This is a genomic window from Caulobacter sp. Root1455, from assembly GCF_001426905.1.
GTDB lineage: Bacteria > Pseudomonadota > Alphaproteobacteria > Caulobacterales > Caulobacteraceae > Caulobacter.
The window spans coordinates 168,894-225,378 of record NZ_LMFQ01000025.1; the positions used below are offsets into that span (position 1 = coordinate 168,894).

The following is a 56,485-nucleotide window of genomic DNA, read 5'->3' on the forward strand; positions in this document are numbered from 1 at the left end:
CGTTTTCATGCGAGTCCTCTTTCCAACATGTCCGTTCGTCGCCTTGCCAAGGACCAGCCCGCCAGCTTCGCGTTCTCGCTCGAGAGCCAGGCCAAGGCCGACTGGTGGAAAGCCAAATATCCCGCCGAGCGCAAGCAGTCGGCGGTGATCCCGATGCTGTGGCTGGCCCAGAAGCAGGAAGGCTGGATTTCCGAACCCGCCATCCAGGAGATCGCCAAGCAACTGGCGATGCCGGTCATCCGCGTGCTGGAGGTCGCCACCTTCTACGTGATGTTCCAGCTGCAGCCGGTCGGCAAGGTCGCCTTCGTCCAACTATGCGGCACGACGCCGTGCCAGCTGCGCGGCGCGCTGGACCTGAAGGCCGTGCTGAAGGCCAAGATCGGCGAGGCCCATTCGGTGTCGGCCGACGGCAAGTTCAGCTGGGAAGAGGTCGAGTGCCTGGGCGCCTGCTGCAACGCGCCGATGGCCGCCATCAACGACTACTATTACGAGGACCTGACGCCGGAGAGCCTGGCCGCGATCCTCGACGACTTCGCCGCCGGCAAGTCGCCCAAGCCGGGCAGCTATGAAGGCCGCGGCGCGTCGGAGCCCAAGGGCAAGATCCAGACCCTGACGGACCCGAAGCTGTTCGACGGCTCGCTGGCCAAGAAGATCAAGATCCCCAACCTGCCCGAAAAGCCGAAGAAGGCTCCGAAGACGGAGCCGGCGGCCTGATGGGACACGCCGACGCCATCCAGAAGAAGCGCCCGACCACGATGTTCGCCATCGAATCGGTCTGCTTCGTGCTGGCCGGCGCGGCCGTCATCGGCTACGCCGCCGCCAGGCGCGACGAGGGGGGCGGGGCGTCGTGACCGATGATTCCGAACTCCTCTCCAGGCGCGTGGCTTACGTGAAGACCATCCGCGCTCTTTACCGCAACGAGCGCATCGCCGGCCTGGTCGGCTGCCTGATCGGGGCGATGCTCCTGATCTGGGGGCGGCAGGTCGCGGGAGCCCCCGCCTGGGCCGTTCCCGTCGGTTTCCTGGTGATAGGCGCCGCCTGGTCGCTTTTCGCCTATGTCATCATTCGTCGGACGCGCTATGTGCGCGCCCATCCATTCGATCCGCAAAGCTGAGTCATGGTCGGTATCCTCGAAGACAAGGACCGCATTTTCACGAACCTCTACGGTCTCCACGATTGGGGGCTCGAGGGCGCGAAGAAGCGCGGCTGCTGGAATGGCACCAAGGACATCCTGGACGCCGGGCGCGACTGGATCATCGAGAACATGAAGAACTCCGGCCTGCGCGGCCGGGGCGGGGCGGGCTTCGGCACCGGCCTGAAGTGGTCGTTCATGCCCAAGGAAGTGAGGGATGGCCGTCCGCACTATCTGGTGGTCAACGCCGACGAGTCCGAGCCGGGCACCTGCAAGGACCGGGAGATCATGCGGCATGACCCGCACCTCCTGATCGAAGGCTGCCTGATCGCCTCGCGCGCCATGCTGGCCCACGCCTGCTACATCTATATTCGCGGCGAGTACGTCCGCGAGCGCGAAGTGCTGGAAGCCGCCATCAAGCAGGCCTACGAGGCCAAGCTGATCGGCAAGAACAACGTCCACGGCTGGGACTTCGACCTCTACGTCCACCACGGCGCCGGCGCCTATATCTGCGGCGAAGAGACGGCCCTGCTGGAAAGCCTGGAAGGCAAGAAGGGCCAGCCGCGCCTGAAGCCGCCGTTCCCGGCCGGCGCGGGCCTCTACGGCATGCCGACCACGGTCAACAACGTCGAGAGCATCGCCGTCGCCGGCACGATCCTGCGTCGCGGCGCGGCTTGGTTCGCCGGCTTCGGCCGTCCGAACAACAGCGGCACCAAGCTGTTCTGCGTCAGCGGCCACGTGAACCTGCCGTGCAACGTCGAAGAGGCCATGAGCATCCCCTTCCGTCAGCTGATGGAAGACCACTGCGGCGGCATCCGCGGCGGCTGGGGCAATCTGAAGGCCGTGATCCCGGGCGGCTCGTCCGTGCCGATGATCCCCGCCGAGCAGTGTGAAGACCTGCCGATGGACTTCGACGCCCTGCGCAACCTGAAATCGGGCCTGGGCACCGCCGCCGTCATCGTCATGGACAAGGACACCGACCTGGTCCGCGCCATCGCCCGACTGTCGTACTTCTACAAGCACGAGAGCTGCGGCCAGTGCACGCCGTGCCGCGAAGGCACCGGCTGGATGTGGCGGGTCATGGAGCGCATGGCCACCGGCGAGGCCGATCCGAAAGAAATCGACACCCTCCTGGACGTCACGACCCAGGTCGAGGGTCACACCATCTGCGCCCTGGGCGACGCGGCCGCCTGGCCGATCCAGGGCCTGTTCCGTCACTTCCGCCACGAGGTGGAGGAGCGGATCGCATCCTATCGTAGCGGTCGCCTGCACGTGCAGGGCGCCAAGCTGATCGCGGCGGAGTAAACGATTATGGCAATCGCCAAGGTCAACGGCGTCGAGGTCGAGTTCGAGCCCGGCATGACGGTTCTGCAGGTCGCGGAACTGGCCGGGGAAGAGATCCCGCGCTTCTGCTATCACGAGCGCCTGAGCATCGCCGGCAACTGCCGCATGTGCCTGGTCGAGGTGAAGCCCGGCCCGCCGAAGCCGCAGGCGTCGTGCGCCCTGCCGGCCGCCGAGGGCCAGGAGATCTTCACCAAGACCCCGATGGTCAAGAAGGCCCGCGAAGGGGTGATGGAGTTCCTGCTCATCAACCACCCGCTGGATTGCCCGATCTGCGACCAGGGCGGCGAGTGCGACCTGCAGGACCAGGCCATGGGCTATGGCCGCGACGACAGCCGCTATGAAGAGAACAAGCGCGCGGTCGAAGAAAAGGCCATGGGCCCGCTCATCAAGACCGTGATGACCCGCTGCATCCAGTGCACGCGCTGCGTCCGCTTCATCACCGAAGTCGCCGGCTCGCCGGAGATCGGCCTGATCTCGCGCGGCGAAGACGTTGAAATCACGACCTATCTCGGCGCGGCGGTGACCTCGGAGCTCAGCGCCAACGTGATCGACCTGTGCCCGGTCGGCGCCCTGACCTCCAAGCCCTACGCCTTCGAGGCGCGGCCCTGGGAGCTGAAGAAGACCGAGAGCGTCGACGTCATGGACGCCCTGGGCTCGGCCATCCGGGTCGACGCCCGCGGCTCAGCGGTGCTGCGCGTGCTGCCGCGCGTCAACGAGGACGTCAACGAGGAGTGGATCAGCGACAAGACGCGCTACGCCGTCGACGGCTTGCAGCGTCAGCGCCTTGACCGCCCGTACGTCCGCGTCGGCGGCAAGCTGCAGCCGGCCAGCTGGGCTCAGGCGTTCGCCGCCGTCGCCGCCAAGATCAAGGCCGCCAAGCCGGAGCGCATCGGCGTGATCGCCGGCGACCTGCAGGACGCCGAGAGCCTGAAGGCGACCAAGGACCTGTTCACCGCCCTGGGCGTGAAGAACCTCGACGCCCGCCAGGACGGCTCGGCCCTGGGCCAAGGTCCGCGCGCGAGCTGGCTGTTCAACTCCACGATCGCCGGCATCGAGAACGCCGACGTGGTGCTGTTCGTCGGCGCCAATCCGCGCCTCGAGGCCCCGGTCCTGAACACCCGCTTCCGCAAGCAGTGGATCGCCGGCAAGACCCGCTTCGGCGTGATCGGCGAGCAGGCCGACCTGACGTTCGACTACGACTATCTCGGCGCCGGGACCAAGACCCTGTCGGGCCTGGCCAAGGCCAAGAACGACTTCGTCACGGCCCTGAAGAACGCCGAGCGTCCGGCGATCATCATCGGCCAGGGCGCGCTCAGCCGCGCCGACGGGGCCGCCGTGCTGAAGGCCGCCGCCGCTGTCGCCAAGACCTTCGGCGTCGTGCGTGACGGCTGGAACGGCTGGAACGTGCTGCACACCGCCGCCGCCCGCGTGGCCGGCCTGGACCTGGGCTTCGTCCCGGGCGAGGGCGGTCTGTCGACGTCGGAGATGCTGAAGCCGGGCGCGCTGGACGTGCTGTTCCTGCTGGGCGCCGACGAGTGCGAGACCGCCGCCTCGGACGCCTTCAAGATCTATCTGGGCACCCACGGCGACGCCGGCGCCCACAAGGCCGACGTCATCCTGCCGGGCGCGGCCTACACCGAGAAGAACGGCCTCTATGTGAACACCGAAGGCCGCGTCCAGATGGGCGAGCGGGCGGTGTTCCCCAAGGGCGACGCCAAGGAAGACTGGTCGATCCTGCGGGCTCTCTCCGAGCACCTGGGCGCCACGCTGCCGTACAACAGCCTGGACCAGCTGCGGGCCAAGCTGTTCGCCGAGCATCCGACCTTCGGCCAGATCGACTTCGCGCCGGGCTCGATCCCGACCGCGTTCGACCTGTCGGGCCTGGGCGGCGCCGGCGAGCTGTCGGACGCCCCGTTCGAAAGCCCGATCAAGGCCTTCCACCTGACCAATCCCATCGCGCGCGCCAGCGTGACCATGGCCGAATGCGCGGCCACGGTTTCCGGCGCCGCCAAGATCGCGGCGGAGTAGGCCGGTGAGCGAATTCTTCTCCAACCCCGCCGTGACCTGGACCCTGCTGACCACCGGCGGAATCCTGCTGGTCGTGATCTGGGTCCTGCTGAGCCTGGCCTTCCTGCTGCTGGCCGACCGCAAGATCTGGGCCGGCGTGCAGATGCGCAAGGGCCCCAACGTGGTGGGTCCGTTCGGCCTGCTGCAGTCCTTCGCCGACTTCTTCAAGTTCGTGCTGAAGGAGATCATCATCCCGGCCGGCGCCGACAAGGTGATCTTCCTGCTGGCCCCGCTGCTCAGCCTGGTCCTGGCCTTCGTCGGCTGGGCCGTGGTGCCGTTCGCGCCGGGCTGGGTGGTCTCCAACCTCAATGTCGGCATCCTGTACCTGCTGGCGATGAGCTCGCTGGGCGTCTACGGCATCATCATGGGCGGCTGGGCTTCGAACTCGAAGTACCCGTTCCTGGGCGCCCTGCGCTCGGCGGCGCAGATGGTTTCGTACGAAGTGTCGATCGGCCTGATCATCATCACGGTGATCCTGCTGGCCGGCACCATGAACCTCAGCTCGATCGTCGAGCAGCAAGCGGGCTGGATCTGGAACTGGAACGTGTTCGGCGGCCACGGCCTGAAGAACATCATCCTGCTGCCGGTGATGGTGATCGCCATGGGCATGTTCTTCATCTCGGCCCTGGCCGAGACCAACCGCCCGCCGTTCGACCTGCCGGAAGCCGAATCCGAACTTGTGGCCGGCTACCAGGTTGAATACAGCTCGACCCCGTACCTGCTGTTCATGGTCGCCGAATATTCGAACATCGTCCTGATGTGCGCGATGATCAGCGTGCTGTTCTTCGGCGGCTGGAACCCTGGTTTCCCGATCGGCTTCACGGCCGGCTGGCCGCCGTTCCTGGTCAACTTCCTGCTGGCCCTGGCGTTCTACTTCAAGATCGTCGTGGCGTTCTTCATGATCGCCATGGCCAAGGCCATCGTGCCCCGCTACCGCTACGACCAACTGATGCGCCTGGGCTGGAAGGTGTTCCTGCCGATGTCGCTGGTGCTGGTGATGCTGGTGTCGGCCTGGCGCGTGTTCGGGATCCAGGGGTGATCGGCAAGACGACATACCTGGCGGTCGCCGCCCTCGGCCTGATCCTGGCCGGTTGCGCGACCGACGGCGCCGCGCCGGCCAAGACGTCCTATTCGCTGGGGCGCGGCACGGCCAGCTACGACCAGCTGCGCCGGGACAGCGAGCAATGCACCGCCGACGGCGGCAAGATCGAAGCCAAGCAGGATGGGGGCGACCCCACCCAGCTTTCGAACTACACCTGCGTCATTCCGAAGGGCGGAAAATGACGCACAAGGCGCGCTGGACCGGAATGATCGCGATGATCGCTCTGTCCGGCTGCGCCGCCTGGGAGCATCCGCGCGGCGTTCGGCCGCCGGAGGAGACCAGGTCGATGGACGAACAGGTCGAAGCGCGCCGTCAGGCGGACGCCAAGGCCAGGGAATGCGTCATCCGGCAGGCTACCCGCCGGGGACAGATCGAAGCGGGGAGGGACGCAAAACCCTTCCCCAAAGAGAAGTGTTAGGAGAGCTCTGGTGTTCCAGCGCATCACACAGGCGATCAAGGGCGTGGCCCTGCTCGACTTCGCGGGCGCCTTCGGCCTGGGCATGAAGTACATGCTCGCGCCGAAGAAGACCGTGATCTATCCGAACGAGCGCGGCCCGCAGTCGCCCCGTTTCCGCGGCGAGCACGCCCTGCGTCGCTATCCGTCGGGTGAAGAGCGCTGCATCGCCTGCAAGCTGTGCGAAGCCATCTGCCCGGCCCAGGCCATCACCATCGAGGCCGAGCCGCGCGACGACGGCAGCCGCCGCACGACCCGCTACGACATCGACATGGTCAAGTGCATCTACTGCGGCCTGTGCCAGGAGGCCTGCCCGGTGGACGCCATCGTCGAGGGGCCGAACATCGAGTTCGCCGTCGAGACGCGCGAGGAACTTTACTACGACAAGGAAAAGCTGCTCGACAACGGCGACCGTTGGGAACGGCTGATCGCGAAGAATCTGGAGTTGGACGCGCCCTACCGCTAAAGGACGGGGCGCGATTCCGAGGTAGACGGCGAGCCATCCGGCCCGTCGTTGTTTTATGGTTTTAAGGGGAGCACCTGCCTTGCAGGCGATAGCTTTCTATTTGCTCGCGGTAGCGACCGTGGCGGCGGGTCTTCTCGTCGTCTCGGCCAAGAACCCCGTGCACTCGGTGCTCTTCCTGATCACCGCCTTCTTCTCGGCCGCCGGCCTCTTCGTCCTGATGGGCGCGGAGTTCCTGGCGATGCTGCTGATCGTCGTCTACGTGGGCGCGGTCGCGGTGCTGTTCCTGTTCGTCGTGATGATGCTCGACGTGGACTTCGCCGAGCTGCGCCAGGGCTTCGCCCAGTACCTGCCGGTCGGCGGGCTGGTCGGCGGGGTTCTGACGATCGAGATGATCATGGTCGCCGCCTCGGTGGTCAGCGGCGGCGCGGCCGGCAAGAACGCCGAGCCCCTGGCCTCGCCGGTCGGCGTGCCGAACACCGAGGCGATCGGCCGGGTGCTCTACACCGACTACGTCTTCTTCTTCCAACTGGCGGGTCTGGTGCTGCTGGTGGCCATGATCGGCGCCATCGTCCTGACCCTGCGCCACAAGCCGGGCGTCAAGCGCCAGAACATCGGCAAGCAGAACGCCCGTACGCCAAAGACCGGAATGGAACTCGTGCAGATCAAGCCGGGCGAGGGGATCAGCGAATGATCGGCCTGTCGCACTATCTCGTCGTCGCCGCGATCCTGTTCACGATCGGCGTCTTCGGCATCTTCGTGAACCGCAAGAACATCATCGTCATCCTGATGTCGATCGAGCTGATCCTGCTGGCGGTGAACATCAACCTGGTGGCCTTCTCGGTCTATCTGCATGACGTGGTGGGGCAGGTCTTCGCCATGTTCGTGCTGACCGTGGCCGCGGCCGAAGCGGCCGTCGGCCTGGCCATCCTGGTGACGTTCTTCCGCAACCGCGGTGACATCGCCGTCGACGACGCCAGCGTGATGAAGGGCTGATCGCAGTGCAGACTCTCGTCACCATCCTCGTTCTCGCGCCGCTGGTCGCCGCGATCATCGCCGGCCTGTTCGGCCGCCGCATCGGCGACGTCGCCTCGCAGGCGGTCACCACGGGCGCGCTCATTCTCAGCTGCGCCCTGGGCTGGTACACGTTCAGCCAGTGGACCTGGGGGCACATGGAGGCCTTCACGGTCAACCTGCTGCCCTTCATCCACGTGGGGAACTTCGTCTCCAACTGGTCGGTCCGCATCGACGCCCTGTCGTGCGTGATGCTGATCGTGGTGACGACGGTCTCGGCCCTCGTGCACGTCTACTCCTGGGGCTACATGGCCGAGGACGACAGCAAGCCGCGGTTCTTCGCGTACCTGTCGCTGTTCACCTTCGCCATGCTGGCCCTGGTCACCGCCGCCGACTTCATGCAGCTGTTCTTCGGCTGGGAAGGGGTGGGCCTGGCCTCGTACCTGCTGATCGGCTTCTGGTACAAGAAGCCGACCGCCAGCGCCGCGGCCATCAAGGCCTTCGTCGTCAACCGCGTGGGCGACTTCGGTTTCGCCCTGGGCATCATGACCACCTACTGGGCGTTCGGGTCGATCCAGTTCGCCGAGATCTTCCCGCAGATCGCCTCGGGCGTGGCGCGCACCTGGGTGTTCGCCGGCCACACCTTCCCGCTGGTCGACATCGCCTGCTTCCTGCTGTTCATCGGCGCGATGGGCAAGTCGGCGCAGTTCTTCCTGCACACTTGGCTGCCGGACGCCATGGAAGGCCCGACCCCGGTCTCGGCCCTGATCCACGCGGCGACCATGGTCACCGCCGGCGTCTACATGCTGTGCCTGCTGTCGCCGATGTTCGAATACGCGCCCGTCGCCAAGAACATCGTCACGGTGATCGGCGCGATCACGGCCCTGTTCGCGGCCACGGTCGGCCTGACCCAGAACGACATCAAGCGGGTCATCGCCTATTCGACCTGTTCGCAGCTGGGCTACATGTTCTTCGCGGCCGGCGTCGGCGCCTATCAGGCGGCGATGTTCCACCTGTTCACCCACGCCTTCTTCAAGGCGCTGCTGTTCCTGGGCGCCGGTTCGGTGATCCACGGCATGCACCACGAGCAGGACATGCGGAAGTACGGGGCCCTGGCCAAGCTGCTGCCGGTGACCTTCATCGCCATGACCATCGGCACGATCGCCATCACGGGCCTGGGCTTCCCGCCGCTGGAGCTGGGCTTCGCGGGCTTCTACTCGAAGGACACCATCATCGAGGCGGCCTTCGCCGCGGGCGGCAAGAACGGCATCGCCCTGTTCGCCTGGGTGATCGGCGTGGTGGTGGCCGGCCTGACCTCGTTCTACTCCTGGCGCCTGGCCTTCTTCACCTTCAACGGCAAGGCCCGCTGGGGTCACGACGATCACCACGCTCATGACGCGCACGCCGCCCATGGCCATGAAGACCACGCCCACGCCGAGACTCACGACGAGCCGCTGCCGGACGCGCATGACGACCATGGCCACGGCCACGATCACAAGCCGCACGAGAGCCCCTGGGTGATGCTGATTCCGCTGATCGTGCTGTCGATCGGCGCGGTCTTCGCCGGCTTCGTGTTCGTCGACTACTTCGTCGGCCACGACCAGCAGGAGTTCTGGCGCGGCGCGATCTTCAACGCCCCGACCAACCATGTGCTGCACGAGGCCCACGAGGTGCCGGAGCTGGTGAAGTACAGCCCGCTGATCGCCTCGATCCTCGGCCTGGCGATCGCCGTCTGGGTCTATCTGATCAAGGGCAACGAGCGCCTGGGCGCCGCCCTCGCGGCCCGGAACGGCCCGCTGTACGTGTTCTTCTACAACAAGTGGTTCTTCGACGAGCTGTACCAAGCCACCTTCGTGCGCGCGGCCAAGTTCCTCGGCGACCTGTTCTGGAAGGGCGGCGACCAGAAGCTGATCGACGGTTTCGGGCCCGACGGCGTCAGCGCCGTCAGCTACGACGTCGGCCGTCGGACCGGCAAGCTGCAGTCCGGCTACCTCTATCACTACGCGTTCGTCATGCTGCTCGGTGTCGCCGGTCTGCTGGCCTTCGCCCTGTTCCGCTTCCACTAGGGAAGATCGATGACCGGCCTTCTCAGCCTCACCACCTTCGCTCCGCTGATCGGCGTGGTCCTGTTGCTGGGCGCGCGCGCCCTGCACGGCGACAACGCCAAGACGGACAACCTGGCCAAGTGGATCGCCCTGGCGACCACCCTGGTCACCTTCGCCCTGTCGGTCGTGCTGGTCGCCCAGTTCGACGCCAAGAACCCGGGCTTCCAGTTCGTGGAGGACCTCAACTGGTTCGCGGGCCTGCATTACCGCATGGGCGTCGACGGGATCTCGATCCTGTTCGTGCTGCTGACCACCTTCCTGCTGCCGATCTGCATCATCGCCGGCTGGAAATCGGTCGATAAGCGCGTCGTCGAGTACCTGATCTGCTTCCTGGTGCTCGAGACCCTGGTGATCGGCGTGTTCTGCGCCCTGGACCTGATCCTGTTCTACCTCTTCTTCGAGGGCGGCCTGGTTCCGATGTTCCTGATCATCGGCATCTGGGGCGGCAAGCGCCGGGTCTACGCGGCCTACAAGTTCTTCCTCTACACGCTGCTCGGCTCGGTGCTGATGCTGGCGGCCATCCTGTCGATGATCGCCGTCGCCCACACCTCGTCGATCCCGGTGTTGATGAGCTTCAAGTTCGCCCCGTGGCTGCAGACCTGGCTGTGGCTGGCCTTCTTCGCCAGCTTCGCGGTCAAGATGCCGATGTGGCCGGTCCATACCTGGCTGCCCGACGCCCACGTCGAGGCCCCGACGGCCGGTTCGGTGATCCTGGCGGGCATCCTGCTGAAGCTGGGGGGCTACGGCTTCATGCGCTTCAGCCTGCCGATGTTCCCCAACGCCTCGGAGCTGTTCCAGCCGCTGGTGTTCGCGATGTCGGCCATCGCCATCGTCTACACCTCGCTGGTCGCCTTCCGTCAGACCGACATCAAGAAGCTGATCGCCTACTCGTCGGTGGCCCACATGGGCTTCGTGACCATGGGCATCTTCTCGGGCAATGTTCAGGGCGAGCAGGGCGCGCTGTTCCAGATGCTGAGCCACGGCCTGATCTCGGGCGCGCTCTTCCTCTGCGTCGGCGTGGTCTATGACCGCATGCACACCCGCGAGATCGCCTTCTACGGCGGCCTGACCAACCGCATGCCCTGGTACGCGGCGACGTTCATGCTGTTCACCATGGGCAATGTCGGCCTGCCGGGCACCTCGGGCTTCGTCGGCGAGATCCTGACCATGGTCGGCGTCTACAAGGCCTCGACCTGGACGGCGCTGGTGGCCACCAGCGGCGTGATCCTCTCGGCGGTCTACGCGCTGAACCTGTACCGTCGCGTGATGTTCGGCGAGATCGTCAATCCCGAGCTCAAGACCATCACCGACCTCGACAAGCGCGAGATCCTGATCTTCGCTCCGCTGATCATCGGCACCCTGGTGCTCGGTGTTTATCCCAATCTCATCTTCAACCTGACCGCGTCGTCCGTCGACGGGCTCGTCGGCGCCTGGCGCGCCGCCGTGGGCGGGTGAGGGACCCCATGACGTTCGCCGCCAACTTCTCCCTCGTTCTTCCCGAAGTGATCCTCGGGGCCTCGGCCCTGTTGTTGCTGGTCTGGGGCGCGTTCCACGGCAAGGTCACCCCGCTGTTCACCGGCGCGGCCGTCCTGGCCCTGCTGGGCGCGGCCGTGGCCGCCGTGGTCGGGCCGCATGGACACGCCTTCAACGGCGTCTATTCCGCCGACGCGGCCGCCACCTACGCCAAGGTCGCGATCTACGGCTTCAGCGCCGTGGCCGTCGTGCTGGGCGACCGCTGGCTGGCCGTCCGCGGCGACCAGAAGTTCGAATTCGCCGTGCTGGTGATCCTGTCGGCGCTGGGCATGGGCGTCACCGCCTCGGCCGGCGACCTGATCAGCCTCTATATCGGCGTCGAGCTGCAATCCCTGGCGCTGTATGTCCTGGCCGCCTTCCGCCGCGACGACGCCAAGTCGTCGGAAGCGGGCCTGAAGTACTTCGTGCTGGGCGCCCTGTCGTCGGGCCTGCTGCTGTACGGCGCTTCGCTCATTTACGGTTTTGCGGGTTCCACCCGCTTCGCCGACATCGCCGCCGTTGGGGCCACCATGGCCCATGGCGCGCACGGCACGGGCCTGCTGTTCGGCCTGGTGTTCCTGCTCTGCGGCCTGGCGTTCAAGGTCTCGGCCGCGCCGTTCCATATGTGGACGCCGGACGTCTATGAAGGCGCCCCGACCCCGGTCGTCGGCTTCTTCGCCGCCGCGCCCAAGCTGGCCGCCATGATGATGTTCGCCCGCGTGCTGGGCGACGCCTTCCCGGACTCGGTGGCCCAGTGGCGCCAGATCCTGGTCATCACGTCGCTGGCCTCGGTGTTCGTCGGCGCCTTCGCGGGCCTGGCCCAGAGCAACCTCAAGCGCCTGTGGGCCTACAGCTCCATCGCCAATGTCGGCTATGCCCTGCTGGGCGTGGCGACCGGCGGCGAGACCGGCCTGCATTCGATGCTGCTGTTCATGACCCTGTACATGGTCGACGTCACCGGCTTCTTCGCCTGCCTCCAGGCCCTGTCGCGCGATGGTCGTCCGATGGAGACGATCGAGGACATGGCCGGCCTGGTGAAGCACCGTCCGGGCATCGCCGTGGCCATGACCGCGTTCTCGCTGTCGGCCCTGGGCATGCCGCCGTTCTCGGGCTTCTGGGCCAAGTTCTACGTCTTCGGCGCGGCCATGGGCTCGGGCGACGTGCTGCTGCAGTGGGCGGCGGTGCTGGGCTTGGTCGGCAGCGTGGTGGCGGCGTTCTACTATCTGCGCCTGATCAAGGCGATGTGGTTCGACGCGCCGGCCGGCGCGGTGGACAAGCCGCAGCCGATCGCCCGCGCGGTCGGTTTCGTCGCCGCCGCCTTCTCGTTCCCGGTCGTGCTGGTCGCGCTGATCTGGCTCGACCCCGCCGCCAGGGCCGCCGCGGCGGCCTTTGGCCACGCGTGACGTGACGGGCGCTCTTCCGCCCGCGCCCGTCGTCATTCTGGACGAGATCGACTCGACCAACGCCGAGGCCCGTCGCCGCGCGGAAGCGGGGGAGGCGGGCCCGGTCTGGATCGTCGGCCTGCGCCAGACGGCCGGCCGCGGCCGGCGCGGCCGCGCCTGGGAGACGGGCGAAGGCAATCTGGCCGCCACCCTGCTGTTCCGCACCGACAAGCCGCCGGCCGAGGCCGCCCAGGTGTCGTTCGTCGCCGCCCTGGCGGTCGCCGACCTGCTGGCGGCCTATGCGCCCGCCGGCCTGGTCAGCCTCAAATGGCCCAATGACCCGCTGCTGGGCGGGCTGAAGGTCAGCGGCGTCCTGGTGGAGTCCGGGGCCCGGCCGACCGGCGGCCTGTGGATCGCCGTCGGGGTGGGCGTGAACCTGGCCCGCAAGCCGATCGACAGCGAACGCCCCGCCACGGCCCTGACCACCTACAGGGACGCCCCGCCGCCGTCGCCGATCGAGGCGATCGAGGTCCTGGCCGCCGCCTTCGCGCGCTGGCAGGACGTCTGGCTGCGCCTGGGCTTCCCCGCCATCGCCGACGCCTGGACCGCCCGCGCCCACGGCCTGGGCGAGCCCTGCGTGGCCCGCCTGGGGACCGAAACCCTGGAGGGGATCGCCGAAGGGCTGGACGGCGACGGCGCGCTGCGTCTTCGTCTGGCGAACGGCCAATTGCGGCGGATCACCGCCGGCGACGTCTTTTTCGGAGGGGCCTCCTGATGCTGCTGGCCATCGAACAGGGCAACACCAACACCATGTTCGCCATCCATGATGGCAATGAGTGGATCGCGCAGTGGCGCGCCGCCACCGAGAGCACGCGCACGGCCGACGAATACGTGGTCTGGCTGTCGCAGCTGCTGTCGATGCAGGGCCTGGGCTTCCGGGCCATCGACGCCTGCATCATCTCCAGCGTCGTGCCGCAGTCGATCTTCAACCTGCGCAATCTCAGCCGCCGCTATTTCAACGTCGAACCGCTGGTGATCGGCGAGAACGCCAAGCTGGGCGTCGACGTGCGCATCGACAAGCCGTCCGAGGCCGGGGCCGACCGCCTGGTCAACGCCGTGGGCGCGCACATGATCTATCCGGGCCCGCTGATCGTCATCGACAGCGGAACCGCCACCACCTTCGACATCGTCGCGGCCGACGGCGCGTTCGAGGGCGGCATCATCGCCCCCGGCATCAATCTTTCCATGCAGGCCCTGCACGAGGCCGCCGCCAAGCTGCCGCGCATCGCCATCCAGCGCCCGTCGAGCGGCCGCATCGTCGGCACGGACACCGTCAGCGCCATGCAATCGGGCGTGTTCTGGGGCTATATATCGCTGATCGAGGGCCTGGTGGCCCGCATCAAGGCCGAACGGGCCGAACCCATGACCGTGGTCGCCACCGGCGGCGTCGCCTCGCTGTTCGAGGGCGCCACCGACAGCATCGACCACTTCGATTCAGATCTGACCATTCGTGGTCTCCTCGAAATTCATCGTCGCAACACCCATCTAGAGACCTAATGACCAAATATACCGACAAGCCTTCCCCCAAGGACGAACTCGTCTTCCTGCCGCTAGGCGGGTCGAACGAGATCGGCATGAACTTCAATCTGTACGGCTATGGCCCGGCCGACGACCGCAAGTGGATCGTCGTCGACCTGGGCGTGACCTTCGGCGACCAGACGACGCCCGGCGTCGAAATTATCCTGCCCGACCCCGAATTCATCGAGGCCTACAAGGACGACATCATCGGGATCGTCCTGACCCACGCCCACGAAGACCACCTGGGCGCCGTGCACTGGCTGTGGCCGCGCCTGAAGGCGCCCGTCTACGCCACGCCGTTCACCGCCTTCCTGCTGCGCGAGAAGCTGCGCGACGCCCGCCTGCTGGACGAGGTGCCGATCACCGAGATCCCGCTGAGCGGCAGCTTCGACCTGGGTCCGTTCCATCTGGAAATGATCACCCTGACCCACTCGATCCCCGAGCCGAACGGCCTGGCGATCAAGACCCCGCTGGGCACGATCCTGCACACCGGCGACTGGAAGATCGATCCGGACCCGCAGTTGGGCGGCCCCACCGACATCGCGGCCATCCAGCGTCTCGGCGACGAGGGCGTGCTGGCCATGGTCTGCGACAGCACCAACGTCTTCGTCGACGGCGTGGCCGGCTCGGAAGCCGACGTCCGCGTGGCGATGAACCGGCTGATCAAGGGCCTGACCGGCAAGATCGCCGTGGCCTGCTTCGCCTCGAACGTGGCCCGGATGGACACCGTGATCCGCGCCGCCCAGGCGGCCGGCCGCAAGGTCTGCCTGGCCGGCCGCTCGATGCACCGGATGAGCGCGGCGGCCCGCCACGTCGGCCTGCTGGAGGGGCTGGAGCCCTTCATCACCGACGACCAGGCCAAGTACCTGCCCGAGAACGAGGTGTTGTTCCTGTGCACCGGCAGCCAGGGCGAGGCCCGCGCGGCCCTGGCCCGGATCGCCGAAGGCACCCACCCGCACGTCAAGCTCTCGCAGGGCGACCACGTGATCTTCAGTTCGCGGGTGATCCCGGGCAACGAGATCCCGATCCGCAATCTGCAGAACAAGCTGGCCGACCGCGGCGTGCGCCTGCACACCGAACGCGACACCCCCGGCATCCACGTCAGCGGCCACCCGTGCCGCGACGAGCTCAAGCAGATGTACCAGTGGGCCCGGCCGCATATCGCAGTGCCGACCCACGGCGAGCGCCGCCACCTGATCGAGCACGCCGCCTTCGCCAAGGACCTGCAGGTGCCGCACGCGGTCAGCCCGCGCAACGGGGACATGGTGCTGCTGGCCCCCGGCCATCCGCAGATCATCGACGAGGTCCCGTCGGGCCGCCTCTATGTCGACGGCGGGGTGGTGACGCCCGAGAACGGCGAGGCCCTGCGCGAGCGGCGTCACGCGGCGTTCAACGGCATGCTGGCCGTGTCGGTGGTGCTGGACGGCCGCAACCGCATCGTCTCGGGCCCGCAGGTCCGCGGCCTGGGCCTGGCCGGCGACGCCGAATATCCGCTGGACGACGCGCTGGACGACCTGGCCGAGGAGGCCGAGACCGCCTTCAAGCGCCTGAGCGGCGAGCAGTGCGAGATCGACGAGGCCATCGAGAGCGCCCTGTCCAAGGCCGTGAAGAAGGCCGCCTTCCGCATCTGGGAACGCAAGCCCGTGGTCGAGACCACGGTCCTGCGGGTCTGACCCCGCGATGACCGACGAGCGGACGCCCGTCGCCGAGACCCCGCAACGCGAAGCGTTGTGGGGCAGGGGGCCGTCCATGCTCTGGTTCGAGGCCTGGCCGGTCCTGGTGATCACCGGCGTGCTCTGGCTGATTTGCGCCCTCCAGGCGGTCGGCGAGAGCCTCGGCTATGGCGACGCGATCTTCTTCTACGGCGCGCTGTGGAAGCCGGGCGTGTTCCAGGGCCTGTGGTGGACGCCGCTGACCCACATGTTCCTGCACGCCAGTTGGGGGCAGACCCTGGGTTGGCTGCACATCACGATGAACAGCGGCGCCCTGATCGCCCTGGGGCCGGCGATCGCCCAGCGTCTGGGCCGCGACTGGATCGGCGGACTGCTCTTCCTGTTCTTCTTCGTCGTCTGCGGACTGGCCGGCGCGGGGGCGTTCGTCCTGCTGGCGCCGGAGCAAAGCGGGGCGGTCGGCGCATCGGGCGCGATCTTCGGCCTGTGGGGCGCCGTCGCCCGGCTGGCCGCGCCCGGACAGGCCAAGCTGGCGCCGCTGTTCTCGCGCGGCGTCGCCCAGCAGGTCGGCTCGGCGCTGTTCTCCAACCTGCTGGTGGTCGGCATGGGCGCGGCCTACGGCGCCGCGTCCGGTTCGGGCGTGATGGGCATCGCCTGGCAGGCCCACCTGGGCGGGTTCCTCGCCGGGATCCTGCTGATCCAGATCATGCCGGTGCGCTTCCACTGGCTGCGCGAGCCCGCGCCGGCGCGCTGACTGGTCGCTCTTTTCGCAGTGCGGCATCGGTGCTAGGCCAACCGCAATCACAAGAATACGCGGGAACGGACCATGATCGGCAAGCTCAACCACGTCGGCGTCGCCACGCCCTCCATCGACGAGTCGGTGAAGATGTACCGCGACCTGCTGGGCGCGACCTCGCACACCGAAAAGTGGGCCATGCCCGAGCAGGGCGTGTGGGTCTGCTTCGTCAACCTGCCCAACAGCCAGATCGAGCTGATCGAGCCCTATGGCGAGGCCTCGCCGATCCACGGCTTCCTGGCCAAGAACCCCAAGGGCGGCCAGCATCACATCTGCTTCGAGGTGGAAAACATCTACGAGGCCCGCGACAGCCTGGTCGCCAAGGGCGCCACCGTGCTGGGCGAGCCGCGCATCGGCGCCCACGGCACCTTGATCATCTTCGTTCACCCCAAGGACATGGGCGGCATGCTGGTCGAGCTCATGGAAACGCCGAAAGAGGCTCACTGATGGGTCCCGTCACCTGCATCGCCGTCTATCTGACCATCTGGTGGACCACGCTGTTCGCCGTGCTGCCGCTGGGCAACCGCACCTTCAAGGAGCTGGGGATCGAGCCGCCGCCGGGCGCCGACCCCGGCGCGCCGGTCAATCCGAACCTGAAGCGCAAGTTCTTCACGACGACCTGGGTGTCGGCGCTGGTGATGGCGGCGCTGCTGCTGGTCATCCGCTTCCACCTGATCACCCTGCCGGCCCTGCCCGCCAGCTATTGATCACAGGAATGGCGCCCAAGCCTTGGGCGCGCGACGTCATATTTGCCGGCATTCGCCCAATCCGTGGGCGAACTTCGCCAACTGGCCAGACCAGACGCAATCGGGCGCCCCGAACAACCGTTCGGAGCCTAATCTCGGAGTCACGAGGCCGGCTTTTCCGACCTTGCTCTGTGGCGTCTTCCCCGACGATGACTTGAAAGGCCGCGCGAGGACCGCGCGGCCTTCTTTTCGCCGGCGATGGACCCTTTTTCACGGTCACGCTTTCTTACGCCGACCGGTGACCGGTTGATCCAACACCTCGGAACGTCATCTTTTCGCCGCGCGCGTTGCCAAGCTGACGCCCAAGCGGCTATCTCAACGCCTCGAATTCCCCGGAGACGTCTCGTCCATGCGCCTGTCGCGCTATTTCCTGCCCGTTCTGAAAGAAGCTCCCTCCGACGCCCAGATCGTCTCGCACCAGCTGATGCTGCGCGCGGGCATGATCCGCCAGGAGGCGGCGGGCATCTACGCCTGGCTGCCGCTGGGCCTGAAGGTGCTCAAGAAGGTCGAGCAGATCGTCCGTGAAGAAATGGATCGGGCCGGCGCGATCGAACTGCTGATGCCGACGATCCAGTTGGCCGACCTGTGGCGCGAGAGCGGCCGCTACGAGGCCTATGGCGACGAGATGCTGCGCATCACCGACCGCAACAAGCGCGATCTGCTCTACGGCCCCACCGCCGAGGAAGTCGTCACCGACATCTTCCGGGCCCATGTGCGGAGCTACAAGGAGCTGCCGAAGAACCTCTACAACATCCAGTGGAAGTTCCGCGACGAGACGCGTCCGCGCTTCGGCGTGATGCGCGGCCGCGAGTTCCTGATGAAGGACGCCTACAGCTTCGACCTCGACGCCGAGGGCGCGCGCAAGGCCTACAACCGCATGTTCGTGGCCTATCTGAACCTGTTCTCGCGCATGGGCCTGAAGGCCGTGCCGATGCGCGCCGACACCGGCCCGATCGGCGGCGACCTCAGCCACGAGTTCATCGTCCTGGCCGACACCGGCGAAAGCGCCGTCTTCTGCCACAAGGACCTGGTCGAGATGGCCGCGCCCGGTCCGGACGTCGACTGGTTCGGCGACCTGCAGCCGCTGGTGAACCAGCGCACCGCGCTCTACGCCGCCACCGAGGAAATGCACGACGCGGCGGCCTTCGACGCCATCCCCGAGGGCGACCGCCTGTCGGCGCGCGGCATCGAGGTGGGCCACATCTTCTCGTTCGGCACCAAGTATTCCGAGCCGATGAAGGCCCTGGTCACCGGGCCGGACGGCAAGGACGTGCCGGTGCAGATGGGCAGCTACGGCGTCGGCGTCTCACGCCTGCTGGGCGCGATCATCGAGGCCAGCCACGACGAGGGCGGCATCATCTGGCCCGAGTCCGTCGCCCCGTTCGGCGTCGGGATCATCAACATGCGCCAGGGCGACGCCGCCTGCGACGAAGCCTGCGAGACCGCCTACCAGGCGCTCAAGGCCGCCGGCCGCGACCCGCTCTATGACGACACCGACACCCGAGGCGGCGCCAAGTTCGCCACCATGGACCTGATCGGCGTGCCCTGGCAGCTGATCGTCGGCCCCAAGGGCGTCGCCGAGGGCGTGGTCGAGATCAAGAACCGCAAGACCGGCGAGCGCCACAGCGCCCCGCTGGCCGACGTGATCGCCCAACTCACCGGCCCCCAATCGGGCAAGGCCGCCTGATGGCCCTCGGCGCCGGTCCGTTCGGAACCTGGGAGCGCACCGTCGCCTGGCGGTACCTGCGCAACAAGCGCAAGAACGGCGGCGTGGCGCTGATCGCCATCATCTCGTTCGCGGCGGTGATGCTGGCGGTCTTCGCCCTGATCACCGTGATGAGCGTGATGAACGGCTTCCGCGCCGAGCTGCTGGGCCGGCTGCTGGGTTTCAACGGCCACGTCTACGCTCAGGGTCCGCTGCTGAACGGACCGGACCGCGACGGCGTCATCAACCGCATCAAGGCCGTGCGCGGCGTGACCCAGGCCGCGCCGATGGTCGAGGCCCAGGCCATGGTCATCGGTCCCAGCCAGGTGTCCGGCGCCATCGTGCGCGGGGTCACCCCGGCCGATCTGCGCGGCATGAAGATGATCTCGTCCAACATCAAGCGCGGCTCGCTGGCCGGGTTCGGCGAGGGTGAGTACGGCGGCGACATCGTGCTGATCGGCGACCGCATGGCCCGCAATCTGGGCCTGTCGGCCGGCGACGCCATCACCCTGATCTCGCCCTCCGGCCCGGCCACGGCGTTCGGGACCTCGACGCGCGAAAAGGACTACACGGTCGGCGGCATCTTCAGCGTCGGCATGAGCCAGTTCGACGAGAGCTTCGTCTACATGGCGCTGCCCCAGGCCCAGCTGTTCTTCGGCCGCGACACCTCGATCGACTATGTCGAGATCAAGATCGCCGACCCCGACCGGGCCAAGGAGATCAAGCCGATCATCGAACAGGCCAGCGGCCCGGGCGCCTTCGTCCAGGACTGGATGGACAAGAACTCCAGCTACTTCAACGCCCTGCAGGTCGAACGCAAGGTGATGCGGCTGATCCTGTTCTTCATCGTCGCCATCGCCACCCTGAACATCATCTCGGCCCTGGTCATGCTGGTGAAGAACAAGGGCCGCGACATCGCCATCCTGCGGACCATGGGGGCCAGCCAGGCCTCGATCCTGCGGATCTTCATCATGGCCGGCGCCTCGATCGGCCTGTCGGGCACCCTGGCGGGCCTGCTGCTCGGCACGCTGTTCTGCGCCAACATCAGCACCATCCAGAATTTCGTGGAGTGGGTGACCGGCACGGCGGTGTTCAGCGCCGACATCTATTTCCTGGCCCACATCCCGGCCAAGATCGATTGGGCCGAGGTGGCCAGCATCGTCGGCATCTCGACGGCCATGAGCATCCTGGCCACCCTGCCGCCCGCCATCCGCGCCTCGCGGCTCGATCCGGTCGAGGCCCTTCGCTATGAGTGATCCCACCCAGCCCGTGGCCAGCCCCGTCCTGGCCCTGCGCGGCGTCGAGCGCACCTACGTCACCGAGGCCGGGGCGCTGAACGTGCTGCGCGGCGTCGACCTGGACGTCTATCCCGGCGAGGTGGTCGGGCTGATCGGTCCGTCCGGTTCGGGCAAGTCGTCGCTGCTGCACGCGGCGGGCCTGCTGGAAAAGCCCAACGCCGGCCTGATCGCCCTGGACGGCCGCGACTGCTCCAAGCTGTCGGAACGCCAGCGCACCAAGGTGCGGCTCTCGACCGTCGGCTTCGTCTACCAGTTCCATCACCTACTGCCCGAGTTCAGCGCCGTCGAGAACGTGGCCATGCCGGCCATGATCGCCGGCAGAAGCCGGGGCGAGGCGCGCGCCGCCGCCACCGAGATGCTGAACCAGTTGGGCCTGGCCGAACGGCTCAATCACCAGCCGGGCCAGCTGTCCGGCGGCGAGCAGCAGCGCGTGGCCATCGCCCGGGCCCTGGCCAACCACCCCAAGCTGCTGCTGGCCGACGAGCCGACCGGCAATCTGGATCCGGCCAATTCGGCGGCGGTGTTCGAGGCGCTGTACGAGCAGGCCCGCCAGCGCGGCGTCGCGGCGCTGATCGCCACCCACAACATGGAGCTGGCTCGCTACATGGACCGGGTGTTCGCCTTGAAGGACGGCCACCTGGTTCCCCAGAGCTTCTAGGCCCTAGAACAGATACCGCAGCGCGGTCTGCACGACCGTCTGGGTCTGCCGCGGCGTCTCGCCCAGGCGGACCCGTTCGGGCCGGTCGCTGTCGATCCGCAGGCCCTCGAACACCAGGTGCATCTCCGGCCGCAGGTCCCAGCGATAGGCGACCAGCGCGGCCCAGCCGTGCTCGGCGTTGTTGTCGACCGCCTTGTTGGTGCGGTCGGTGGTCGAGAACTGGTCGAACCGGCCGGTCAGCGAGCCGGGCCCCAGGTCGCGCGTCACCGAGACATAGGTCGCCTGGAAGCCGACATCGGTCCAAATTCCGTTGGCGTTGGACTTGCCCATCAGGGTCTCGCCCTGCATCGCCTGGGCGCGCAGGTGAGTGGCGTCGTCGATGTCCCAGCGGGCGCCCAGGTTGAAGAACCGGGTCTCCCAGGACCATTCGTGATTGTCGACGGCCGTGCGGTTGCCGTCGTTGTCATAGGCGAACAGGTCCAGAATCAGGTTCGCGCGGGGCCGCCACTCGAGGCGCGCGTAGACGCCGGCGCGGCCGTCCAGCTCGCGCAGCGAGGTCGTGAACGGCGCCTGGCGCTTGATCATGAACGGGCTGAGGCGCGGCAGCGGGAAGTCGCCGGTGGCGCTGGACTTCAGGTCGTGCAGCGCCCAGCCGCGAAAGGTCAGCAACGTGCCCGCGGTGTCGCCATGGGTGAAGACGCCGACCGTCGCGCTCAGTTTCTGGCCGGCGAGCGCGCCGCGCGCCGTGGCCTCCAGTCCGACGACCTTGGTCTCCTCCGCCACCCAGCTGTTGATCGCCGAGGGGGTGATGGTGTCGGGCACGGACCATTCCAGGCCGTCGTGCTCCAGCGAGATCGGCGGGTACATCAGGCCGGCGCGGGCGCTCAGCCGCACGCCGCCGGTCAGGTCGCCGCGATAGGTCAGATAGGCCTCGCCGGCGTCGACCACGCGGTCCTGGGCCTGTTGGCTCTGGGCGATGATCACCGCGCCGAGCCGGGAGGAGAAGCGCGGGGCCCAGACGATGGAGGCTTCGCCGAGCGCGGCCTTGCCGCCGTCCCCGAACCGCCCCTTGCCCAGGCCGCCGTCGATCCAGGCCGTCTCGCCGTCGGCGGCGCCCAGGCGCAGGTCGATCAGACCGGAAACGGTCTGGCGGGAGAACAGGTCGACCTCGGCGTGGGCCTGAGCCGCGACCGACAGGCCCGCGACCGCGGCCATGAGCGCGACGGCTTTGTGCAATGATTTCTCCCCCGACGACGGGAGAGGCTAGTCCAGCGCGTGCTGAGATTGAGTTAAGTCCGGGCCTTCAGAGGAGCGCGCGGCGCAATGCCGCATGGAACCCCGCCTGGTCGATCTTCTTGATCACCCGCGCGTTCGGCGGTCGGCGTCTCAGGGCCGGGTCGGCCACCTCGATGTCCGGCAGGATGGGGTGCGAGACGCTCAGATAGCCGCGCGTCAGCTCGCCCATCGTCTCGACGTCGACCACGGCCATCGCCGACTCCAGGATCAGGCTTTCGTCCAGGGCCGCGGCGCAGGTCAGGGCGTCGGGGTGCAGGCTGCCGTCCAGGGCTTGCGTCTGCTGGGCGAAGGCCAAGGAGGCTCGGTTGACCTGGGTGAAGAACGCCGCGCGCGGCGTGCCGATCGCGTCCAGAGCCGCCAACTGCTCCAGGGACAGAAGCCCGTCCCGCAGGGTCTCCGTCCAGGTGACGATGCTCATCGGGAAGCCGGCGTTGACGACGATCTTGGCGGCTTCCGGATCGACATAGAGGTTGTACTCGGCCGCCGGGGTGACGTTGCCGACTCCGTTGTCGGTCCCGCCCATGATCCACAGATGCTTGACGGCCTGGGCGATGCGCGGCTCGCGCTGATAGGCCAGGGCGATGTTGGTCAGCGCCGCCTGGGCGATCAGGGTGATCTCGCCGGGCGCCGCCATCACCCGACGCACGATCTCGTCGGCGGCGTGGCCGGGGGAGGGGCGCTGGGCGGCCTTGGGAAAGCCGCTGTCGCTCATGCCGTCGGCCCCGAACACGTAGGCCGCGTCCAGCGGCGCGCGGGTCAGCGGCCGCTGGGCGCCCAGATAGACCGGAACCTCGCCGCCGCGCTCACAGGCCTCCAGGGTGGCCAGGGCGTTCTCGGCGTGCTGCTCGAAACCGACATTGCCGTGGGCGATGGTGATGGCCTCGACGCTCACGCCGGGGCGGCGCAGGGCGAGCATCAGGGAGAACACGTCGTCTCCAGCGGTGTCGGTGTCGATGATCAGGCGCATGGGGCGATCTGCGCCGATCCGCCCGCCAAATCCACCGGAAATCGCCGCCTTGGCCGGGTCCGGCGGGACCGCGACAAAAAAGCTCGCAATCGAACACGGGTCTCTTGCGGAGGAGAACAAAAGTGGAATATAGAACAAACGAGCAACGATCGCAGGAGGGTTCCCATGGTCCGTATCGCGCGTGAGTCTTTGGCGCTTGTATCTGTCGCCAGCTTCGTCTGGATGATGTGTCAGGTCGCCCAGTTGGTGGCCTGAGTCGTGTAGCCATGAGGTGCGGTGATGTCGGGCAATGAAGGGCAGGGGTTCGTCCACCTTCGCGTGCGCTCGGCCTATTCGCTGCTCGAAGGCGCCATCAAGGCCGACAAGATCCCGGGCCTGGCCGTGGCGGCGGGCATGCCGGCCGCGGGGCTGGTCGATCGCAACAACCTGTTCGGGGCCCTGGAATATTCCGTCTATTCCAAGGACTACGGGGTCCAGCCGATCATCGGCTGCGCCCTGGCGGTGTCGGGCGTAGGGGCAGGGCCGACCGAACGCTGGGCCCGCACGCCGACCATCACCCTGCTGGTCCAGAACGAGCGGGGCTATCTGAACCTCTCGGAACTGTCGTCGCTGGCCTATCTGGAAAGCGGCGAGATGGCCGAGCCGGTCGTGCCCTGGGCCAAGGTGGTCGAGCACGCCGAGGGGCTGATCCTGCTGTCGGGCGGCACCGACGGCCCGGTCGACGCCCTGCTGGCCGCCGGCAAGACCGCCGAAGGCGAGGCGGCCCTGGCCGAGATGCAGCGGGTGTTCGGCGACCGGTTCTATGTCGAGCTGCAACGCCATGGCCTGCCGCGCCAGGCCGCCGCCGAGCCGGGCCTGGTCCACTGGGCCTATGAGAACGACGCGCCGCTGGTCGCCACCAACGACGTCTACTACGCCAAGCCGGCGATGTACGACGCTCACGACGCCCTGCTGTGCATCTCCGACGGCGCCTTCGTGGGCCAGGACGAGCGCCGGCGGGTGACGCCCGAGCACTGGTTCAAGCCGGCCGAGGACATGCGCAAGCTGTTCGCCGACCTGCCGGAGGCCTGCGACAACACCCTCGACATCGCCCGCCGCTGCGCCTTCATGGTGCACAAGCGCGACCCGATCCTGCCCAGCTTTCCCACCGGCGACGGCCGCAGCGAGCCCGAGGAGCTGACCCACCAGGCCAAGGAAGGCCTGAAGGTGCGTCTGGCGGCCCTGGATAAGCTGGCGGTCGACGAGCAGGTCTATTGGGACCGCCTCGACTTCGAGCTGTCGATCATCATCAAGATGGGCTTCCCCGGCTACTTCCTGATCGTGTCGGACTTCATCAAGTGGGCCAAGGAGCACGGCATCCCCGTGGGCCCCGGGCGGGGGTCGGGCGCCGGATCGCTGGTCGCCTGGGTGCTGACCATCACCGACCTGGACCCGCTGCGCTTCGGCCTGCTGTTCGAGCGCTTCCTCAATCCGGAGCGGGTCTCGATGCCCGACTTCGACATCGACTTCTGCCAGGAGCGCCGCGAAGAGGTGATCTCCTACGTGCAGGAGAAGTACGGCCGCGACCGCGTGGCCCAGATCATCACCTTCGGCTCCCTGCAGGCCCGCGCCGTGCTGCGCGACGTCGGCCGGGTGATGCAGCTGCCGCTGGGCCTGGTCGACCGGCTCTGTAAAATGGTGCCCAACAACCCGGCCGCGCCGGTGACCCTGGCCCAGGCCATCGACATCGAGCCACGCCTCAAGCAGGCCCGCGACGAGGACGGCAACGTCAAGGCCTGCCTGGACGTTGCCCTGCAGCTGGAAGGCCTGTTCCGCAACGCCTCGACCCACGCCGCCGGCGTGGTGATCGGCGACCGGCCCCTGACCCAGCTGACCCCGCTCTACAAGGATCCGCGCTCGGACCTGCCGGCCACCCAGTTCAACATGAAATGGGTCGAGAGCGCCGGTCTGGTGAAGTTCGACTTCTTGGGTCTGAAGACCCTGACCGTGCTGGACCGGGCGGTGAAGCATCTGAAGAAGCGCGGCGAGATCATCGACCTCAGCCGTCTGCCGTTCGACGACGCCAAGACCTACGAACTGCTCGCCTCCGGCCAGACGGTCGGCGTGTTCCAGCTGGAAAGCCAGGGCATGCGCGACACCCTGCGCAAGATGCGCTGCGGCTCGATCGAGGAGATCACCGCGCTGATCTCGCTGTACCGCCCGGGGCCGATGGACAACATCGACACCTTCGTGGACTGCAAGTTCGGACGAAAGCCCGTCGACAACCTGCACCCCTCGCTGGAGGTGGTGCTGAAGGAGACCTACGGCGTCATCGTCTACCAGGAACAGGTGATGCAGATCGCCCAGATCCTGGCCGGCTACAGCCTGGGCGAAGCCGATCTTCTGCGCCGCGCCATGGGCAAGAAGAAGAAGGAGGAAATGGATCTCCAGAAGATCCGTTTCGTCGCCGGGGCCAAGGACAAGAACGTCCCCGAGGAGCAGTCCGGCTCGATCTTCGAACTGGTGGCCAAGTTCGCCGGCTACGGCTTCAACAAGTCGCACGCCGCCGCCTACGCTCTGATCGCCTACCAGACGGCCTGGCTGAAGGCCAATACGCCGGTCGAGTTCCTGGCCGCGTCGATGAGCCTGGACCTGTCGAACACCGACAAGCTGGCGGTCTTCCACCAGGACGCCCGGCGCTTCGACATCGTCGTGCGGCCGCCGGACGTCAATCGCTCGGGCGCCGACTTCGAGGTCGAGAACGGCGAGGTGCTCTATGCGCTGGGCGCGGTGCGCAACGTCGGGCTGGAGGCCATGAAGCACCTGGTCGCCATCCGCGAGGAGGGCGGGCCGTTCCGCGACATCTTCGACTTCGTCGAACGCGTCGATCCCAAGCTGGTCAACAAGCGGGCGATCGAGAATCTGGCCCGGGCCGGGGCCTTCGACTCCCTGTCCAAGAACCGCGCCCAGATCTTCGCCTCGGCCGACGTGCTGATCGCCCACGGCCAGAGCATCGCGGCCGATCGCCAGGGCGGCCAGCACGCCCTGTTCGGCGGCGACCCGGCCGCCGGCCGCCCGCGCCTGAAGAAGACCGAGCCCTGGAGCCAGGTCGACCTGCTGGACGAGGAGCTGGCCGCCGTCGGCTTCTACCTGACCGGCCACCCGCTGGACGACATGGTCGGGGTGCTGCGCCGCCGGCGCACCCACATGCTGACCGAGGTGATCCCGCGCGCCGAGGCCGGCATGGAGGCCTTCCGGATGTGCGGCGTGGTCCGCCGCCGCCAGGAGCGCGCCTCGCAGAGCGGCGAGCGCTTCGCCTTCGTCTCGCTGTCGGACCCCAGCGGCGAGTACGAGGTGCTGTTCCCGCCCGAGGCGCTGCGCAAGTGCCGCGAGGTGCTGGAGCCGGGCAAGGCGGTGTCGATCAAGGTCCGCGCCAAGGCCCGCGACGGCGAAGTGCGGTTCTTCGGCGACGACGCCGAGCCGATCGAGAAGGCCATCGAGAACATGGTGGCCGGCCTGCGCCTGCACCTGTCGCCCTCGGCCACCGAGATCGCGGCCCTGAAGAAGCGGCTGGAGCCGGCCGCCTCGCCGCGCGGCGGCGAGATCAGCCTGATCGCCGCCCTGGGCGGTGGCCGCGAGATCGAGATGAAGCTGCCTGGCCGCTACACCCTCGACGCCGCCCTGCGCGGCGCCCTGAAGACCGCGCCGGGGGTGGCGCTGCTGGAAGACGTCTAGGGCGCGCCGGGCGTGCGCCGCGTCCGCCCCGGAGGCATGGCGACGGTCGTCCTCGGCGAGGCGACCCGGCGCGGACCGCGCCGTGCCGCGCGCCGTCGGTGCGTGGGGTCATTCCGGCTTCAGCACCACGATGTTGAAACCCTCGTCCTGTGCCGGGGGCGTGAAATAGGCGGTGATGGCGTCGAACTCGGCGTCGCTGGCCGCGAAGTCGTGTTGGCCCGCCGCGTTGCGCGCCCGCAGCCTGGCCCGGCAGACGTCGTCGGGAACATCGAGGACATGGAGCACGTGCCGCGCGCCCGACCGTTCGATGATCCCGCGCATCCAGGCCCGGCTGGCCGGGGTGTTGGCGGGAAAATCCAGAACCACCGACAGGCCCGCGCGCAGCAGGGCCTCGACGTGGGGGGCGATCGCCTCGCGCAGCAGGGCGGCGTGGCGGACATAGTCGGCGACGCTGTTGATCTGGCCCGGATAGAGACGCGCCAGCCAGTGATCCTCGCTGAGCGCGACGGTGCGCGGCGCGGCGGCGAGGCGCGCCGTCAGGGTGGACTTCCCGGCGGCGATCTTGCCGCAAAGCATGTGAAGCGTGGCGTCCCGCGGGGACATGATGTGACCTTCCGGACGTCTGGCGGACGTCGTTGGCGTGGAATTCGAGGGGGGATCGCGATCGGGTTTGGACCCGGCCTGACGGGTCAGGCCGGGCGCTTAATTCGCCGGGAAGGGCGCGCCACGATGGAGATCGCGAAGGTCATGGCGACGTGTCTAGCACCGAGATCGCGGGGCTCCAATCGCCGGGCCGAAGACGCCGCTACGGGGCTTGTCGGATTCGGCGCGGGGCGGACGTCTTGAACTTGAAGGGCGACGCGCCGTCGGGCGCGTTGAAACGAGAAAGGGAACAAACGCCATGGCCAGACACGAAGGCGGCTGTCAGTGCGGCGCGGTGCGTTACACGGTCGAGGTCGAGCTGGACAAGCTGATCACCTGCAACTGCTCGCGATGCGGCAAGCTGGGCTCGGTGCTGGCCTTCGCGCCGGCGTCGGCCTTCGAGCTCAAGCGGGGCCAGGACGCCCTGACCGAATACCGCTTCAACACCCACAAGATCGCGCACCTGTTCTGCCAGATCTGCGGCATCGAATCCTTCGGCCGCGGCGTCGGGCCGGACGGGGCGGAGATGGCGGCGATCAATGTCCGCTGCCTGGACGGCGTCGACGTCTTCGCGCTGGAGCCGCACCAGTTCGACGGCAAGTCGCTCTAGGGCCGATCGACCTTCAAACCTGTTCCCCAAGTCCGCCGTCCCGCCACGAGCACGTCTGTCGGCCGCGACCGACAGACGGTTCGCGCCATGATCCGCGGTTCAGGTTTTGGGAGGGGCGCCGATAGCCGTTCCCGACCCATGTCGGATCTTGGCGTCGCTAATGATCGGGTCGCGTCTTGGCCCAAAGGCGACCTTGCGAAGATCCGTCCGCTGGCGCTACGTCTAGGCGGCGTTCACCGCCGCCTTTCATCCTAGGGCTAGACTACCGCACCGAGGTGTTGTTCTAGGCCGCTAAGCGCGCGGCGGCGGCGTCGATTGTAAAGTGCCCCACGCGGCGTGCCAGCTCATGCGCCTCGTCGGCTAGCGAGCGACTGGCGGCAGTTGATTCCTCAACCATCGCAGCGTTCTGTTGCGTGACCTGATCCATCTGGTTGACGGCGATATTGACCTCGCCCAGACCCTGCGACTGCTCCTGAGCCGAAGCGGCGATCTGCTCCATTACCTGGGCCGACTGCCGGACGCCCCCGACGATCCGCTGCAGCGCCTCACCCGTCTGGTTGACGAGCAGGACGCCGTTCTCCACATGGCCGGAACTAGCCAGCATCAGACCCTTGATCGCTCTAGCCGCTTCTGCGGAGCGCTGGGCCAGGGCCCGCACTTCCTGCGCGACCACGGCGAAGCCCCGTCCAGCGTCGCCGGCCCGGGCCGCCTCCACCCCAGCGTTCAGGGCTAGGAGATTGGTCTGGAACGCGATCTCGTCGATGACGCTGAGGATTTGCTCGATTTCGTGCGACGACTTTTCTATGGCGCTCATGGCGACCACCGCCTCGCTGACGATCGCGCCGCCGCGCTCGGCGTCGTCGCGCGCGGCCTGAACCTGGGTCTTGGCCGAGGCGGCGCCGTCGGCCGAACGGCGGACCGTCGCCAGGAGTTCTTCAAGCGCGGCGGCGGTCTGTTCGATACTTGCGGCCTGGCGCTCGGTGCGTTGGGCAAGCTGATCGGCGGCCTTGCTGATCTCCGACGAGCCGCCCAGGATGCTGCGCGCACCGCCGTCGATCGCCGCCATCGCGATGTTGAGGTGCTGGATGGCGGCGTTGAAATCTTCCTTCAATTTGGCCGCGGTGGCGGGAAATCCGGTCTGGATCTGATAGGTGAGGTCGCCGGCCGCCAGACGATCTAGCGCCACACCCAAATGTTCCACCACGATGGCCTGTTCGCGGGCGTGAGCGGCGCGCTCGGCGTCATGGATCACGCGATCGCGTTCGGCCGCCTGGCGCTGATCCTCCGCCCTGTGCTCCACCTTCAGCTTGTCGATCGCCGATTGCTTGAAGGCCAGCACTGCATCGGCCATTTGCCCGATCTCATCGCTCCGTCCCACCGCAGGCACCTCGACGGAGTTGTCGCCCGCCGCCAAGCTCCGCATCGTGGCGGTCATATCGCGGACAGGGTTAGCGATCGCCCGGGTCAGAAGCCAGCCCATGGCGCAGGCAAGACTGATCGTCAGCACGCCGACAATGCCCAGGCCGATTTCAGCCCAATGATAAAGCGCCGCCAGCGAGGCCTCGCGCTCGTGCCGCGCGGCCTTGGACTGTTCGGCGATCTCCTTGCCAACCTCGCGGACAGCGGTGAGACGTCCTACGGTCAACAGCGACGCGCGGGCGGCCTCTAGCTTGGTCGGATCGCCGCCCTCGGCGATCTGGAGATCGGTCTGGTCCGAAAAGGCTCGAACGGCCGAGGCGAAGCGCGTCAAACGGTCCTTGTCGCCGCCGTCGGTAGGCTCGGCGAGAAGGACATCGAGAGCCGCCGCATAGTCGGCCTTGAAGCCGTTGTAGCGCTTGAGGAATGACGGATCGTTGGTCGCCAGATAACCACGGACGGCGTTCTGTTGTTCGACAAGGGCGTCGTTGGCTTTGGCCATCAGGCTGTCACGCGTCAGGTCGCGGTGATCCTCGGCCGCCCTGGCCTTGATGGTTTGCTCGCCGGTCAGGACCAGGATGCACACCAAGGCCACCAAGGTCACCAGCACGGCGAAGGCCGCCAGGAGCTTGTGGGCTATCTTTAGGGAGCCAAACATGTCGAGCCTCGCTGATTGCCGGCGATGATGCTCATGGACGGCCTTAACGGAGACCTCGGCTTGGGTTGTCCGCGTCAGTTAGCCGCGTATCTGGAAGGTCCGTATCCGGGCCAATCCCTATGTCTGCTTCGTGGCGACGCTGATCATGGCTTGGTCCGCTTTCGGCGCCGTCCTGTCGCGAACGGTGAATCACGGTCGCCTCACGACGGAAATGACGGCGAAGCGCCCCCTACCAGGCCATGGCCCGTCCGTTGGGCAGGCGGGCGCGGTCGAGGCGGCGATGGGCGGCCTTGCCGCAGCCGACGATCATCGGCGCGTCGGCTGCGCGCAGCAGCGGCAGGTCGTCGAGGCTGTCGGTGTAGGCATAGGCCCAGCGCTTGCCGTGGCCCGCTTCGGCCAGGGCCTGGCACTTGCGCTGGTTGCGGCAGTGGACGTCGGCGACCCAGCCGCCGGCCCGGCGCTTGAGCGAGGTGCCCAGCACGACGATGGGCCGGTCCAGCGGGGCGATCAGGGCCTGGGCCAGGACGGTCGGGGCGGCGGTGACCACCACCACCTCGTCGCCATGAGCCAGATGCTCGTCGAGCGTCGCCATGCCCGGTCCGCGCCAGCGCAGGGGCAGGGCCTTGGCCTGGAAGCCCGCGGCGAACTCGGCGCAGGACTCGCGCAGCTTGGGTTCGGAGAGGCCCGCCGTGGCGATCCACAGCAGGATCGAGGCCCCGGCCCGGCGGGTGGGAGGCGCGATCACCATCGGGATGGCGACCGGGGCGACCAGGAGGGCGGCCAGAAGTCGAGGAACGGAGCGGCGAACCCGGCCCCACAGCCAGAGCGCCGTGGAATCGCCATCCAACAGAGTGCCGTCCAGATCGAAGACCGCGAGCATGGCCTCTCCTAGCGTCCGAACCTGTCAGTCCTGTGTCAGGCCTGTGGGCAGGATGTGTCAGTCTGTGGATAGAACGCGGCGGAGATCGGTTTTGGCTCCTGGGCGGGGAGGGCGCGAAATCGCCTTCAAAACGACCGGTCAAGGGCGCGATCCCGCGCCATCCCGCGTCTGAGGGCTTGCTTTCTGGTGCGTTCGCGCCTATTTGCGCGGCCATTCCACACGTGGACGTGCGGCGACGCCGGGGAGACATCCCGTCGTTACCGTTCCGGTCCCGGTCCGAATCGTCGGAGCGGGGGTGTCCACGGAGGTTCAACCGGAAGAAGGAGACCTATCATGGCGCTTCCCGAATTCTCCATGCGTCAGCTCTTGGAAGCTGGCGCCCACTTCGGCCACCAGACGCACCGCTGGAACCCGAAGATGGACCGCTACATCTTTGGTTCGCGTTCGAACATCCACATCATCGACCTGTCGCAGTCGATTCCGCTTCTGCACCAGGCCCTGGTGAAGGTGCGTGAAGTCGCCGCCGCCGGCGGCCGCGTGCTGTTCGTCGGCACCAAGCGCCAGGCCAGCGACCCGGTCGCCACCGCGGCCAAGCGCTGCGCCCAGTACTATGTCAACCACCGCTGGCTCGGCGGCACCCTGACCAACTGGCGCACCGTCTCGGGTTCGATCGCGCGTCTGCGCGAACTCGAAGGCGTGCTGGGCGGCGACGGCTCGGGCCGTTCCAAGAAGGAACTGCTGCAGCTGACCCGCGAGCGCGACAAGCTGGAGCTGTCGCTGGGCGGCATCAAGGACATGGGCGGCATCCCCGACATCATGTTCGTGATCGACACCAACAAGGAAGCGATCGCGATCCTGGAAGCCCGCAAGCTGAACATCCCGGTCGTGGCCATCCTCGACACCAACTGCGATCCGGACGGCATCACCTATCCGATCCCGGGCAACGACGACGCCGCTCGCGCCCTGCAGCTGTACTGCGACCTGATCGCCGACGCCGTCCTGGACGGCCTGGCCGCCGGCCAAGCCGCCTCGGGCGTCGACCTGGGCGCCTCGGTCGCTCCGATCGAGCCGACCCTGGCTCGCGAACTGACCCCGGAACCGGTGGCTGAAGAAGCCGCCGCTCCGGAAGCCGCCCCGGCCGTCGAAGCCGCTCCGGAAGCCGCTCAGGAAGCGACCGCCGAAGCGATCGAAGCCGTCGCCGAAGAGCCGGCCGCGAGCTGATTTTCCGATCATCGGGTCGGGCTTTCGGTCCCGATCCGGTCTTCGTGAACCTGACATGCGACCGGGCTATCAAGCCCGGTCGTAATTTTGTTTCACGCGTTTCCTGAAGGCGACCCGGTCGCGGAGGGCAACGCTCCGATATTCAATGGAGGAACTCATGGCTGAAGTGACCGCTGCGCTGGTGAAAGAACTGCGCGAAAAGTCGGGCGTCGGCATGATGGACTGCAAGAAGGCGCTGGTCGAAAACAACGGCGACATCGACGCGTCCATCGACTGGCTGCGCGAGAAGGGTCTGTCCAAGGCCGCCAAGAAGGCCGACCGCGTCGCCGCCGAAGGCCTCGTGGGCATCGTGGTCCGCGCCGAGGGGGCGGGGATGACCGCCGCCGCCGTCGAGGTGAACGCCGAAACCGACTTCTTGTCGCGCAACGAACTGTTCCAGAACGCCGTGCGGAAGATCGCCAGGGCCGGTCTGGACAACGAAGGCGTGGACGCCATCGGCGCGGCCACCACGCCCGACGGTGAAGTCGTGTCGGATTTGCTGACCCATCTGATCGCCACCATCGGCGAAAACATGGTGCTGCGCCGCTCGGCCAGGTTCGCCGTGGCTCATGGCGCCGTGGCGACCTACATCCACAACGCGACGGCCCCGGATCTGGGCCGCATCGCCGTGCTCGTCGCCATTGAAGGCGCTGGCGACCAGGCCAAGATCGTTGAACTGGGCCGCAAGATCGCCATGCACGTGGCCGCGACCGCCCCGCTGTCGCTGTCGCCGGACGACCTGGACCAGGCCGCCATCGAGAAAGAGCGCCAGATCTTCACCGCGCAGGCGCTCGAGTCGGGCAAACCCCCGGCCGTCGTCGAGAAGATGGTCGAAGGCCGCATCCGAAAGTTCCTGGAAGAAGTCGTGCTGCTGAAGCAGGCCTTCGTCATGAACCCGGACCAGACCGTCGAACAACTGGTCGCCGAGGCCGGCAAGGAACTGGGCTCGCCGCTCACCGTGAAGGGCTTCGTTCGCCTGGCCCTGGGTGAAGGCGTGGAGAAGGCTCCGGAAGGCGATTTCGCCGCCGAAGTCGCCGCCATGGCCGGCCAAGCCTAAGTCTTTTTCGCCGTCCCATCCCTCACTGGGCGGGGCGGCGGACAGGACCGCCTATCGAAGGCGCGGCGCGCATCGAGCGCGCGCCGCGCCTTTTTTGCGCCCGGGTCGCGCGTCTGCACGCGATCTGGCCGGTTTCAGCCCGGAAAACCGATCCCACTTTTTCGGAACGCGCTCTATGTTGCGTCCCGACGACTCAGGAAGAGCCTCCGCATGTCCGAACCTCAGCACAGACCCTATCGCCGCGTGCTTCTGAAGGTTTCGGGCGAAGTGCTGATGGGCGACACGCCCTATGGCATCGACACCAAGACCGTCGAATCGGTGGCCGAGGACATCCGGGAGATCGTCCAGTCGGGCGTCGAGCTGTGCCTGGTGATCGGCGGCGGCAACATCTTCCGCGGCATGGCCGGCGCGGCCAAGGGCATGGAGCGCTCCAGCGCCGACTACATGGGCATGCTGGCCACGGTGATGAACGCCCTGGCCATGCAGGACGCCCTGGAGCGCATCGGCGTCTCCACCCGCGTGCAGTCGGCCATTCCGATGGCCACGGTCTGCGAGCCCTACATCCGCCGCCGCGCCCAGCGTCACCTGGAAAAGGGCCGGGTGGTGATCTTCGCGGCCGGCACCGGCAACCCGTTCTTCACCACCGACACCGCCGCGGCCCTGCGCGCCGCCGAGATGCAGTGCGACGCCCTGTTCAAGGGCACCAGCGTCGACGGCATCTACAGCGCCGATCCCAAGAAGGACCCGGCCGCCAAGCGCTACGACAAGCTCAGCTACATGGACGTGCTGGCCAAGGACCTGCGGGTCATGGACGCCTCGGCCGTGGCCCTGATGCGCGACAACAACATTCCCATCGTGGTCTTCTCCATCAAGGGGCGCGGCAATCTGCTCAACGTCCTGAAGGGCCGGGGAACGCACACCGTCGTTTCCGGCGACCGCGCCGCTTAAATTCCCAGCGAAGAGAGCCCAAGCCATGGCCACCGCCGAAAAACCCGTCCTGTCCCGCTACAAGGAGCGCATGGACAAGTCCGTCGTCGCCCTGAAGGAGGAGTTCGCCTCCCTCCGCACGGGCCGCGCCTCCGCCAGCCTGCTCGATCAGGTGATGGTCGAGGCCTACGGCTCGTCGACCCCGCTGAACGCGGTGGCCTCGATCAGCGTGCCGGAACCGCGCCAGATCAACGTCAACGTCTGGGACAAGGGCGTCGTCGTCGCGGTCGAGAAGGCGATCCGCAACGCGGGCCTGGGCCTGAACCCGGTGGTCGAGGGCCAGAACCTGCGGATCCCGATCCCGCCGCTGACCGAAGAGCGCCGCAAGGATCTGGTCAAGGTGGCCGGCAAGTACGCCGAGCAGCAAAAGGTCGCGGTCCGCAACATCCGTCGCGACGCCAACGACGACCTCAAGAAGGCCGAAAAGGCTTCCGTCATCAGCGAAGACGAGCTGAAGAAGATGGAGACCGAGGTCCAGAAGATGACCGACGAAGCCATCAAGCGCGTCGACGAGGCCTTGAAAACCAAAGAACAAGAGATCATGCAGGTTTAGCATCGACCTGCGTTGTGGGGGGCGATGAGGGAAGGCTGAAGCGCATGGCGCCGACGACCGGCCTGCAGGATGTCTCGACTCGCGCCGGGGGCGCCAAGTCGGGCCAGTCCCTGCATGTGGCCATCATCATGGACGGCAACGGCCGTTGGGCGAAGCGGCGAAACCTGCCGCGCGTCCTGGGCCATCGCGCCGGGGTCAACGCCCTGAAGCGGACCGTCGAAGGCGCCGCCGCGCTGGGCGTGGGCGTGATGACGGTGTTCGGCTTTTCCACCGAGAATTGGAGCCGGCCGCCGCAGGAGGTGTCGGAACTGATGGGCCTGCTGAAGGCCTATCTGGAATCCGACCTCGAGCGCCTGGCCCGCGAAGGCGTGAAGGTGCGGATCATCGGCCGCCGTACGGGTCTGGCGCCCGACGTGCTGGACGTCATCGACCGGGCCGAGCGTCGGACCAGCAAGAACAGCGCCTTCCTGCTGCAGGTGGCCTTCAACTACGGCGGTCGCGCCGACATCGCCGACGCCGCGCGCGCCTTCGCCCTGGCGGTGGAGCGCGGCGAGGCCCGGGCCGCCGATCTGGACGAGGCGTTGTTCGAACAGCATCTGTCCACCGCCGGCGCGCCTGCCCCGGACCTTATCGTGCGCACCAGCGGCGAGCATCGGATCTCGAATTTTCTGCTTTGGGAATGCGCCTACGCCGAACTCGTGTATCAGGACGTTCTGTGGCCGGACTACGGGCCCGAACACCTGGCCGCCGCGTTGACGGAATATCGCAGCCGCGACCGTCGCTATGGAGGTATCGCCGTCGATGACGTCGCCGTCGCCGGCTAAACGTTTCAACTGGAGCAACCTGCGGATCCGTGTCGCCTCGGCCACGGTGCTGGTGCCTACGGTCGTGGCCGCCGTCTGGTTCGGCGACGTCTGGTACCTGGGATTGATCCTGGTCGGCGTCGCGCTCCTCGCCCGCGAGTGGGCCGAGATGAGCGCCCGCCGTTCGGCGCTCGGCGTGGCGGTGGCGATCGGCGCGGCCGTGGCGATCTCGGTGATCGTCGCTTATCTCGGCCACTACTACATCACCTGGCCCGTGGTGATCGCCGGCGCCCTGACCGCGGCCCTGATGGCGCGCGGCGCGGTGGAGCGCCGGGCCGACGCCGCCTATGGCGTGATCTACATCGCCCCGGCCGTCATCGCGATGATCTGGCTGCGCCGCATGGACGCGGGCCTCAGCTGGACCCTGCTGCTGTTCACGGCGACCTGGTTCGCCGACATCTTCGCCTTCGCGGTCGGCAGTCTCCTGAAGGGCCCGAAGCTGTGGCCGCGCTATTCGCCCAACAAGACCTGGTCGGGCTTTTTCGGCGGCCTGGTCGCCGCCTCGCTGGGCGCGATCGGCATCGTGGCCCTGTCACGGGCGCTGCCCGCCTTGCCCGACCTGCACCTGGCCTGGCCCGTCGCCGCGGCGATCGGTCTGCTGGGCGGCCTGGCCACCATGACCGGCGACCTCTGGGAATCGATGCTCAAGCGCCGGTTCGGCGTGAAGGATTCGGGCGACCTGATCCCAGGCCACGGCGGCATGCTGGACCGTGTCGACGGCCTGATGTTCGCGGCGATCGTGGTCGCCGCCGCGCGGCTCCTCGACCAACGGGGACTGTTGCCTTGACCCCTGTTCGCGAGGCCATGCGTCCCAAGGTCGGGGCCCCCAAGGCCGGGGCCCGCAAGGTCGTGGTGCTGGGGTCGACGGGGTCCATCGGCGTTTCGACGCTGGACCTGTTCGAACAGGCCGGCGTCGCGGTCGAGATCCTGGCCCTGACGGCCGGCCGCAATGTCGAGAAACTGGCCGAGCAGGCCCTGCGGTGGAAGCCCCAGGTCGCGGTGATCGACGACGAGACCTGCCTGCCGGAGCTGCGCGAACGCCTGGCCGGCTCGGGCGTGCGGGCCGCCGCCGGTCCCGCCGCGGTTTCCGAAGCCGCCGCCATGGGCGCGGACTGGGTGATGTCGGCCATCGTCGGCGCGGCGGGCCTGGCCCCGACGCTGGCCGCGGCCCGCTCGGGCGCGGTCATCGCCCTGGCCAACAAGGAAAGCCTGGTCTGCGCCGGTCCGGCCCTGCTGGCCATCGCCCGCGCGGCCGGCGGTTCGGTGATTCCGGTCGATTCCGAGCACTCGGCGATCTTCCAGGTGCTGCAGCGCGATTGCCTCGACCAGGTGTCGCGCCTGATCCTGACGGCGTCGGGCGGACCTTTCCGCACCTGGGACAAGGCCGCCATGGCCAAGGCCACGCCGGAACAGGCGGTGGCCCACCCGAATTGGTCGATGGGCGCCAAGATTTCGGTCGATTCCGCGACGATGATGAACAAGGGCCTCGAGATGATCGAGGCGTCCTACCTGTTCGAGACCCCGCAGGACCGCATCGAGGTGGTGATCCACCCGCAGTCCGTGATCCACAGCCTGGTCGAATACGCCGACGGCTCGACCCTGGCCCAGCTAGGCCCGCCGGACATGCGCAGCCCGATCTCCTGCGCCTTCTCCTGGCCCCAGCGGCTTTCGTGGCCCGCCAAGCCCCTGGATCTGGCCGCCTACGCCCAATTGACCTTCGAAGCGCCGGACCTGGAACGCTTCCCGTCGATCGCCATCGCCCGTGAAGCGCTGCGCCTGGGCGGGGGCGCGCCGGCGGCGATGAACGCCGCCAACGAGGTGGCTGTCGCGGCCTTCCTTGACCGCCAGATCGGCTTTCTGGATATTGCCGGCGCGGTGGCGGGGACTCTTGAGCGCATGAACGGCCTAGGCGAGCTCGCCGACAGCGCCGGCGACGCCCTCGACAGCGCGATGATGACTGACGCTTCGGCCCGCCGTATTGCGGCCGAGGTTGTCGGCCAGAAGCGTATCTAGAGACTGACCGGGGAGTTAGGCGCCACCTTATGATCGGGTTTTTGACGGGCCTCATCGCGTTCGTGTTCGTGCTGTCCATCGTGGTGACAGTGCATGAACTCGGCCATTTCCTGGCCGCGCGAGCCTGCGGCGTGGCCATCGACTGCTTCTCGATCGGCTTTGGCCCCAAGATCGTGTCGTGGCGGGACAAGACCGGCGTCGAATGGCGGATCGCCTCGATTCCCCTGGGCGGCTACGTCCGGTTCTCCGGCGACGACAACGCCGCCAGCGTGCCGGACGGCGGCGACCTGGCGATCCTCAAGAGCGAGATCGCCGCGCGCGAGGGCGAGGCGGCCGTTTCCCGCTACTACCATTTCAAGCCTGTCTGGCAGCGCGCGTTCATCGCCGTGGCCGGGCCGATGGCCAATTTCGTGCTGGCGATCGTCCTGTTCGCCGCGCTGATGATGACGCTGGGCGAATACCGCCATCCCGCGACGGTCGATCGGGTGCCCGCCGACGGCGCCGCCGCCGCCGCGGGCTTCAAGCCCGGTGATCTGATCACCAAGGCCGACGGCCGTAGAATCAAGAATTTCGAGGACGTGGGCCGCTACGTCATCCTGCGGTCGGGTTTGCCGATCGATTTCACGGTCAAGCGCGGCGATCAGACCCTGCATCTTGTCGCGACCCCGGTTCAGGTCGAGATCGTCGACAAGATCAACGGCCGGATGAAGGTCGGCCGGCTGAGCATCGAGAACCGCAGTCCGTCCTATCATTATCGCTCGAGCGTCTGGCGCGCCATTCCCGACGCCACGGTCGAGGTCTGGGACCAGATCAGCACCATCGGCTTCTATCTGGGACGTCTGGTCACCGGGCAGATCTCGGCCGACCAGATCAGCGGCGTGATCGGCATCGGCCACGCGGTCGGCGCCATGGCCAACGCCACGACGGTCGACGCGCCCAATTTCGAGACCCTGCTGCTGCGTTTCTTCGTCGGCCAGATGATCATGGTGGCGACCTTGTCGGTCAGCATCGGCTTCATGAATCTTCTGCCCATCCCGGTTCTCGATGGCGGTCACCTGGTGATGTACGCCTACGAGGCGATCGCCAAGCGGCCGCTGAAGGCCGAGTTTCAGGCGGCTGGCTTCAGAGCGGGGCTTGCCTTGATCCTTGGTTTCATGCTGTTCGCGGCCTGGAACGACCTTCACCGCTACGACGTGTTCAAATTCATTGGCGGCCTGTTCTCGTGAACCGCGCCGTCCGTCCATGATTGGTCCCATGAACAAAATTCGCGCCCATAGCGCCGCGTTCGCCACCGGCGTTGCGCTCCTCCTCGGTTCCACGGCGCTGACCGCGCCGCAGATCGCCTTCGCCCAGGCCCAGACGGGCGTGGTCCAGCGCATCGTGGTGCAGGGCAACGAGCGGATCGAGCAGGGGACCGTGCTGTCCTACCTGCCGATCCAGCCGGGCGAGACGGTCGATCCCCAGCGCCTCGACCTGGCGCTGAAGACCCTGGCGCGCACCGAGCTGTTCGCCGACGTGAAGATCGAGCTGCAAGGCGGCGACCTGATCATCAAGGTCGTCGAGAACCCGATCATCAACCAGGTGGTCTTCGAGGGGAACTCGGCGCTGAAGGAAGACAAGCTGAAGGACGAGGTGCAGATCCGTCCGCGCGGCATCTTCACCCGCTCCAAGGTCCAGGCCGACGTCCAGCGCATCATCGAGCTCTATCGCCGTTCGGGTCGCATCTCGGCGACCGTGACGCCGAAGGTGGTCGAACTGCCGCAAAAGCGCGTCGACCTGGTGTTCGAGATCAGCGAAGGCCCCAAGAGCGGCGTGCTGGGCGTCACCTTCCTGGGCAACAAGGAATTCTCGGACAACGACCTGAAGGACGTCATCGTCACCAAGGAGTCGCACTGGTACAAATTCCTGACCAGCAACGACAACTACGACCCTGACCGGATCGAGTACGACCGCGAGCAGCTGCGCAAGTTCTATCGCAACCGCGGCTATTTCGACTTCCGCGTCGTGGCCTCGGTCGCCGAGCTGGCCACCGACAAGAATGGCTTCGCGGTCACCTACACGATCGACGAAGGCCCCAAGTACAAGTTCGGCAAGATCACCGTCGAAACCGAGCTGAAGAAGCTGAACGGCGACCTGCTGGCCCAGATCCTGCCGATCCGCGCCGGCCAGCTGTACGAAGACGAGAAGATCGAGCAGGCCACCGACGCCCTGACCTTCGCGGCGGGCGCGGCCGGCTTCGCCTTCGTGGACGTGCGTCCGCGCTACGTGCCCAACCACGAGAACAACACCGTCGACGTCGTGTTCTCGGTGCGTGAAGGGCCGCGGGTCTATGTCGATCGGATCGACATCGTCGGCAACACCCGCACGCTCGACTACGTCGTGCGTCGCGAACTCGAAGTGGCCGAAGGCGACGCCTACAACCGCGTTCTGGTCGACCGCTCCAAGAACCGCGTCCGTTCGCTCGGCTTCTTCAAGGACGTCGACATCGAGGAAGTGCCGAGCGACCGGCCCGACCGCACGACCCTGCGGGTCAAGACCGAGGAACAGCCGACGGGCGAACTGTCGTTCAGCGCCGGCTACAGCTCGGTCGACAAGCTGGTTCTGGATGTCGGCATCACCGAACGCAACTTCCGCGGCCGCGGCCAGAACCTGCGGGCCCGCGTCTCGGTCGGTTCGCTGCGCCAGCAGATCGACTTCGGCTTCACCGAGCCGCGCTTCCTGGGCCGCGACCTGCGCGCGGGCCTGGATCTGTACTCCTACCGCTACGACCTGAGCGACTACGCCGCCTATGACACCCAGTCGACCGGCGGCACGCTGCGCCTGGGCTTCCCGCTGACCCAGAACGCTTCGATGAGCCTTCGCTACCAGCTCCGCCAGGACAAGGTGAGCGTCGAGGACAGCCTCTGCGCCAGCGGGTCGGTGTCCGACATCCTCTGCCTGCAGCGCGGGTCCTACGTCACCTCGCTGTTCGGCTACGGCATGCGGATCGACAAGCGCAACGACCCGTTGCAGCCGACCCGCGGCTGGTTCGCCGACCTGAACCAGGACCTGGCCGGCTTCGGCGGCGACGTGAAGTATCTGAGGACCGAGACCGACGGCGGTTGGTACTGGGGCTTCAACAAGGACTTCATCTTCAGCGCCACCGGTTCGGCGGGCTATATCGAAGGTTGGGGCGGCGACAACATCCGCATCAACGACCGCTTCTACAAGGGCGGTTCGACGTTCCGCGGCTTCGAGATCGCCGGCATCGGTCCTCGCGACACGACGACGCAGAGCAGCGCCCTGGGCGCCAAGCTTTATGCGATCGGCACGTTCGAGCTGACGGTTCCGACCTTCCTGCCCGAACAGTACGGCATCAAGGCCGCGGTGTTCACCGACTTTGGTACGGCCGGCCAGCTGGACGACGTCGATCGTCTGAACTCGGACGGCACTATCAACCCGAACATCAAGGACGGCCTGGGCCTGCGGGCCACGGCCGGTCTGAGCATCGACTGGAAGTCCCCCATGGGTCCCATCCGGTTCGATTTCAGCCACATTCTCGCTAAAGAAGACTACGACAGGACCGAAACCTTCCGGTTCTCCACCTCCACAAGGTTTTAACGAACATGACTTCCAAGTTCCTCGCCGCGACCGTTTCGGGTCTGGCCGCCCTCGCCACGGCGTCGGGCGCCTTCGCCCAGGCCGCGCCGCCCGCCGCCGCGCCGCCGATCTCTCACGGCGCCCCGATCGCCGGCGTCTGCATCTTCTCGAGCCAGCGCGCCGTGGCGACCTCGCAGGTCGGCAAGGCCGTCGACGCCCGCCTGAAGGCCATCATCGCCCAGGTCAACGCCGAGCTGACCGCCGAACGCACCAGCCTGGACAACGACGCCAAGGCCCTGGACGCCAAGAAGGCCACCCTCGACCAAAGCGCCCTGGAACAACAGGCCGCCGCCCTGCAAGTGCGCGCCAACGCCTGGCAGCGTAAGGGCCAGCAGCGCCAGCGCGAAGTCGAGGCCACCGAGCAGAAGCAACTGGCCCGCGTCTACCAAGAGCTGGACCCGGCGATCCGTCAGGCCTATCAGGCCAAGACCTGCTCGATCCTGATCGAGCGCGAGTCGGTTCTGCTGGGCAATCCGGCCATGGACATCACCGACGCCGTCGTGACCGCCGTGGACGCCCGCATCAAGACCCTGACCTTCGATCGCGAACGTCTGGACCAAGCGGCTCCGGGGGCTCAAGCTCTCCAACCGACTCCCAAGAAGCCGTAATCGAGCCGGCTCGGGCATGACGCCCGGGCTGCTCCCGAGAGGACCGATGCCGGACCCGCGCTTTTTCGAAGACCTGGGTCCGGCGACCCTCACGGAATTGGCCAGTCTGAGCGATGCTCGGCTGGCCGATCCGGCCGAGGGCCATCACCTGATCTCGCACGTCGCTCCCCTCGAGAGCGCCGGGGCGGGCGCCGTCACCTTCCTTTCCGATCCCAAGCGCCTGGCCGATCTGGCCGGCCTGAAGGGCGCGGCCTGCTTTCTGCGGCCCGAACACGCGGCCCAGGCTCCGGCCGGCTGCATCCTGCTGCTGACGAGCCATCCGCAGGTCTCATGGGCCGCGGCCGCCGAGCGCCTGCACGCGCCGCGCCGGCATGACGGCTCGGTGCAGACCGTCCATCCCGACAGCACGCTGGAGGAGGGCGTCAGGCTGTCTCCCAGCGTGGTCATCGGGCCGGGAGCCCGAATCGGCCGCGGGACCTATCTGGCGCCCGGCGTGGTGATCGGACCCGGCGTGGCCGTCGGCCGCGACTGCCGGATCGGCGCCAACGCGGTAATCGGCTTCGCCCTGATCGGCGACCGCGTGTCGATCCACGCCGGGGCGGTGATCGGCGAACCGGGCTTCGGCGCGGCCGGCGGGCCCAGGGGCGTCGTCGACCTGCCGCAGCTGGGGCGGGTGATCCTGCAGGACGGGGTGACGATCGGCGCCAACAGCTGCGTGGATCGAGGCGCCTTTGGCGATACGATGATCGGCGAGAACACCAAGATCGACAATCTCGTCCATGTCGCCCACAACGTCCGGCTCGGCCGCAACTGCGTCGCCGCCGCCTTCACGGGCGTTTCCGGCAGCACGGTGGTGGGCGACGGGGTCGCGTTCGGCGGCAAGGCCGGCGTGGCCGACCACCTGACGGTCGGCGCGGGCGCCCAGATCGGCGCCTCGGCGTCGGTGTTCAAGGACGTGCCGGCCGGCGAAACATGGACTGGGTTTCCGGCGCGACCGCTCAAGCGGTGGCTCCGCGAGACCGCATGGCTGTCGCGCAAGGCGGGCGGCCGGGGAACCAAGGGGCCAGAATGAGCCAATCCAAGACCGAAGAGCCTCTGGCCAATATCGACATCGCCGAGATTCTGAACCGCATCCCGCACCGCTATCCGTTCCTGCTGGTCGACCGGGCCGAGGCCTATCGCGCCCACCAGTCGATCGTCGGCATCAAGTGCGTGACGATCAACGAGCCGTTCTTCCAGGGCCACTTCCCGGGCAATCCGGTGATGCCCGGCGTGCTGATCATCGAGGCCCTGGCCCAGACCGGCGCGGTGCTGATGAGCAAGTCGCTCGAGGTCGACACCGACGGCAAGACCATCTTCTTCATGTCGGTCGACAACGTCCGCTTCCGCAATCCCGTGCGGCCGGGCGACGTGATCCGCATGGAAGTCGAGGTGGTCCGCGCCCGATCGAGCATCTTCAAGTTCAAGGGCGTGGCCAAGGTCGGCGACAAGGTCGCGGCCGAGGCCGAGTTCGCGGCCATGGTGGTGGAGACGCCCAAGGCATGACCCAGATCCATCCGACCGCCATCGTTTCGCCCGGCGCGCAATTGGGCCAGGACGTCGAGATCGGCGCGTTCTGCACCGTGGGCCCCAAGGTTCGGCTGGGCGACGGCGTGCGGCTGGTCTCGCACGTGGTGATCGAGGGCGCGACCCAGATCGGGGCCGGCACCATCGTCCATCCTTTCGCGGTGCTGGGCGGCGCGCCGCAGCATCTGGCTCACAAGGGCGAGGACACCCGGCTGGTGATCGGCGAGCGCAACATCATTCGCGAGCACGTCACCATGCACACCGGCACGACGGGTGGCGGCGGGGTCACCACGGTCGGCTCCGACAGCCTCTACATGGTCGGGGCCCACGTCGCCCATGACTGCGTGATCGGCGACCGCGTGACCTTCGCCAACAGCGCCACCCTGGGCGGACACGTGCAGGTCGGCGATTTCGTGTTCATGGGCGGGCTGTGCGCCGTCCACCAGTTCACCCGCATCGGCCGCTATGCGTTCGTCGGCGGCGGCGGAGTGGTGACCAAGGACATCATTCCCTACGGCTCGGTGTGGGGCAACCACGCCCACCTCGAAGGGTTGAACCTGGTGGGCCTCAAGCGCCGCGGCTTCAGCCGCGAGGCGATCAACGCCCTGCGCGCCGCCTACCGTCTGCTGTTCGCCGACGAAGGCACCTTCCAGGAGCGCCTGGACGACGTGACCGAGGCCCATGCCGACACGCCCGAGGTGATGGAGATCGTCGACTTCATTCGCGCCGAGGGCAACAGGCCGCTGTGCCTGCCCGAGCGCGAGGTCTAGGGGAGGGCCATGCGCAAGCTTGGTCTGATCGCCGGAGGCGGATCCCTGCCGGTGGAGCTGGCGCAACACTGCGAGGCGGCCGGTCGGCCGTTCGCGGTGATGCGCCTGCGCTCGTTCGCCCAGCCGGTCCTGGCCCGCTATCCGGGGATCGAGGTCGGACTGGGCGAGTTCGGCAAGGTGTTCAAGGCGCTGCGGGCCGAGGGCTGCGAGGCGGTGTGCTTCGCCGGCGTCGTCGATCGGCCCGACTTCGCGGCCATCAAGCCGGACCTGCGCGGCCTGACGGTCATCCCAGGCCTGGTCAACGCCGCCCGCAAGGGCGACGACGCCCTGCTGCGCCGCCTGCTGGCCGAGTTCGAGAAGGAAGGCTTCGCGATCGAGGGCGCCCATGAAGTGCGGGGCGAGATGACCCTGCCACGCGGCGCCCTGGGCAAGCATGCGCCGAAGGACAGCCACATCGCCGACATGGACCGCGCCCTGCACGTGGCGCGGGCCATCGGCGCGCTGGACGTGGGGCAGGGCGCCGTGGTCTGCGACGGCCTGGTGCTGGCCGTCGAGGCCCAGGAGGGCACGGACGCCATGCTGCGGCGGGTGGCCGACCTGCCGCAGGCTATTCGCGGCAACGCCGAGGCCCCGCGCGGCGTGCTGGCCAAGGCGCCCAAGCCGATCCAGGAGACCAAGGTCGATCTGCCCACGATCGGCGTGGCCACCGTGCAGCGCGCGGCCCGCGCTGGTCTGGCCGGCGTGGTCGGCGAGGCCGGACGCCTGCTGATCGTCGACCGCGAGCAGGTCATCGCCTGCGCCGACGACCTGGGCCTGTTCGTGTACGGAGTCGAACCACGGGCCGACGCATGAGTCCCGAAAGGCTCTCGAAGGCCGGGCCGCTGACCGTGATGCTGGTGGCGGCCGAGGCCTCGGGCGACGCCCTGGGCGCGAAGCTGGCCCACGTGCTGCGCGATCGACTGGGCGGCGACAAGGTGCGCTTCGTCGGCATCGGCGGCGCCAAGATGGCGGCCGAGGGCGTCCAGAGCCCGTTCGACATCGCCCAGCTGTCCATCCTGGGCATCGTGGAGAGCCTGAAGGCCTATCCGCGCGCCATGGCCCGGCTGAAGGACACCCTGGCCCTGGCGGCCCGCGAAAAGCCCGACGTGGCCGTGCTGATCGACAGCTGGGGCTTCAACATCCGGCTGGCCAAGGCGCTGCGCAAGCAGGACCCGCGCCTGCCGCTGGTCAAGTACGTCGCCCCTCAGGTCTGGGCCTACCACGCCAGCCGCGCCAAGGACCTGGCCGGGGCGGTGGACCTGCTGCTGTCGATCCAGCCGATGGACAAGCCGTTCTTCGACGCCGTCGGCCTGCCCAGCGTCTTCGTCGGCAATTCCGCCCTGGCCCACGATTTCAGCCACGCCGACCCGGCCAGGCTGCGCGCCGCGATCGGCGCGGGGCCGGACGAGCCGATCCTGCTTGTGCTGCCCGGCAGCCGCCCGTCCGAGATCGAGCGGGTCATGCCGAGGTTCGAGGACGCCGTGCGCCGCCTGAAGGCCGAACGGCCGGGCCTGCACGTGGTCGTGCCCGCCGCCTCGACGGTGGCCCAGGCCGTCAAGGCGCGGGTCGCGGCCTGGCCGTTCCGGGCCCATGTCGTCGAGGACGAGGCGCTGAAGGACGACGCCATGGTGGCCGGAACGGTCGCCCTGGCCTGCAGCGGCACGGTGACCACCGAACTGGCCCTGGCCGGTTGCCCGGTGGTGGTCGGCTATGTGACCGGCGCGTCCACCTACGCCCTGCTGAAGATGATGTTCAAACCGCGCTGGGTGACCCTGTTCAACATCGCCGCCCATGACACGGTCGCGCCCGAGCTGCTGCAGGACGCCTGCACCGGCCAGGCCCTGGCCGCCGAGGTCGCCAAGCGGCTGGACGACCCGTCCCTGCGCGGGGCCCAGATCGCCGCCCAGAGCGCCGCCCTGGACCGGATGGGGCGGGGCATGCCCGACCCTTCGGAAGCGGCGGCTTCGGCCCTGCTGGACTTCCTGAGGGCGCGCGGCGGGGGGAGCTAGGCGTCCGCCAGGGTCGGGTCGGCCGCCGGGGCCGCGGCCCGCTCGATGGCCAGGAACAACATCGCCACGTCGATCGGCTTGGCGACATGGTCGTCGAAGCCCTCGGCCAGCAGCGCCTCGACCTGATGGCTCATGGCGTTGGCGGTCAGGGCGATGATCGGGGTTCGGGTCCGTGCTCCGGCTTCCTGGCGGCGGATCTCCTGCATGGCGGCCACGCCGTCCATCACCGGCATGTGCACGTCCATCAGCACCAAGTCCCAGCCGCCTTCGCGCCAGGCCTCCACGGCCTCGGCCCCGTTGGCGACCAGACGCGGGCTGATCCCCGCCTGGCCGAGGATCGCCTTGAGCACCAACTGGTTGACCTGGTTGTCCTCGGCGGCCAGCACCCTCAGCGTTGCGCGGATCAGCGCGGCGGGCGCGGCCTGGGCCTTCGCCTCGACCTCGGGCGCGGGGCTCAGTCGGTCGGCGGGCAGGCGGATGGCGAAGGTCGAACCATGGTCGACGGCGCTGGACACGGTGATCTCGCCGCCCATCAGCGCGCAGAGGTCCCGGCAGATCGCCAGGCCAAGGCCCGTTCCGCCATGGCGGCGGGTGCTGGAGGCGTCCAGTTGGCTGAACTTGCCGAACAGCCGGTCCAGGTCGCCCGGCGCCACGCCGACGCCGGTGTCGGCGACCGCGATCTCCAGTGTCTCGCCGTCGATGCGGGCCGAAAGATCGATCGCGCCGGTGTTGGTGAACTTGGCGGCGTTGGACAGCAGGTTGCCGACCACTTGCCGCAGCCGGAGGGGATCGCCGTGATAGAGCCCCCGCACCTCGGGCGCGAGGGTCAGGGTGTAGCGAAGGCCCTTCTGCACGGCCAGCACCGAAAAGGCGTGGTGGCAGCCGATCAACAGCTCCGGCAGGTCGAAAGCCACGGTGTCGATCTCAAGGCGGCCCGCCTCGATCTTCGACAGGTCCAGCACGTCGTTGAGGATCGCCGTCAGGCCCTCACCGGACTTGCGGACGAGCGCGAGCCGCTCGCGTTGGGCGTCGCTCATCTCTTCGGCCTGCATCACCTGGAGCATGCCCAGGACGCCGTTCAGGGGCGTGCGGATCTCGTGACTCATGGTGGCCAGGAAGGTGCTCTTGGCGGCGTTGGCGGCGGCGGCCTCGGCTTCCTTCTCGCGAGCGGCGGCCAGGGCCTGGACCAGGTCCCGCTCTGTGGCGGCGCGATGCAAGGCGGCCAGCAGGACATAGGCCAGGAAGGCGGCCGCGGCGATGAAGGCGACCACGGACTGGCCGCCGCTCTCGGCGCCGGCCGGGCGCGCCAGGGCCAGGCAGGCGGTCAGAAGAACGGCCATCAACGAGGCCGCGCCGATGCGGCGCGAGATCGGAAACTCCGCGGTGCTGCTCAGCGCGATCGCGCCCAGCATGGCCGCGCCGGCCACGGCGGCGGCTCGGCCGCCCTCGACGGCCATGGCCAGCGGCAGCAGGCCGTAGACGCAGGTGTAGACGAAGGTGACCCCGGCATAGATCCATTCCTGGCCCGCGCTCGGAGCGGCCGTGCGGTCGATCCACAGGCCCAGGGCCTGGTTCAGCAGCATGAACAGCCCGACGATCGCCAACCAGCCCAGGACCAGGCGCGGATCCAGCCAGAGGACCGAGCCGGCGGCGGCCAGGAGCGACATCGGAAAAATGGTCTTCAGGTCACGGCGCCGATGCGCCGTGATGTCCGTCCAGGCCAAGGAAGGGGCGGCGCGCGTCAAGCCTGAACTCCAAATCAACCTCCGCACTGTCAGGCCCGGGGCGTTAAGCAAGCCTTTAAGACCCGCTTCACGGCTCTCCGCTAGGTTGGAGTCCTCGGCGATCCTCTCGTCGCCGGCTGGAGACCTGGCGTGCCGATCTTCTCGATCGCCCCTTTGTCGTCCCTGACGCCGTCCGCTCCCGTGAACCGGGCCGACCAGGCGGCCGACGCGCTTGCCCGGATCGCCGTCATCCAGACGGTCGAGACCCTGGGCGCGATGATCGACCAGTCCCATTCCCAGTCCCAGGGAGACCTGGCCAATCTGGCCAAGGACGCCGTGGGCGAGGGCGAGGTCAGCCGGGCCAAGGCCGCCGAGGCCAAGGCCCTCGCGGCCGGTCCCGAAACCCCGGCCGAGACCTCCGCCCGCGCCGTCGCGGCGGCGGCCGGTCGTGCCGCCGGTCGCCAGGCCGGCCTGGCGCCGCTGATGGCGGACATGGCCCAGGCGGCCGCCGAGCCCGACACCCCGACCCAGGTCAAGGCGGCCATCGCCCAGGTGATGGCGCTGAGCACGCGCATGGACGGCCAGATCAAGGGTTCGGAGATCCGCCAGGCCCTGCAGCGCTCCGGCCTGTTCCTGGAGGCCCGCCTGGCGTCCGGCGTCCAGACCCAGCGTCAGCAGACGGGCACCCTGACCGCGCCGCCCCGGGCGGTCCCGACCCCGACGCCCAACAGCGACATGAAGGCGGCCCTGCTGGTGTTCCGCGAGGTGGTCAAGACCTGGGTCGACACCATGCCGCTGACCTCGGCCCAGGTCGGCCCCACGCCCGGCGGGACGCCCAACGCGGCGCCCAACACCGCGTTCAAAACCGCGCCTGATATCGTGCCGGGCGCCGCGCCAAGCGCGGCCGCCACGGCGGCGGCCTTTTCGGCCCAGCCGGCCGATCGCGGCGCGCCTCGGGCCCCGACCGGCGCGACCGCGTCGCCCCCCTCCGTCGGCCAGGCCTCCGATCCGGAGACGCCAGCCCAGGCCCCGCCGCCGAGCGACGAGGGCGCGCCCGCGCCCCCGTTCGCCAAGCCCGCGACCGGCTGGCCGAACGTCAACGCGCCTTGGCAAGCCGTCCGTCCCGCCCCAGCCCCGCCGCAGCCGCCGCCTCTGCCGGCCTTCGGCGCGATCGTGGCCGAGGACTTTCCACCGACGCTCCTGGCCATGCCGCGCGCGGCCTCGGCGGCCATGGCCTATGGCGGACCCGAGGCCGCCCCGGCGCCGCCATCCCAGACCCCGCCGCCCTATGCCGGGGCCCCGACCCACGCCCAGGCGGCCGCCCAGCCGGGCCTGCCGACCGGGGCGGGGCCTCACGCCGTCGCCCAGCGCCTGCTGGCCGAGACCGGCGCGGCCCTGGCCCGCACCGAACTGCTGCAGATCGCTTCGCTCCCAGAGCCGTCGGCCGCTGGCCGCCCCGTGGAGGATCACGGTCAGCGTTGGGTGTTCGACATGCCGTTCATGACGCCTCAGGGTCCCGCCGCCGCCCAGTTCGAGATCAGCCGCGACGGCGGCGGTTCGGGCGGGGAGGGCGGCCGCGCGATGGGCCGCACCTGGCGCGCCCGCTTCTCGCTGGACGTCGAGCCCATGGGGCCCGTTCACGCCCAGGTGGCCCTGACCGGCGACCGGGCCCGCGTCTCGTTGTGGGCCGAGCGCCCGGCCGCCATGGCCCGCCTGCGGACGGGAGAGGACCGGCTGGGCAGCGCCCTGCGCGAGGCGGCGCTGGAGCCCGAGATCGCCTTCCACACCGGCCAGCCGCGCGCCCCGGCCGCCGCGCCCGGCCAGTTCCTGGATCAAGCCACATGAGAGGGGCGACATGACCGGCCCGGTCCGCTCCGCCGGCCCCCGCATCGCCGTAGCCTTGCGCTACGACGAGCCCAACGCGCCGCGCGTGGTCGCCACCGGCCGCGGCTGGGTGGGTGACAAGATCATCGAGACCGCCCGCGAGCACGGCGTGCCGATCGAGGAGAATCCGGCCCTGGCCCAGGCCCTGTCGACCATCGAGCTCGACGAGGAGATCCCCGAGGCGCTGTACGTCGCCGTCGCCGAGATCCTGGGCTTCATCCTGCGCAGCGCCCAGAACTAGGCGGGCAAGCGGCGGTAAAGAAAAAGGCCCCGCTTTCGCGAGGCCTTTTCCAGTTCCTGCGATCTCGCGGCGCTTAGCCGCGCTTGTCGACCGGGGTGTAGTCGCGTTGCGTGGCGCCCGTATAGAGCTGGCGCGGGCGGCCGATCTTGCGCGAGGGATCCTCGAACATTTCCTTCCACTGGCTGATCCAGCCGACGGTGCGGGCCAGGGCGAACAGCACGGTGAACATGTTGGTCGGGAAGCCCATCGCCCGCAGGGTGATGCCCGAATAGAAGTCGATGTTCGGATAGAGCTTGCGGTCAATGAAGTAGGGATCGCTGAGGGCGACCTTTTCCAGCTCCATGGCCACGTGCAGCAACGGGTCGTTGATGCCCAGCTGCTCCAGCACCTCGTAGCAGGTCTTCTGCATGACCTTGGCGCGCGGGTCGAAGTTCTTGTACACGCGGTGGCCGAAGCCCATCAGCTTGTACTTCTTGTCCTTCACGCCCTGCACGAAGGCGGGGATGTTCTCGACCGTGCCGATCTCTTCCAGCATCTCCAGGGCTTCCTGGTTGGCGCCGCCGTGCGACGGACCCCAGAGGCAGGCGATGCCGGCGGCGATGCAGGCGAACGGGTGGGCGCCCGACGAACCGGCCAGACGGACGGTCGAGGTCGAGGCGTTCTGCTCGTGGTCGGCGTGCAGGATGAAGATTCGGTCCATGGCGCGGGTCAGGACGGGGTTGGGAGTCCAGTCCTCGGCCGGCACCGAGAAGCACATGCGCAGGAAGTTTTCCGAATAGCTGAGCTCGTTGCGAGGCGTCACGAACGGACGGCCCTGCGAGTACTGGAAGGCGCGCGCGGCGATGGTCGGCATCTTGGCGATCAGGCGATGGGCGCTGATCTCGCGTTGCTTGGGATCATCGACGTTCAGGCTGTCGGCGTAGAAGGCCGACAGGGCGCCGACCGCGCCCGTCATCACAGCCATCGGGTGGGCGTCGCGGCGGAAGCCCTGGAAGAAGCTGTCGAACTGGGCGTGCAGCATCGTGTGATAGGTGATGTTGCGTTCGAACTTGGCGAATTCGTCGGCCGTCGGCAGTTCGCCGTTCAGCAGCAGGTGGCAGACTTCCAGGAACGAGGACTTCTCGGCCAGCTGGTCGATCGGATAGCCGCGGTGCAGCAAAATGCCGGCGTCGCCGTCGATATAGGTGATCTTGCTTTCGCACGACGCCGTCGAGGTGAAGCCCGGATCGAAGGTGAAGTGGTCGGAGTCGGCATAGAGCTTCCGCACGTCGAGCACGTCCGGACCGGTGCTGCCCTTGAGGATCGGCAGGTCGTAGTTCTTGTCGCCGATCGTCAGCGTGGCTTTGTCGGTCATGCGAGAGACCCCTTCAATAGTGGAACGGTCGGTCCAGTTTTCGATTTCGCGGTTGCGTTATAGCGCCTCATGCGCGGACGCCAGGGCGTCGTCAAGTCGCCCCAGAGACTCCTCGCGGCCGAGCGCGGCCATGATCTTGTTCAGGTCCGGCGCCTGGGAGCCGCCGGTCAGGATTCCGCGCAGCGACGGACCGAACTTGCCGAAGCCCACGCCTTCGGATTCCGCGAAGGATTTCAACAGGATCTCCAGCTCCGACACGCCCCAGGCCGGGGCCGCGCCCAGCTGAGCGCGCAGGCGGGTCAGCCGTTCCACGGTCTCGCCGGTCAGTTGCTTAAGGGTCTTCTCCTCCAGGGCCAGCGGCCGCGCCTTCAGGGCGAAAGCGCAGTGTTCGGCCAACTCCAGGATGGTCTTGGCGCCGACCTTGACCTGCGGGACGGTGGCCAGCAGGCGCGCGGCGGCGTCGTCCGGCAGGGACGCGCCCTGGGCCTGCAGCGCCTTCAGGGTCAGGTCGGCCAGGCGGCCGTCCTCGGCCACGTGCAGGTGCTGGCTGTTGATGAAGTTCAGCTTGGCCCAGTCCAGGCGCGCGGGGGCCTTGACGACGTCGCGGACGTCGAACCATTCGATCGCCTGGGCGTCGCTGAACACCTCGTCGTCGCCGTGGCCCCAGCCCAGGCGGGCCAGGTAGTTGCGCAGGCCCTCGGGCAGGTAGCCCATGTCGGCGAACTCGCCGACGGCCTGGGCGCCGTGGCGCTTGGACAGCTTGGCGCCGTCGGGGCCGTGGATCAGCGGGATGTGGGCCATGGCCGGCACTTCCCAGCCGAACGCCTGATAGATCAGGGTCTGGCGGGCGGCGTTGTTCAGGTGGTCGTCGCCGCGGATGATGTTGGTCACGCCCATGTCGTGGTCGTCGACCACCACGGCCAGGTTGTAGGTCGGCGCGCCGTCGTTGCGCAGCAGGACCAGGTCGTCCAGCTCGATGTTGCGGAAGGTCACCGGGCCCTTGACCATGTCGTCGACCACGGTCTCGCCTTCCAGCGGACCCTTGAAGCGGATCACGTGGGGCAGGGCGGGATCGCTCGGCGGCGGGGCGTCGCGCCAGGGCGAGCGGATGGCCTTGCCCTCGGCGCGGGCCTTCTCGCGGGCGGCGTCCAGTTCCTCGACGGTCATCCAGCAGCGATAGGCGCGGCCGGCCTCCAGCAGATCCTGGACGGCGGCGCGGTGGCGGTCGGCGCGGCTGTACTGGAAGACCACCTCGGCGTCGGACTTCATGCCCAGCCAGTCCAGGCCCTCGAAGATCGCGGCGACGGCCGCCTCGGTCGAGCGCTCGCGATCGGTGTCCTCGACGCGAACAAGGAACTTCCCACCCGTATGGCGTGCATATAACCAATTGAACAGCGCCGTGCGCGCGCCGCCGATGTGCAGGAAGCCGGTCGGCGACGGGGCGAAGCGGGTGACGACGCCGCCCTTCGGGTTTTGGGGCGTCGTCGAGGCGGGGGATTGGGTCATCGAGATCAAGGCTGACGGACTGGAGGCCGCTGGAGCGGCTAGGACCGCGACACCGGATAATTCCGTTGGCGGCTGGGCGGGGCGTCTTAGCACGCGTCTTCGCGCGGTTCCTAGCCTGGGAGCGGTAACAGCTTCGCTGATCGGCGAGATCGACGCCAATCGCGAGCGCTGGATGCTGTGGTCGCCCGTGGCGTTCGGCCTGGGCGCGGCCGGTTATCTGGAACTGAAGGCCGAACCGTCCTGGGCGCTGCTGGTCGGGCTGGCGGCCGGACTGGCGATCCTGGCGAGCCTGGCCGGGCGGCGATCGACCCAAGGCTCGGGCGCGGGTCTGTCGGTTTTCCTGGTGCTGGCGGCGTTCCTGGCGGCGGGCGCCCTGGCGGGAAAGGTCCGCTCACACGCGGTCGCCGCGCCGATCCTGGCGGGCGAGCGAACGGTGATGACGATCGACGGCTTCGTGGTCGACGTGGTCAGCCCCGGCGCGGGCGGGCCGCGCCTGCTGATCGCGCCGGTCCAGATCAGCCGGCTGGCGCCGGAGGACACGCCCAAGCGGGTGCGGGTGACCGTCGAGGCGGACGACATTCCCGCGCCCGGCCAGGCGGTCCGCCTGCGGGCGATGCTGGGGCCGCCGCCGCCGCCGGCCGCCCCGGGCGCCTACGACTTCGCCCGCGACGCCTGGTTCCACGGCGTGGGCGCGGTGGGTTTCGCGATCGGCGAGTCGGCGCCCGCGACGCTGGACCCGCCGCCCTGGCGGCTGCGCGCGGCCATGGCCGTCAACGCCTTCCGCTGGCGGCTGGCCAGCCGCATCGTCGACGACATGGGCGTCGAACGCGGCGGGATCGCCGCGGCCATGGTCACCGGCCACGAGGCCTGGATCACCCAGGAACAGACCGACGCCATGCGCGCCTCGGGCCTGGCGCACATCCTGTCGATCTCGGGCCTGCACATGGCCATCGTCGGCGGGTTCGCGTTCGGCCTGGTGCGCCTGCTGATCGCCGCCTGGCCGTGGGCGGCGCTGCGGGTTCCGGGCAAGAAGGTCGCGGCCCTGGCGGGCCTGGCCGCGATCGGGACCTATCTGGTGATCTCGGGCGCGCCGCCGCCGGCCCTGCGGGCGGCGATCACCGCCACCGTGGCCTTCGCCGCCATCCTGTTCGACCGCCAGGCCATCACCCTGCACGGCCTGGCCGTGGCGGCGCTGATCATCCTCGCGGTCCAGCCGGAATCGGCGGGCGCGCCGGGTTTCCAGATGTCGTTCGCAGCCACCGCCGCCCTGGTGGCCCTGGCCGAGGCCTGGCCGCGTCCGGTGCGCGAGATCTCCGTGCCCTGGCCGATCCGGACCTTCCAGGCGGTCAGCGGTTGGCTGGCGGTCAGCATAGGGGCCAGTTTCGTGGCGGGCATGGCCACCGGGCCGTTCGCCATGCAGCACTTCAACCGCGTGGCCGTCTGGGGCCTGCCGGCCAATCTGGCGGTCGCGCCGCTGTCGTCGTTCGTGATCATGCCGTTCCTGGCGATCGGCGCGGCCCTGGAGCCTTTCGGCCTGGGCGGCCCCTTCCTGACCGTGGCCGGCTGGGGCATCGGGGCGATGATGTGGATCGCCGACGGCTTCGCGGGGGCCGGCGGAGCCCAGCGGGTGGTGGCCAGCGGCCCGCCGTTCACCCTGGCCCTGGCCTTCGTCGGCCTGATGCTGCTGTGCCTGTGGCGAGGCCGCTTGCGCTGGCTGGGCGCGCCCCTGGCCCTGGCGGTGGCCCTGTGGCCGCGCCCGGCCCCGCCCGACGTCTGGATCGCCCCCGACGGCGCCACGGCGGCGGTGCGCCAGGGCCGCGCGGCGGTGCTGCTGCGTCCGGACGCCCGCCGCTTCGGGGCCGAGCTTTGGGGCCGCCGCCGGGGTCTGGCCGTGCCCGAGAGCGCCGCGCCCAGCCCGCTCTACGCTTGCGGCCGGCGGTCCTGCGCCCCAGCCGCCGAGGCGCCCGTCGCCCTGGCCCTGTCGTGGAGCAAGACCGCGCCGGACGCGGCTGACCTGGCGGCCATGTGCGCCCAGGCCGAGATCGTCGTGCTGCGCGGCGCCGCGCCGCCCGTCCCGCCGGCCTGCCGCGACCGCGTCGTGCTCGACGCCGACGATTTCGCCGTGGGCGGGGCGGCCGAGCTCTATCGCCGGGGCGGCGAGTGGTGGATCGTCTGGGCCCAACCGCTGCGGGGCGTCCGGCCCTGGACCGGCGTTCCGGGGCGATAGGCATGCTGAAGATCTGGGGCCGGCGTAGTTCGGCCAATGTCCAGAAGGTGTTGTGGCTGGTCGGCGAGCTGGGCCTGCCGCACGAGCATGTCCCGGCCGGCGGCGATTTCGGCGGGCTGGACGATCCGGCGTTCCGGGCGATGAACCCGCACGGCAAGGTTCCGGTGATCGCGGACGGCGGGACCGTGGTCTGGGAGTCGCACGCCATCCTGCGCTATCTGGCGGCGACCCGTGGGGCGGACCGGTTCTGGCCCGCCGACCCGACCGCCCGCGCGCCGGTCGACGGCTGGATGGACTGGGCGCAGACGGCGCTGCAGCCGGCCTTTCTGGGCGGCGTGTTCTGGGGCGGCTACCGCACGCCGGCGGCCCAGCGCGACGAGGCCGCCGTGGCCAGGGCCCTGGACCAGACCGCCCGCTGCCTGACCCGGGTCGACGCCCGGCTGGCCGATCGCCCGTTTGTCGTCGGCGAAACCCTGTCCCTGGCCGACATCGCCATCGGGACCCATCTCTATCGCTACTTCGAGCTCGAGATCGACCGCCCGGCCTTGCCGCGCCTGGAGGGCTGGTACGATCGACTGCGGGACCGTTCGGCCTATCGCGAGCACGTGATGGTCCCGTTCGGCGAACTGAAGGGCCGGCTGGCATTCTGAGGCCCAAAGCGCGGTCGGGCGTTAAGGGCCAGGCGACGGATGGAGACGACCATGGAACGGCAAGGCGGCTGCGCCTGCGGGGCGGTGCGATACGTGGCGGAGGGCGGGCCGCTGCGGGTGGGGCTGTGCCACTGCCTGACCTGCCGCAAGCGCCACGGCGCGCCGTTCAACGCCTTCGCGGCGTTCCGGAGCGACAAGGTGCGGATCGAGGGCCAGCCGACGGTCTGGACCGGCGCCGAGCACGGCCTGATCCACGGCTGCGCGGTCTGCGGCTCGCCGCTGTTCTGGACGGCGGAAGGCGAGCGCGACGGCGAGATCGAGATCCA

General features: G+C 68.4%; 54 protein-coding genes (1 of these 54 running past the window's edge). 46 read left to right on the forward strand and 8 right to left on the reverse strand.

Annotated elements, in window-relative coordinates:
• Positions 1-27 precede the first annotated feature (27 nt).
• The 23 genes from nuoE to ASD21_RS22090 all read left to right on the forward strand — a co-directional run bounded on the left by nuoE (position 28) and on the right by ASD21_RS22090 (position 21,026).
• Positions 28-714, forward strand: a complete 687-nt coding sequence (gene nuoE, locus ASD21_RS21985) for an NADH-quinone oxidoreductase subunit NuoE (protein ID WP_056446633.1) — start codon at positions 28-30, stop codon at positions 712-714.
• Positions 714-851 carry a hypothetical protein gene (locus ASD21_RS24195; protein WP_156398464.1) on the forward strand — a complete coding sequence of 46 codons (138 nt, stop codon included), beginning with the start codon at positions 714-716 and terminating at the stop codon, positions 849-851. Before nuoE ends, ASD21_RS24195 begins: the two co-directional genes overlap by 1 nt.
• Positions 848-1,114, forward strand: coding sequence for a hypothetical protein (locus ASD21_RS21990; RefSeq protein ID WP_056446636.1), 267 nt, complete (start codon positions 848-850; stop codon positions 1,112-1,114). Before ASD21_RS24195 ends, ASD21_RS21990 begins: the two co-directional genes overlap by 4 nt.
• Positions 1,115-1,117: 3 nt before the next feature.
• Complete coding sequence (gene nuoF / locus ASD21_RS21995; protein WP_056446639.1) at positions 1,118-2,437, forward strand: NADH-quinone oxidoreductase subunit NuoF; 1,320 nt, start codon at positions 1,118-1,120, stop codon at positions 2,435-2,437.
• Positions 2,438-2,443: 6 nt separating this feature from the next.
• Complete coding sequence (gene nuoG / locus ASD21_RS22000; RefSeq protein ID WP_056446642.1) at positions 2,444-4,504, forward strand: NADH-quinone oxidoreductase subunit NuoG; 2,061 nt, start codon at positions 2,444-2,446, stop codon at positions 4,502-4,504.
• A 4-nt stretch (positions 4,505-4,508) separates the two neighbouring features.
• Positions 4,509-5,582 carry an NADH-quinone oxidoreductase subunit NuoH gene (gene nuoH, locus ASD21_RS22005; RefSeq protein WP_056446645.1) on the forward strand — a complete coding sequence of 358 codons (1,074 nt, stop codon included), beginning with the start codon at positions 4,509-4,511 and terminating at the stop codon, positions 5,580-5,582.
• On the forward strand, positions 5,579-5,827 hold the full coding sequence (locus ASD21_RS22010) for a hypothetical protein (protein WP_156390767.1): 249 nt from the start codon (positions 5,579-5,581) through the stop codon (positions 5,825-5,827). The genes nuoH and ASD21_RS22010 overlap by 4 nt, the downstream gene beginning before the upstream one ends.
• A complete protein-coding gene (locus ASD21_RS22015) occupies positions 5,824-6,063 on the forward strand; it encodes a hypothetical protein (RefSeq protein WP_235523880.1) in 240 nt (79 codons plus the stop codon). The genes ASD21_RS22010 and ASD21_RS22015 overlap by 4 nt, the downstream gene beginning before the upstream one ends.
• 10 nt (positions 6,064-6,073) lie before the next feature.
• Positions 6,074-6,565 carry an NADH-quinone oxidoreductase subunit NuoI gene (nuoI, locus tag ASD21_RS22020; RefSeq protein WP_035074824.1) on the forward strand — a complete coding sequence of 164 codons (492 nt, stop codon included), beginning with the start codon at positions 6,074-6,076 and terminating at the stop codon, positions 6,563-6,565.
• A gap of 55 nt (positions 6,566-6,620) precedes the next feature.
• Positions 6,621-7,256, forward strand: coding sequence for an NADH-quinone oxidoreductase subunit J (locus ASD21_RS22025; protein ID WP_056446648.1), 636 nt, complete (start codon positions 6,621-6,623; stop codon positions 7,254-7,256).
• The gene (nuoK, locus tag ASD21_RS22030; RefSeq protein WP_056446651.1) at positions 7,253-7,558 is read left to right on the forward strand and encodes an NADH-quinone oxidoreductase subunit NuoK; all 306 of its coding nucleotides are present in this window, start codon (positions 7,253-7,255) and stop codon (positions 7,556-7,558) included. The genes ASD21_RS22025 and nuoK overlap by 4 nt, the downstream gene beginning before the upstream one ends.
• Positions 7,559-7,563: 5 nt before the next feature.
• Positions 7,564-9,642, forward strand: coding sequence for an NADH-quinone oxidoreductase subunit L (gene nuoL / locus ASD21_RS22035; RefSeq protein ID WP_056446654.1), 2,079 nt, complete (start codon positions 7,564-7,566; stop codon positions 9,640-9,642).
• A gap of 9 nt (positions 9,643-9,651) precedes the next feature.
• Positions 9,652-11,136 carry an NADH-quinone oxidoreductase subunit M gene (locus ASD21_RS22040; protein ID WP_056446658.1) on the forward strand — a complete coding sequence of 495 codons (1,485 nt, stop codon included), beginning with the start codon at positions 9,652-9,654 and terminating at the stop codon, positions 11,134-11,136.
• Positions 11,137-11,144: 8 nt separating this feature from the next.
• The gene (gene nuoN, locus ASD21_RS22045; RefSeq protein WP_056446660.1) at positions 11,145-12,596 is read left to right on the forward strand and encodes an NADH-quinone oxidoreductase subunit NuoN; all 1,452 of its coding nucleotides are present in this window, start codon (positions 11,145-11,147) and stop codon (positions 12,594-12,596) included.
• Position 12,597: 1 nt separating this feature from the next.
• Entirely contained in the window at positions 12,598-13,350 is a 753-nt protein-coding gene (locus ASD21_RS22050) for a biotin--[acetyl-CoA-carboxylase] ligase (protein WP_056446833.1), read from the forward strand.
• Positions 13,347-14,132 carry a type III pantothenate kinase gene (locus ASD21_RS22055; RefSeq protein WP_056446836.1) on the forward strand — a complete coding sequence of 262 codons (786 nt, stop codon included), beginning with the start codon at positions 13,347-13,349 and terminating at the stop codon, positions 14,130-14,132. Before ASD21_RS22050 ends, ASD21_RS22055 begins: the two co-directional genes overlap by 4 nt.
• Positions 14,132-15,826 (forward strand): ribonuclease J, encoded by a 1,695-nt coding sequence (locus tag ASD21_RS22060; protein WP_056446662.1) that lies wholly within the window; start codon positions 14,132-14,134, stop codon positions 15,824-15,826. Before ASD21_RS22055 ends, ASD21_RS22060 begins: the two co-directional genes overlap by 1 nt.
• 76 nt (positions 15,827-15,902) lie before the next feature.
• Positions 15,903-16,577: a rhomboid family intramembrane serine protease gene (locus tag ASD21_RS22065; protein ID WP_235524942.1), complete on the forward strand. Its 675-nt coding sequence runs from the start codon at positions 15,903-15,905 to the stop codon at positions 16,575-16,577.
• Positions 16,578-16,649: 72 nt separating this feature from the next.
• Positions 16,650-17,066, forward strand: a complete 417-nt coding sequence (mce, locus tag ASD21_RS22070; protein WP_029913333.1) for a methylmalonyl-CoA epimerase — start codon at positions 16,650-16,652, stop codon at positions 17,064-17,066.
• Positions 17,066-17,326, forward strand: coding sequence for a DUF1467 family protein (locus ASD21_RS22075; RefSeq protein ID WP_056446667.1), 261 nt, complete (start codon positions 17,066-17,068; stop codon positions 17,324-17,326). The genes mce and ASD21_RS22075 overlap by 1 nt, the downstream gene beginning before the upstream one ends.
• A 388-nt stretch (positions 17,327-17,714) precedes the next feature.
• Positions 17,715-19,052: a proline--tRNA ligase gene (gene proS / locus ASD21_RS22080; protein ID WP_056446670.1), complete on the forward strand. Its 1,338-nt coding sequence runs from the start codon at positions 17,715-17,717 to the stop codon at positions 19,050-19,052.
• Positions 19,052-20,326 (forward strand): lipoprotein-releasing ABC transporter permease subunit, encoded by a 1,275-nt coding sequence (locus ASD21_RS22085; RefSeq protein WP_056446673.1) that lies wholly within the window; start codon positions 19,052-19,054, stop codon positions 20,324-20,326. The genes proS and ASD21_RS22085 overlap by 1 nt, the downstream gene beginning before the upstream one ends.
• 13 nt (positions 20,327-20,339) lie before the next feature.
• Entirely contained in the window at positions 20,340-21,026 is a 687-nt protein-coding gene (locus ASD21_RS22090; protein ID WP_056446839.1) for an ABC transporter ATP-binding protein, read from the forward strand.
• Between the two features lie 3 nt (positions 21,027-21,029).
• Here ASD21_RS22090 and ASD21_RS22095 read toward each other — a convergent pair whose 3' ends face one another.
• Together ASD21_RS22095 and ASD21_RS22100 are read right to left on the reverse strand one after the other, a co-directional pair.
• Positions 21,030-22,262: a hypothetical protein gene (locus ASD21_RS22095; RefSeq protein ID WP_056446676.1), complete on the reverse strand. Its 1,233-nt coding sequence runs from the start codon at positions 22,260-22,262 to the stop codon at positions 21,030-21,032.
• Positions 22,263-22,329: 67 nt separating this feature from the next.
• Positions 22,330-23,289 (reverse strand): nucleoside hydrolase, encoded by a 960-nt coding sequence (locus ASD21_RS22100; protein ID WP_056446679.1) that lies wholly within the window; start codon positions 23,287-23,289, stop codon positions 22,330-22,332.
• A gap of 165 nt (positions 23,290-23,454) precedes the next feature.
• On the opposite strand from ASD21_RS22100, the gene sidA reads away from it, so the two are divergent.
• The gene (gene sidA / locus ASD21_RS22105; protein ID WP_035018457.1) at positions 23,455-23,544 is read left to right on the forward strand and encodes a cell division inhibitor SidA; all 90 of its coding nucleotides are present in this window, start codon (positions 23,455-23,457) and stop codon (positions 23,542-23,544) included.
• 24 nt (positions 23,545-23,568) lie between these two features.
• A complete protein-coding gene (dnaE, locus tag ASD21_RS22110) occupies positions 23,569-27,003 on the forward strand; it encodes a DNA polymerase III subunit alpha (RefSeq protein WP_056446682.1) in 3,435 nt (1,144 codons plus the stop codon).
• 108 nt (positions 27,004-27,111) lie between these two features.
• Here dnaE and ASD21_RS22115 read toward each other — a convergent pair whose 3' ends face one another.
• Entirely contained in the window at positions 27,112-27,606 is a 495-nt protein-coding gene (locus ASD21_RS22115; protein ID WP_056446685.1) for an AAA family ATPase, read from the reverse strand.
• Positions 27,607-27,904: 298 nt separating this feature from the next.
• On the opposite strand from ASD21_RS22115, the gene ASD21_RS22120 reads away from it, so the two are divergent.
• On the forward strand, positions 27,905-28,255 hold the full coding sequence (locus ASD21_RS22120) for a GFA family protein (protein ID WP_056446688.1): 351 nt from the start codon (positions 27,905-27,907) through the stop codon (positions 28,253-28,255).
• A gap of 283 nt (positions 28,256-28,538) precedes the next feature.
• Here ASD21_RS22120 and ASD21_RS22125 read toward each other — a convergent pair whose 3' ends face one another.
• Both ASD21_RS22125 and ASD21_RS22130 read right to left on the reverse strand, forming a co-directional pair.
• Positions 28,539-30,329 (reverse strand): methyl-accepting chemotaxis protein, encoded by a 1,791-nt coding sequence (locus ASD21_RS22125; protein ID WP_056446691.1) that lies wholly within the window; start codon positions 30,327-30,329, stop codon positions 28,539-28,541.
• A 229-nt stretch (positions 30,330-30,558) separates the two neighbouring features.
• A complete protein-coding gene (locus ASD21_RS22130) occupies positions 30,559-31,209 on the reverse strand; it encodes a haloacid dehalogenase-like hydrolase (RefSeq protein WP_056446694.1) in 651 nt (216 codons plus the stop codon).
• A 333-nt stretch (positions 31,210-31,542) separates the two neighbouring features.
• On the opposite strand from ASD21_RS22130, the gene rpsB reads away from it, so the two are divergent.
• From rpsB to lpxB, 15 genes are all read left to right on the forward strand, one after another.
• Positions 31,543-32,430, forward strand: a complete 888-nt coding sequence (rpsB, locus tag ASD21_RS22135; protein WP_056446697.1) for a 30S ribosomal protein S2 — start codon at positions 31,543-31,545, stop codon at positions 32,428-32,430.
• A gap of 157 nt (positions 32,431-32,587) precedes the next feature.
• A complete protein-coding gene (gene tsf, locus ASD21_RS22140; RefSeq protein WP_056446700.1) occupies positions 32,588-33,526 on the forward strand; it encodes a translation elongation factor Ts in 939 nt (312 codons plus the stop codon).
• Positions 33,527-33,736: 210 nt separating this feature from the next.
• A complete protein-coding gene (gene pyrH, locus ASD21_RS22145; RefSeq protein ID WP_056446703.1) occupies positions 33,737-34,474 on the forward strand; it encodes a UMP kinase in 738 nt (245 codons plus the stop codon).
• 25 nt (positions 34,475-34,499) lie between these two features.
• A complete protein-coding gene (gene frr / locus ASD21_RS22150) occupies positions 34,500-35,066 on the forward strand; it encodes a ribosome recycling factor (RefSeq protein ID WP_056446706.1) in 567 nt (188 codons plus the stop codon).
• Positions 35,067-35,110: 44 nt separating this feature from the next.
• Entirely contained in the window at positions 35,111-35,890 is a 780-nt protein-coding gene (uppS, locus tag ASD21_RS22155) for a polyprenyl diphosphate synthase (protein ID WP_056446710.1), read from the forward strand.
• Positions 35,868-36,716, forward strand: coding sequence for a phosphatidate cytidylyltransferase (locus ASD21_RS22160; RefSeq protein ID WP_056446713.1), 849 nt, complete (start codon positions 35,868-35,870; stop codon positions 36,714-36,716). Before uppS ends, ASD21_RS22160 begins: the two co-directional genes overlap by 23 nt.
• Positions 36,717-36,733: 17 nt before the next feature.
• The gene (locus ASD21_RS22165; protein WP_056446717.1) at positions 36,734-37,942 is read left to right on the forward strand and encodes a 1-deoxy-D-xylulose-5-phosphate reductoisomerase; all 1,209 of its coding nucleotides are present in this window, start codon (positions 36,734-36,736) and stop codon (positions 37,940-37,942) included.
• 41 nt (positions 37,943-37,983) lie between these two features.
• A complete protein-coding gene (locus ASD21_RS22170; protein WP_235524943.1) occupies positions 37,984-39,168 on the forward strand; it encodes a M50 family metallopeptidase in 1,185 nt (394 codons plus the stop codon).
• Positions 39,169-39,184: 16 nt separating this feature from the next.
• Complete coding sequence (gene bamA / locus ASD21_RS22175) at positions 39,185-41,542, forward strand: outer membrane protein assembly factor BamA (protein ID WP_056446721.1); 2,358 nt, start codon at positions 39,185-39,187, stop codon at positions 41,540-41,542.
• 5 nt (positions 41,543-41,547) lie between these two features.
• Positions 41,548-42,189 carry an OmpH family outer membrane protein gene (locus ASD21_RS22180; protein WP_056446727.1) on the forward strand — a complete coding sequence of 214 codons (642 nt, stop codon included), beginning with the start codon at positions 41,548-41,550 and terminating at the stop codon, positions 42,187-42,189.
• Between the two features lie 46 nt (positions 42,190-42,235).
• Positions 42,236-43,261, forward strand: a complete 1,026-nt coding sequence (gene lpxD / locus ASD21_RS22185; RefSeq protein WP_056446730.1) for a UDP-3-O-(3-hydroxymyristoyl)glucosamine N-acyltransferase — start codon at positions 42,236-42,238, stop codon at positions 43,259-43,261.
• Positions 43,258-43,734 (forward strand): 3-hydroxyacyl-ACP dehydratase FabZ, encoded by a 477-nt coding sequence (gene fabZ, locus ASD21_RS22190; RefSeq protein WP_056446736.1) that lies wholly within the window; start codon positions 43,258-43,260, stop codon positions 43,732-43,734. Before lpxD ends, fabZ begins: the two co-directional genes overlap by 4 nt.
• Complete coding sequence (gene lpxA, locus ASD21_RS22195) at positions 43,731-44,525, forward strand: acyl-ACP--UDP-N-acetylglucosamine O-acyltransferase (RefSeq protein WP_056446738.1); 795 nt, start codon at positions 43,731-43,733, stop codon at positions 44,523-44,525. Before fabZ ends, lpxA begins: the two co-directional genes overlap by 4 nt.
• Before the next feature lie 9 nt (positions 44,526-44,534).
• A complete protein-coding gene (gene lpxI / locus ASD21_RS22200) occupies positions 44,535-45,377 on the forward strand; it encodes a UDP-2,3-diacylglucosamine diphosphatase (protein ID WP_056446741.1) in 843 nt (280 codons plus the stop codon).
• The gene (gene lpxB, locus ASD21_RS22205; RefSeq protein WP_056446744.1) at positions 45,374-46,573 is read left to right on the forward strand and encodes a lipid-A-disaccharide synthase; all 1,200 of its coding nucleotides are present in this window, start codon (positions 45,374-45,376) and stop codon (positions 46,571-46,573) included. Before lpxI ends, lpxB begins: the two co-directional genes overlap by 4 nt.
• Here the strand turns inward: lpxB and ASD21_RS22210 are convergent.
• Entirely contained in the window at positions 46,570-48,240 is a 1,671-nt protein-coding gene (locus ASD21_RS22210; protein WP_235523877.1) for an ATP-binding protein, read from the reverse strand. The two genes, lpxB and ASD21_RS22210, sit on opposite strands and share 4 nt — an antisense overlap.
• 207 nt (positions 48,241-48,447) lie before the next feature.
• Between ASD21_RS22210 and fliK the strand changes: the two genes are divergently transcribed.
• Positions 48,448-50,142: a flagellar hook-length control protein FliK gene (fliK, locus tag ASD21_RS22215; protein WP_056446750.1), complete on the forward strand. Its 1,695-nt coding sequence runs from the start codon at positions 48,448-48,450 to the stop codon at positions 50,140-50,142.
• A gap of 10 nt (positions 50,143-50,152) precedes the next feature.
• On the forward strand, positions 50,153-50,422 hold the full coding sequence (locus tag ASD21_RS22220) for an EscU/YscU/HrcU family type III secretion system export apparatus switch protein (protein ID WP_056446753.1): 270 nt from the start codon (positions 50,153-50,155) through the stop codon (positions 50,420-50,422).
• 73 nt (positions 50,423-50,495) lie between these two features.
• Here the strand turns inward: ASD21_RS22220 and gltA are convergent, their stop codons facing one another.
• Positions 50,496-51,776, reverse strand: a complete 1,281-nt coding sequence (gltA, locus tag ASD21_RS22225; RefSeq protein WP_056446756.1) for a citrate synthase — start codon at positions 51,774-51,776, stop codon at positions 50,496-50,498.
• Between the two features lie 57 nt (positions 51,777-51,833).
• The gene (gltX, locus tag ASD21_RS22230; protein ID WP_056446759.1) at positions 51,834-53,282 is read right to left on the reverse strand and encodes a glutamate--tRNA ligase; all 1,449 of its coding nucleotides are present in this window, start codon (positions 53,280-53,282) and stop codon (positions 51,834-51,836) included.
• A 172-nt stretch (positions 53,283-53,454) separates the two neighbouring features.
• Between gltX and ASD21_RS22235 the strand changes: the two genes are divergently transcribed.
• The 3 genes in view from ASD21_RS22235 to ASD21_RS22245 are tightly spaced (at most 51 nt apart) and all read left to right on the forward strand, a layout consistent with a single transcriptional unit that may run on beyond the window.
• Positions 53,455-55,509, forward strand: a complete 2,055-nt coding sequence (locus tag ASD21_RS22235) for a ComEC/Rec2 family competence protein (protein WP_200941469.1) — start codon at positions 53,455-53,457, stop codon at positions 55,507-55,509.
• Between the two features lie 2 nt (positions 55,510-55,511).
• Complete coding sequence (locus tag ASD21_RS22240; protein WP_056446761.1) at positions 55,512-56,159, forward strand: glutathione S-transferase family protein; 648 nt, start codon at positions 55,512-55,514, stop codon at positions 56,157-56,159.
• Between the two features lie 51 nt (positions 56,160-56,210).
• Positions 56,211-56,485, forward strand: partial view of a GFA family protein gene (locus ASD21_RS22245; protein ID WP_056446845.1) — the 5' portion only. It continues 133 nt past the right edge of the window; 275 of the gene's 408 nt are visible here — the first part of the coding sequence; the start codon lies at positions 56,211-56,213; its stop codon lies off the right edge, out of view.

Coding starts and splice junctions, on each gene's coding strand:
- nuoE (WP_056446633.1), top strand. CDS start 28: ATGTCCGTTCGTCGCCTTGCCAAGGACCAGCCCGCCAGCTTCGCGTTC.
- ASD21_RS24195 (WP_156398464.1), top strand. CDS start 714: ATGGGACACGCCGACGCCATCCAGAAGAAGCGCCCGACCACGATGTTC.
- nuoF (WP_056446639.1), top strand. CDS start 1,118: ATGGTCGGTATCCTCGAAGACAAGGACCGCATTTTCACGAACCTCTAC.
- nuoG (WP_056446642.1), top strand. CDS start 2,444: ATGGCAATCGCCAAGGTCAACGGCGTCGAGGTCGAGTTCGAGCCCGGC.
- ASD21_RS22015 (WP_235523880.1), top strand. CDS start 5,824: ATGACGCACAAGGCGCGCTGGACCGGAATGATCGCGATGATCGCTCTG.
- ASD21_RS22025 (WP_056446648.1), top strand. CDS start 6,621: ATGGTTTTAAGGGGAGCACCTGCCTTGCAGGCGATAGCTTTCTATTTG.
- nuoK (WP_056446651.1), top strand. CDS start 7,253: ATGATCGGCCTGTCGCACTATCTCGTCGTCGCCGCGATCCTGTTCACG.
- ASD21_RS22040 (WP_056446658.1), top strand. CDS start 9,652: ATGACCGGCCTTCTCAGCCTCACCACCTTCGCTCCGCTGATCGGCGTG.
- nuoN (WP_056446660.1), top strand. CDS start 11,145: ATGACGTTCGCCGCCAACTTCTCCCTCGTTCTTCCCGAAGTGATCCTC.
- ASD21_RS22060 (WP_056446662.1), top strand. CDS start 14,132: ATGACCAAATATACCGACAAGCCTTCCCCCAAGGACGAACTCGTCTTC.
- ASD21_RS22065 (WP_235524942.1), top strand. CDS start 15,903: ATGCTCTGGTTCGAGGCCTGGCCGGTCCTGGTGATCACCGGCGTGCTC.
- mce (WP_029913333.1), top strand. CDS start 16,650: ATGATCGGCAAGCTCAACCACGTCGGCGTCGCCACGCCCTCCATCGAC.
- ASD21_RS22075 (WP_056446667.1), top strand. CDS start 17,066: ATGGGTCCCGTCACCTGCATCGCCGTCTATCTGACCATCTGGTGGACC.
- proS (WP_056446670.1), top strand. CDS start 17,715: ATGCGCCTGTCGCGCTATTTCCTGCCCGTTCTGAAAGAAGCTCCCTCC.
- ASD21_RS22085 (WP_056446673.1), top strand. CDS start 19,052: ATGGCCCTCGGCGCCGGTCCGTTCGGAACCTGGGAGCGCACCGTCGCC.
- ASD21_RS22100 (WP_056446679.1), bottom strand. CDS start 23,289: ATGCGCCTGATCATCGACACCGACACCGCTGGAGACGACGTGTTCTCC.
- sidA (WP_035018457.1), top strand. CDS start 23,455: ATGGTCCGTATCGCGCGTGAGTCTTTGGCGCTTGTATCTGTCGCCAGC.
- dnaE (WP_056446682.1), top strand. CDS start 23,569: ATGTCGGGCAATGAAGGGCAGGGGTTCGTCCACCTTCGCGTGCGCTCG.
- ASD21_RS22115 (WP_056446685.1), bottom strand. CDS start 27,606: ATGTCCCCGCGGGACGCCACGCTTCACATGCTTTGCGGCAAGATCGCC.
- ASD21_RS22120 (WP_056446688.1), top strand. CDS start 27,905: ATGGCCAGACACGAAGGCGGCTGTCAGTGCGGCGCGGTGCGTTACACG.
- ASD21_RS22125 (WP_056446691.1), bottom strand. CDS start 30,329: ATGTTTGGCTCCCTAAAGATAGCCCACAAGCTCCTGGCGGCCTTCGCC.
- ASD21_RS22130 (WP_056446694.1), bottom strand. CDS start 31,209: ATGCTCGCGGTCTTCGATCTGGACGGCACTCTGTTGGATGGCGATTCC.
- rpsB (WP_056446697.1), top strand. CDS start 31,543: ATGGCGCTTCCCGAATTCTCCATGCGTCAGCTCTTGGAAGCTGGCGCC.
- tsf (WP_056446700.1), top strand. CDS start 32,588: ATGGCTGAAGTGACCGCTGCGCTGGTGAAAGAACTGCGCGAAAAGTCG.
- pyrH (WP_056446703.1), top strand. CDS start 33,737: ATGTCCGAACCTCAGCACAGACCCTATCGCCGCGTGCTTCTGAAGGTT.
- frr (WP_056446706.1), top strand. CDS start 34,500: ATGGCCACCGCCGAAAAACCCGTCCTGTCCCGCTACAAGGAGCGCATG.
- uppS (WP_056446710.1), top strand. CDS start 35,111: ATGGCGCCGACGACCGGCCTGCAGGATGTCTCGACTCGCGCCGGGGGC.
- ASD21_RS22160 (WP_056446713.1), top strand. CDS start 35,868: ATGACGTCGCCGTCGCCGGCTAAACGTTTCAACTGGAGCAACCTGCGG.
- ASD21_RS22165 (WP_056446717.1), top strand. CDS start 36,734: ATGCGTCCCAAGGTCGGGGCCCCCAAGGCCGGGGCCCGCAAGGTCGTG.
- bamA (WP_056446721.1), top strand. CDS start 39,185: ATGATTGGTCCCATGAACAAAATTCGCGCCCATAGCGCCGCGTTCGCC.
- ASD21_RS22180 (WP_056446727.1), top strand. CDS start 41,548: ATGACTTCCAAGTTCCTCGCCGCGACCGTTTCGGGTCTGGCCGCCCTC.
- lpxD (WP_056446730.1), top strand. CDS start 42,236: ATGCCGGACCCGCGCTTTTTCGAAGACCTGGGTCCGGCGACCCTCACG.
- fabZ (WP_056446736.1), top strand. CDS start 43,258: ATGAGCCAATCCAAGACCGAAGAGCCTCTGGCCAATATCGACATCGCC.
- lpxA (WP_056446738.1), top strand. CDS start 43,731: ATGACCCAGATCCATCCGACCGCCATCGTTTCGCCCGGCGCGCAATTG.
- lpxI (WP_056446741.1), top strand. CDS start 44,535: ATGCGCAAGCTTGGTCTGATCGCCGGAGGCGGATCCCTGCCGGTGGAG.
- lpxB (WP_056446744.1), top strand. CDS start 45,374: ATGAGTCCCGAAAGGCTCTCGAAGGCCGGGCCGCTGACCGTGATGCTG.
- ASD21_RS22210 (WP_235523877.1), bottom strand. CDS start 48,240: ATGTCGCTCCTGGCCGCCGCCGGCTCGGTCCTCTGGCTGGATCCGCGC.
- ASD21_RS22220 (WP_056446753.1), top strand. CDS start 50,153: ATGACCGGCCCGGTCCGCTCCGCCGGCCCCCGCATCGCCGTAGCCTTG.
- gltA (WP_056446756.1), bottom strand. CDS start 51,776: ATGACCGACAAAGCCACGCTGACGATCGGCGACAAGAACTACGACCTG.
- gltX (WP_056446759.1), bottom strand. CDS start 53,282: ATGACCCAATCCCCCGCCTCGACGACGCCCCAAAACCCGAAGGGCGGC.
- ASD21_RS22235 (WP_200941469.1), top strand. CDS start 53,455: ATGCTGTGGTCGCCCGTGGCGTTCGGCCTGGGCGCGGCCGGTTATCTG.
- ASD21_RS22240 (WP_056446761.1), top strand. CDS start 55,512: ATGCTGAAGATCTGGGGCCGGCGTAGTTCGGCCAATGTCCAGAAGGTG.